The following is a 56453-nucleotide window of genomic DNA, read 5'->3' as shown; positions in this document are numbered from 1 at the left end:
ACAGCGAGTAGCGGCCACCCACCCAGTCCCACATCGGCAGCACCCGTGCCGCGTCGATCGCGAACGCGGCGGCGGCGCGCTCCGGATTGGCGCTGACCGCGTACAGGCGCTCGCTGCTGCCCAGCCAGTCGCGCAGGATGCCGCCGTTGAGCAGGGTTTCCTGGGTGCCGAAGGTTTTGGAAATCAGGATTGCCGCGGTCTTGCGCGGTTCCAGCGGCGCCAGCACGCGCTGGGCGGCGGCACCGTCGACGTTGGACAGGAAGTGCACGCGGAAGCGGCCCGGCAGCGGTCCGCGCAACGCATCGGCGACCAGCCGCGGGCCCAGGTCGGAACCACCGATGCCGACGCTGACGATATCGGTGACGTCGCTGGCTTCCAGATCCGCGATCAGCGCGGCCATGCGCTCGCGCACCGCGCTGGCGGTGGCGAATGCCTCGCGCGCGGCGGCGGCACCGGAGTGATTGCCACGCAGCGCGGTATGCAGCGCGGCGCGGCCTTCGGTGACGTTGACCTTCTCGCCATCGAACAGGCGCCGGAACGCCCCTTTCAGATCGCGCGATTCGCCGAGTGCGACCAGCGCGGACAGCGCCTCGCGGTCATAGCCCTGGCGGGCGAAGTTGAAGTACAGCGGGCCGTGGCGCAGGGCGAAGTCGTTGGCGCGCGCGGGATCCTGCGCCAGCAGCGCCGGCAGCGATTGCCCGCGCAGGCGCGCGGCGTGGGAATGCAGTGCGTCGAAACCCGGTGTCTGGCTCATGCGGCCTGCTTGGGGATGCTGTGGTTGGTGTGGGTGATCCTGTTGTTGCCGTCCACGTAGATCAGCTTGGGCTGGAAGCGCTCGGCTTCCTCCTCGCTCATGCCGGCGAACGCGGCGATGATGATCAGGTCGCCGATCTGCACGTGGCGCGCGGCGCCGCCGTTGAGCGAGATGATCCCGCTGCCCTCGTCGGCGCGGATGGCGTAGGTGGAGAAACGCGCGCCGTTGGTGACATCCCAGATGTGCACCTGCTCGAACTCGCGGATGCCGCTGGCGTCCAGCAACAGGCCGTCGATGGCGATCGAGCCTTCATAGTTCAGTTCGGCGTGGGTGACGGTGGCGCGGTGGATCTTGGTCTTGAGCAGGCTGAGTTGCATGGCGGGGGGAACGGACCACGGAGGAAGCGGAAGTTTAGCAGCGGCTGCGGGCGGCCGACGTGCATGCGGCGGGAGGCGCCGCGCGGGAGGCGAGGCGGGCGGCAGGCGCCGCGTTCACCATTCCAGGTTGTCGATCAGCCGGGTCCGGCCCAGGCGCGCGGCGACCAGCGCGACCCGGGGACCGGCTTCGCCGTCGGCCGGCTCGCTCAGGTCGGGCCGGCGCACCGTGGTGTAGTCCACCGCGAAACCGTTGTCCGCCAAGTGGCGGGCGGCGGTGTCCTCGACCTCCACGCGCGGGCGGCCGGCGACGACGCCGTCGCGCATCGCGGTCAGGACGCGGCGGATTTCGGCGGCGCGCGGGCGCTCTTCGGCCGACAGGTACTGGTTGCGCGAGCTCATCGCCAGCCCGTCGCTCTCGCGCACGATGCTGCCGGCCAGCAGCTCGATCGGAAACGCCAGGTCCGCCACCATCTGCCGGATCACCGCCAGTTGCTGGTAGTCCTTCTTGCCGAATGCGGCCAGATCCGGCTGCACCTGGTTGAACAGGCGGGTCACCACCGTGCACACGCCATCGAAATGGCCGGGGCGATGCGCGCCTTCCAGCAGGCTGCTGACACCGGGCACGTGCACCTTGGCCGCCAGTTCCACGCCGAACGGATACATCGATTCCACCGTGGGCAGCCACAGGACATCGCAGCCCGCGCCTTCCAGACCGCTCATGTCCGCTTCCGGCGTGCGCGGGTAGCGGGTGAAGTCCTCGTTGGGACCGAACTGGGTCGGATTGACGAACACGCTGGACACCACGCGGTCGGCATACTGCCGCGCCAGCATGACCAGCGAGTAATGGCCGGCATGCAGGTTGCCCATCGTCGGCACCAGCGCGACTTTCAGGCCCTCGCGTTTCCATTGCCTGACGCGGGCGCGCAGATCGTGCAGTTCGGTGATGGTTTCTAGCATGAAGTTGTCCGCAGAAGTCCGCTGGATCGCCGCGCGGTGCGCGGCTCAGTAGGAGTGGCTGGCGTCGGGGAAGCTGCCGTCGCGCACCGCGTCGGCATAGGCGCGCACGGCGCCGGCGATCGAACCGCCTTCGGCCAGGAAATCCTTGACGAACTTGGGCCGGCGATGGCCGGTGTCCAGGCCGAGGAAATCGTGCAGCACCAGCACCTGCCCGTCGCAGCCCGGGCCGGCGCCGATGCCGATGGTCGGGATGGCGATGTCCGCGGTGATGGACGCGGCCAGCGCCGACGGCACGCATTCCAGCACCAGCAGCGCCGCGCCGGCCTCGGCCACCGCGCGCGCATCGGCGCGCAGGCGCGCGGCGGCGGCTTCGTCACGGCCCTGCACCTTGTAGCCGCCGAACTTGAGCACCGACTGCGGGGTCAGGCCCAGGTGCGCGCAGACCGGAATGTCGCGCTCGCTCAGGAAGCGGATCACGTCCAGCTTATGGCCCGCGCCTTCCAGTTTGACCATCTCGGCACCGGCCTGCAGCAGCGCGATGGAGGCGTCCAGCGCGCGTTCGGGCGTGGCGTCGGACTGGAACGGCAGATCGCTGATCAGCAGCGCGCGGTTCAGTCCGCGCGCCACCGCTGCAGTGTGGTAGGCGATATCGGAAGTGGTCACCGGCAGGGTCGAGTCATGCCCCTGCACCACCATGCCCAGCGAATCACCGACCAGGATCAGGTCGGCGCCGTTGGCATCGAAGACCCGGGCGAAACCGGCGTCGTAGGCGGTCAGCATGACCAGCTTGCGTCCGTCCCGCTTGGCCTCGGCCAGGGCGGGAACGGTCCAGGGCTTGCTATCGGCGTGAGTGCTCATGGGGATGCATTATCCGCTCATAACGGCTGGATATTCGAGCTTTCCAGGCCGGACACTGCATCCCGCGCGTAACCGACGCCCGGAATCCGGATGTCCGGCGCCAGTTCCAGCAACGGCACCAGCGCGAAGGCGCGCTCGTGCAGGCGTGGATGCGGCAGTTGCAGGCCGGGCACGTCCAGCACCCGATCGCCGAACAACAGCAGGTCCAGATCCAGGCGCCGCGGTCCCCAGCGCTGTTCGCGGGCGCGATCCCTGCCGAACTCGCGTTCGATCGCCAGCAGGTGTTCCAGCAGCGCCAGCGGTTCCAGCGAAGTACGCAGCATCGCCACCGCATTGATGAAGTCCGGCTGCGCCTCCAGGCCCCAGGCCGGCGTGCGGTAGAGCCGCGACACCGCCACGCATTCGGTGTCCGGCAGCCGCGCCAGGCGCGCGGCGGCGGCCAGCAGGGTGGCCCGGGCATCCCCCAGGTTCGCGCCCAGGCCGACGAACGCCTCGCCCGGCGCTGTCATCTCGGCCGGTTCATTCCGGCGAGGCGGCGCTGCTGCGGCGACGGCGACGGCGACGACGACGGCCCTGTGGACCGCCCTCCTCGTCCGGGTTGCCGGCGGCGGACACCAGCGCGCTGGCCAGCGCCTCGGGCGACTGCGCCTGCGCTTCGCGCCAGAACGCCACGTCCTCGGCGTGCTCGCTGGACGCGGACAGGCGCAGCACCAGGAAATCGAACGCGGCGCGGAAGCGTGGATGGGTCAGCAGGCGCATGACCCGCTTGCGCTGGCGGTTGCCGAAGCGGGTCTGCAGCAGCCAGATCTCCTGCATCGGCAGCGAGAACCGGCGCGGCAGCGCGACCGTGTTGAGCTGGTGCAGGGTCACCCGATCGGCGGCGCGGCGCTGCGCCTCCTCCGCGTGCACGCCCTGCGCCTGCAGCGCCATCAGGGCGCGGCAGTACGCCGGCCACAGCAGCAGCGCGAACAGGAACGCCGGCGACACCGGCTCGTCGTTGGCCACCCGTCGATCGGTGCCAGCCAGGCCCTCGATCAGCATGCGCCGCAGCGCTCCGCTGCGATTGGAAGCCAGCGCCGCCGCGGTTTCCGGCAGCAGCACGGCGAGCAGGCCGAACCGTTCCAGGCCCTCGAAGCTGGCCACCGCGTGGCCGGACAGGAACAGTTTGAGGATTTCCTCGAACAGGCGCGCGGGCGCCGCGTCGGACAGCAGCGAGGCCAGCCGCGCGATCGGTTCGGCGGTCGCCGTCTCGATCGAGAAATCCAGCTTGGCCGCCAACCGCACCGCGCGCAGCATGCGCACCGGATCCTCGCGGTAACGCTGCTCGGGATCGCCGATCAACCGCAACGTGCGCGCCTGCACGTCCTCGAATCCGCCAACGTAATCGCGCACCGAGAAATCCTCGATGGCGTAGTACAGCGCGTTGGCGGTGAAGTCGCGGCGCACCGCGTCGTCCTCGACGGTGCCGTAGACGTTGTCGCGGACCAGCCGGCCGTTCTCCATTTCGCGATCGCCGCTGCCATCGTCGCTGTTGGCGCGGAAGGTGGCGACTTCGATGATCTCGCTGCCGAACACCACGTGCGCCAGCCGGAACCGGCGGCCGATCAGGCGGCAGTTGCGGAACAACTGCTTGACCTGCTCCGGGGTGGCGTCGGTGGCGACATCGAAGTCCTTGGGATGCCCGCCGACCAGCAGGTCGCGCACGGCGCCGCCGACCAGATAGCCGGCGAAGCCCGCATCGCGCAGCCGGTACAGCACGCGCAGGGCATTGGGACTGATGTCCTTGCGCGAGATCGGGTGCTGGTCGCGGGGAATGATGCGCAGGGCGGTGTTCGGGGTAATGGTGGCGGTTCCGTCAGGTGGTCTCGTGCCCCGGGGCGGGCGATTGCCGAACGCCGGGGTAGCCGCCTATACTAATGCGCTTCGCCGGCATCACCCAAACGCTCCCTTCGTCTAGTGGTTAGGACGTGGCCCTCTCAAGGCTAAAACAGGGGTTCGAGTCCCCTAGGGAGCGCCATTCCGGCTGAAGTCACCTCGCGGACCCGCTCCCGAGGCGCCGGCGGCGGCTTTTCCGTCCGCACACCCGCCGGCCGTTCCCCTCGCCTAGCCCATGCCGCTGTGCCGCAGCAGCGCGTCGATGCGTGGCTCGCGCCCGCGGAATGCGCGGAAGTTCTCGGCCGCCCCGCGGCTGCCGCCCCGTCCCAGCACTTCCCGGCGGAAACGCGCGCCGGTTTCGGCCAGTTGCCCCGGGGTTTCCTCGAACGCGGCGTAGGCGTCGGCGCTCAGCACCTCGGCCCATTTGTAGCTGTAGTAACCGGCGGCGTAGCCGCCGGCGAAGATGTGGCTGAACTGGTGCGGAAAGCGGTTCCAGCTCGGCGGCCGGTTCACCGCGATCTCGTCGCGCACGCGTTCCAGCAGCGCCAGCACGCTGTCGCCGGCCGGATCCAGGCCGCCGGCGTGCAGCAGCATGTCGAACAGGCCGAACTCCAGTTGGCGCACGGTCGCCATGCCGCTCTGGAAGTTCTTCGCCGCCAGCATCCGATCGAACAGATCGCGCGGCAGCGGTGCGCCGGTGTCCACATGCGCGGTCATCGCCCGCACGCGCTCCCACTCCCAGCAGAAGTTCTCCATGAACTGGCTGGGCAGCTCCACCGCGTCCCATTCCACGCCGTTGATGCCGGCGACCGCCAGCTCGCCGATCGCGGTCAGCAACTGGTGCAGGCCATGGCCCATTTCATGGAACAGCGTGGTGACTTCGTTGTGGCTGAAGGTGGCCGGCTTGCCCTCGGCGCCACGGCCGAAGTTGCAGACCAGGTACACCAGCGGCGTCTGCGCGCCCTGCCCCGCGCCGCGCTCGCGGCGGTTGCGGCCATCGTCCATCCAGGCGCCGCCGCGCTTGCCCTCGCGGGCGTAGAGATCGAGATAGAACTGGCCGACCAGTTGGCCATCGTCGCCGACCAGCCGGTAGAAGCGCACGTCCGGATGCCAGGTCGGCGCCTGGTCCGGTTCGACCCGCAGGCCGTACAGCGCATGGATGAGATCGAACAGGCCGGCCAGTACCTTCGGCTCGGTGAAGTATTGCTTCACTTCCTGCCCGGAATAGCTGTAGCGCGCCTGCTTGAGCTTCTCGCTGGCCCAGGCCAGATCCCAGGCCTGCAGATCGTCCAGTCCGAGCTCGTCCCTGGCGAACGCCTCCAGTTCCGCGCGATCGCGCCGCGCGTGCGGCAGCGCGCGTGCGCCGAGATCGCGCAGGAACGCCAGCACCGCCTGCGGACTGTCGGCCATCTTGGTGGCGACCGAATAGTCCGCGTAGCTGGCGAACCCGAGCAACGCCGCCAGTTCGGTGCGCAGCGCCAGGATGCGATCGATCAGCGCGCTGTTGTCGAGCCCGGCGTCGTCGCCCAGTTCGGAGGCGCGCACGGCGCTGGCGCGGTAGAGCTGTTCGCGCAGGCCACGATCCTCGGCATAGGTCTGCACCGGCAGGTAGCACGGCATCTGCAGGGTCAACTTCCAGCCGGCGCGCCCGTCCTTTTCCGCCTGCGCACGGGCGGCCGCCAGCACGTCGGCCGGCAGGCCCGCCAGCCGCGATTCGTCTTCGACGTAGAGCGCCCACGCATCGGTCGCGTCCAGCACGTTGTTGGAGAACTTCGCCGCCAACGCCGACAGTTCCTCGCGGATGGCGGTGAAGCGGGCCTTGCCGGCCTCGTCCAGTTCGGCGCCGCCGAGGCGGAAATCGCGCAACGCGTTTTCCAGCGCCTTGCGCCGCGCGGCGTCGTAATCCTTCGCTTCGGGCGACTGCGCCAGTGCCTTGTATTGCGCGTACAGCGCCAGGTTCTGCCCCAGCGCGCTGCCGAATCGGGTGACCTTGGGCAGGTTGGCGTTGTAGGCCTCGCGCAGTTCCGGCGTGTTGACCACGGCCTGCAGGTGGGTGACCTGGCCCCAGGCCCGGTACAGCCGCTCGGTGGCGTCGTCCAGCGGCACCACGAAGCTCTCCCAGCTCACCGGCGCGATCGTTTCGGCCCGCTTCACCGCCGCGTCCGCCTCGGCCAGCAACTGGTCGATGGCGGGCGTGATCTGATCGGGTTTGATCGCGTCGAAACGCGGCAGGCCGGAAAAATCGAGCAGCGGAAGGGTCACGTCGGGGCTCCTGGAATCAGCCGTCGGAAGGCGGAAGTATCCTTCCAGAGTGGAGGCGACCGGGGCGGATGCAAGCGTGCGCCCGCGCCGGCGCGATGTCGTTCAGGCCGCGGCCTGCGCCGTCCAGGGCAGATCCGGCAGCTCCCCGCCGGCGGTGGCGGCGGCGATCGCCGCATCGCTGCCGCTCACCTCGATGCCGTTGTCCGCGTACCACGCCGGGGCGTAGTAGCTGTGCGCGTAGCGCTCGCCGGCATCGCACAGGATGGTCACGATCGAACCCGCGCGTCCAGCTTGTTTCATCCGCTGCGCTGCCCACAGCACGCCGACGAAGTTGGTGCCGGTGGAACCGCCGACCCGGCGTCCCAGCCGCGCGCTGACCTCTCGCATCGCGGCCAGCGACAGCGCGTCCGGCACCTTGACCATCGCGTCCACGCAACTGGGCAGGAAGCTGGCTTCCACCCGTGGCCGGCCGATGCCCTCGATGCGCGAACCGCCGGTGCTGGACAGCTCGCGCCACGGCCGGCCGGCCAGTGCTTCCCGGTAGCCGTCGTAGAACATCGAGATTTCCGGATCCGCGCACAGGATGTCGGTGGCGTGCTGGCGGTAGCGCACATAGCGGCCGAGGGTGGCGGCGGTGCCGCCGGTACCGGGGCTGCAGACGATCCAGGCCGGCTCCGGGTGCGGTTCGGCCGCCATCTGCTTGAAAATCGATTCGGCGATGTTGTTGTTGGCGCGCCAGTCGGTGGCGCGCTCGGCGTAGGTGAACTGATCCATGAAATGCCCGCCGGTCTCGCGCGCGAGCTGGCGCGAGGCATCGTCGAGATCGCAGGCGCGTTCGATCAGGTGGCAGCGACCGCCCTGGAATTCGATCGCGGCGATTTTCTCCGGCGAAGTGCTGGCCGGAATCACCGCGATGAACGGCAAGCCGAGCAGGCGCGCGAAGTAGGCCTCCGACACCGCCGTGGATCCGCTGGACGCCTCGATGACCGGCGCGCCCTCGCGCAGCCAGCCGTTGGCGAGCGCGTACAGGAACAGCGAGCGCGCCAGCCGGTGCTTGAGGCTGCCGGTGGGATGGCTGGATTCGTCCTTGAAATAGAAATCGATGTCCGGATAGCCCGGCAGCGACAGCGGAATCAGATGGGTGTCGGCCGAACGGTTGAAATCGGCTTCGATCCTGCGGATGGACGCGGCCACCCAGTGACGGTGCGACATGGAGCGGGAATGTCCGGGCAAGTGGAAACGGGGCTGGAGCGGTCGCCCGGCATTATCCCACTTCCGCCCGGGCGCCGCGGATGGCGCGATGCCAGCCGCGGTCCGGCCCGGCCTCCCCGAGCAGATTCCCTGATCAGATCCTCGGCAGATCGAACACCAGCACTTCCGCGCTGCGGCCGCCGGCGACGGTGACCAGCGGCTCGCCGTCGTACAGCAGGGCATCGCCGGCCGCCAGCGCATGACCATTGACGGTCAGCTCGCCGCGGGCGACATGCACGTACCCGAGCCGGCCCTCGGCCAGGCGCAGTTCGGCTTTCTCGTCGCCGTCGAACAGGCCGGCGTAGACGCGCGCGTCCTGATGGATGCCCACCGAACCGTCCGCGCCGTCCGGGCTGGCGATCAGGCGCAGGTGGCCCTGCTTTTCCTGGGCGGAAAACGCCTTCTGCTCATAGGAAGGCGGTATGCCCTGGCGGTCCGGGATGATCCAGATCTGCAGGAAATGGGTGGTGCCGGATTCGCTGTAATTGAATTCCGAATGCTGCACGCCGGTGCCGGCGCTCATCCGCTGCACGTCGCCCGGCACGATGCTGGACGCGTTGCCCATCGAATCCTTGTGGCCCAATGCGCCTTCCAGCACGTAGCTGATGATTTCCATGTCGCGGTGCCCGTGCTGGCCGAAACCGCGCCCGGCTTCCACGCGATCCTCGTTGATGACCCGCAGCGGGCCCCAGTGCACGTGGTTGTCGTCGTAATAGCCGGCGAACGAGAAGCTGTGCCAGGAATCCAGCCAGCCATGGTTGGCGTGGCCGCGCTCGGCGGCCGGACGCAGGGTGATCATCGGGGAACCTCCACGGGAAACGTTGGCGAAAGGATGTGGTTCCGCCCGCGCAGGATAAACGGGCCGCCGGCCAATGGGCTGTTCCAATTTCGAGACAATAGGACTTCGAGACCGCATCGATTCGCAAGAAACGGAACGAATCGGCGCCCGCGCTGACCTGTCGACACCCGTATCCGCCGCCCGCTTCCTGCGCTTGCCCGGCACCACTCCAGGCCGGGCCGGGAGCCCGGCGACGCTCCTGGGACGCAAAACGCAATCAATGTCATCCGGATGAGTGCGTTGCATTAAACTTGTCGGGTTTTCCGTTTTGATGTTCTGCCAATGCCCTTCGTCGTCACCGAGAACTGCATCAAATGCAAGTACACCGATTGCGTGGAAGTCTGCCCGGTGGATTGTTTCCACGAGGGTCCGAACTTCCTGGTGATCGATCCCGATGAGTGCATCGACTGCACGCTGTGCGAACCGGAATGCCCGATCAACGCGATCTATCCGGAGGACGACGTCCCCGCCGGGCAGGAAAACTACGTGCAGTTGAACGCGGAGCTGTCGCGGGCCTGGCCGGTGATCACCACCCGCAAGGAACCGCTGCCCGACGCCAAGGAATGGGAAGGCAAGCCCGGCAAGCTGCCGCTGCTGGAACGTTGATCGCCACGCGCCGGCACGCCGGCGAATCCGCCCCGCGCCGCGCGCGACGGGTATGAAAAAGGCGCCTTGCGGCGCCTTTTCCGTTTCAGGCGATGCCTGGGCTCAGTTGCCGAGCTTGGCCTTGAGCGCGGCGATCAGCTTGGTCGGCGCGTCACCCTGCGCGGGCAGGCCGCGCGGATCCACGGCCGAGACATAGGCGCCGGCCTGGACACCGACCACGCGCACCAGGAAGTTGCTGCCTTCGTAGTTCACGTCGTAGGTGCCCAGCAGCTGCGCGCGGCTGGCGATGGTCACGCCTTCGATACCACCGAGCGCGTCGCCGACCTTGGTGAACACCTCGTCGCGGCTACCGGTGGCGTTGAAACCGGTGTTGGAAGCGGCGGCCGGCGCGCTGCCCTGGCCTTGCGACTGCACCTGCGAAGCGGTGGCCGGCAGGTTCATCGCGCCGGCGGTGCTGGGCAGGTTGAGATCCGGCGGGACTTCCAGCGGACGCATTTCCGGGCTCAGCGCATAGTCGCCCTTGGCGCCCTTCTTGCTGAACCACTTGCAGCCCGACAGGCCGCCGGCCACGGAAACGGCCAGCAGCGCGAGGGCGAGCGGACGCATGAGCGAAGGCGAAAAACGCATGGTGTTCTCCTGGGTTCAGGCCGCGATCGTTTCGCGGCTGGATTGTTCTTCGAGCCGGCTCGCCTGTTCGGCCAGACGGTTCGCGGTGTCGTGGTGGGCCTCGGACAGCGGCAGCAGCGGCAGGCGCAGCCCGCTGCCGACATCCTGGCGCTGCAGCAGCGCCTTGACCGGGATGGGATTGGATTCCACCCCGAGGAAGCCATAGATGTCGCCGAGTTCGGCGTCGAGCGCGGCGACCGCCGCGGCATCTCCGGCGCGGGCGCGATCGCACAGCCTGCGGAAGGTGCGCGGCAGTGCGTTGGAGCCGACCGAGATCAGTCCGTCGGCACCGGCCAGCATGGCGCGGCCGGCGGTGGGATCGTCGCCGCTGAGGATCACGAAACCGTCGTTGCGCAGCGCCAGCAGCGCGGTCATGCGCTCGGGCTCGGAACGGGCTTCCTTGATGCCGATGATGTGCGGGTGCGGCGCAAGCTGGGCCACCGTCTCCGGCAACAGATCGCAACCGGTGCGGCCCGGCACGTTGTACAGGACCACCGGCAGGCCGCCCTGCTCGGCCACCGCGCGGTAATGCGCGACCAGGCCGGCCTGGGTGGGACGCACGTAAGGCGGAGTGACCACCAGCGCATAGTCGGCGCCGGCGACCTGCGCGCGGCGGGTCTGGGCGATGGTCTTGGCGGTGTTCATCTGCCCGGTACCGGCCAGCACGGGAATGCGGCCGCCGAGGATTTCCACCGCCACGCGCAGCAGCCGCTCGTATTCCTCGTCCGACAGCGCGGCCGCCTCGCCGGTCGAACCGGCGACGACCACGCCCTGCGTGCCGCCGTCGATCTGCCGTTTGAGCAGTCGGCGCCAGGCGTCGAGGTCGAGTTCGCCAGCGTCCGTGAACGGCGTGGCCAGTGCGGTAATGCTGCCGGAAAGGGACAAGCGTTTGCCTTCTTGAACGTCTTCGTTGAACAGGGGCGGCGCGGAATCCGCGCACCCTGCGATGTTACTTGCGGCGTGAAAGCGCGGGCAAGTATGCTGGATCCCGTGCCGGGCGCCCGCCCGGGGTGCCATTCAGACTCGCCGCCCTGCCGGAAGCCGCTTTGACCGATCCCACGCCCCGGCCTTCGCCGAACGAAAACCACCTCCTGATCAACGCCTATACGACGCATCCGGAGTCCCCGCTGTTGGCGGTGACGCGCCGGATCGCGGACAGTGGCTGCAATCTGGTCGATGCCCGCCTGTCCACGGTGGGCCGGGACGTGTCGGTGACCGCGCTGGCGACCGGTTCCTGGGACTCGGTGGCCAAGCTGGAGGCGATGATGACCCGGCTGGAGCGCGAGGAAGGCCTGAAGCTGGTCTGGTACCGCACCGGTCCCAAGGTCGTGCAGTCCAACCTGCTGCCGTACATCGTGGAAGTGGTGGCCGCCGACAAGCCGGGCATCCTGTTCCAGCTGGCCGACTTCTTCGACCGCCAGGGCATCACCATCGAGAACCTGCAGAGCACCCGCTACCGCGCCATGCAGACCGGCGCGGAGATGTTCTCGGCGCAGGTGACCATCGGGGTGCCGGCCAACATGCACATCGCCGCGCTGCGCGACGATTTCCTCGAATTCTGCGACCATCTGAACCTGGACGCGATCATGGATCCGATGAAGTTCTGACAATGACGGCGATCAGTATCGGCAAGGCCCTGCCCAAGGCGACCCTCAAGCTGCCGCTGGCGCTGTCCGGCGGCGAAACCGACACCCTCGCCGACCATGCCGGCCAGTGGCTGGTGCTGTATTTCTATCCGAAGGACAGCACGCCCGGCTGCACCACCGAGGGCCTGGATTTCAACGCGCTGCTGCCGAAGTTCAAGAAATTGAATGCCGGCGTGCTCGGCGTGTCGCGCGATTCGGTCAAGTCGCACGACAATTTCTGCACAAAGCAGGGCTTCAAGTTCCCGCTGGTCAGCGATGCCGACGAGAAGCTGTGCCAGGCCTTCGACGTGATCCACGAGAAGAACATGTACGGCCGCAAGGTGCTCGGCGTGGTCCGCAGCACCTTCCTGATTTCACCTGACGGCCGCCTCGCCCAGGAGTGGCGCGGCGTCAAGGTTCCCGGCCATGCCCAGGCCGTGCTGGACGCACTGAAGGCGCTCCAAACCCAGTGATCGAACGGTGCTCCCTTTTCTCCACCATCCCGAGTCGCGGCGGGCGTGGTGGTTCGCTGCTGTGCGCTCTCCGCGGCGCGTGTTCACACATATCATCCTCCATGAGGCTGCCTGAATGACCCGAAGCAAGCGCATCTATGTGCTGGACACCAACGTGCTGATGCACGACCCCACGGCGCTGTTCAAGTTCGAAGAACACGACGTGTTCCTGCCGATGCAGGTGATCGAGGAACTGGACAACGCCAAGAAGGGCACCTCCGAAGTCAGCCGCAACGCCCGCCAGGTCAGCCGTTTCCTCAACGAACTGATCGTGGGCGCCGGCGCCGACCACATCCAGGCCGGCATCACCCTGACCCATCCGCAGGGCCTGCAACTGAAGGCGCGTGGACAGATCGGCAAGCTGTATTTCCAGGTCAAGCCGGTGGATCCCGGCCGCACCTTCGGCACTGTCGCGCCGGACAACAAGATCCTGGCGGCGGTGCTGGAACTGCGCGAGGAGCATCCGGAAGTCCCGGTCATCCTGGTGTCCAAGGACATCAACCTGCGCATCAAGGCCTCGATCAGCGGACTGGCCGCCGAGGACTACGAGAACGATCGCGCGCTCGACGATTTCAGCCTGCTGTACACCGGCGCCACCGAGTTGGGCGAGGATTTCTGGCACAAGCACAACGCCGATCTGCGCAGTTGGAGCGACAAGGGCCGCACCAGTTACGAGATCACCCTGGCCGACGACGAGGATTGGCATCCGAACCAGTACCTGTACCTGCCCGGCGACGACGAAGTCGAGCTGCGGGTGGTCAAGGTCGGCGCGGATCGCAAGGCCACGCTCACCATCGTCGATGATTTCCGCCACGGCCAGCATGCGGTGTGGGGCATCACCGCGCGCAACCGCGAGCAGAACTTCGCGCTCAACGCGCTGATGGATCCGGAGATCGATTTCGTCACCCTGCTCGGCACCGCCGGCACCGGCAAGACCCTGCTGGCGCTGGCCGCCGGCCTGGCCCAGACGATGGACCAGCAGCGCTACCGCGAGATCATCATGACCCGCGCCACCGTCAGCGTCGGCGAGGACATCGGTTTCCTGCCCGGCACCGAGGAGGAAAAGATGACGCCGTGGATGGGCGCGCTGACCGACAACCTGGAAGTGCTGACCCATAACCAGGAAGGCGGCGCCTGGGGCCGCGCGGCAACCAACGACCTGCTCGCCAGCCGGATCAAGATCCGCTCGATGAACTTCATGCGCGGCCGCACCTTCCTGAGCCGCTACCTGATCCTGGACGAAGCCCAGAACCTGACGCCCAAGCAGATGAAGACGCTGATCACCCGCGCCGGTCCGGGCACCAAGATCGTCTGCCTGGGCAACGTCGAGCAGATCGACACGCCCTACCTGACCGAAACCACTTCCGGCCTCACCTACGCGGTGGATCGGTTCAAGGGCTGGGCGCACAGCGCGCACATCACCCTGCGCCGCGGCGAGCGTTCGCGGCTGGCGGACTACGCTTCGGAAGTGCTGTAAGGCGCACGCCGGTGGCGATGCCGGTTCGCGCCGGCATCGCCACCGCGCATCCGCGGCAAGGCGGATACGGGGCTGATCGCATAGACTCGTCCGCTGGTTCGGCGAATCCATCCTGCACATGGGCATGCAACTTCCGCGCTGGGTCTGGATCGGCGCGATTGCGCTGGCTTGCGTGGCCGGCATGGTCAATGTCATCGGCTTCCTGGGCTTCGAGCACCAGGCGATCAGCCATCTCACCGGCACCACCAGCCTGCTCGGCGCGGCGCTGGCGGCCGGCGACGGCCGTTCCATCGCGCACCTGTGGGGCGTGCTGATCGCCTTCTGCCTCGGCGCGACCCTGAGCGGGCTGATCATCCAGGACCAGACCCTGCAGCTCGGGCGCCGCTACGGCGTGGTGCTGACGGTGGAAGCGCTGCTGCTGGCGGCGTCGGTGCCGCTGTTCCAGCGGGAACAGATCTGGGGCGGGCTGCTGGCGGCCACCGCGTGCGGCCTGCAGAACGCGATGGTCACCACCTACAGCGGCGCGCTGGTGCGCACCACCCATCTCAGCGGCATGTTCACCGACCTGGGCATCGGCCTGGGCCACCTGATCCGCGGACGTCCGCTGCCGATGCGCCGGCTCACCCTGAGCGGCCTGATCATCAGCGGTTTCCTGGCCGGCGGCGTGATCGGCGCCTGGCTGTTCCGGCGCTGGAGCTATGAAGCGTTGTTCGCGCCGGCCCTGCTGACCGGCATGACCGGACTGGGCTACGTGATCTACCGGCACTGGCGCGTGCACCGGTCCGCGCGCGGCTAGCGTCGGCCGCCGCGGCGCGGACGGATGGCACAATGTCGGCCATGACGCATCCATCCGTGGTTTCCGCCCTCACCATCGCCGGTTCCGACTCCGGTGGCGGCGCCGGCATCCAGGCCGATCTCAAGACCTTCGCCGCGCATGGCGTGCATGGCCTGTCGGCCATCGCCGCATTGACCGCCCAGCACACCCGCGGCGTGACCGCAGTGAACGTGCCGCCGATGGATTTCCTGCGCGCGCAGCTGGACGCCAGCTTCGACGATTTCGACGTGCGCGTGGCCAAGCTGGGCATGCTCGCCACCGCCGAGGTGATCGAAACCGTCGCCGGGGTACTGCGCGCGCGCGCGCCGGCGCACGTGGTGGTGGATCCGGTGATGGTCGCCACCAGCGGCGCCAAGCTGCTGGAGGACAGCGCCCTGCAGGCATTGCGCGGACACCTGCTGCCGCTGGCCAGCGTGGTCACGCCGAACCTGCCGGAAGCCGAGCTGCTGCTCGGTGGCCGCGGGATCACCAGCCTGGACGACATGCATGCCGCCGCGCTCGCCCTGCGCGAGCTGGGCGCGAAGGCGGTGTTCCTGAAAGGCGGACACCTGCCGGACGCGGACGACGTCACCGATCTGTTCGCCGACGCCTCCGGCGTGCGCGGCATTTCCCATCCGCGCCTGGCGCTGGAAGCGCACGGCACCGGCTGCACCCTGGCCTCGGCGATCGCCGCCAACCTGTGCCGCGGCATGGCGCTGGCCGACGCCTGCTTCGCCGCCTCCGATTACGTGCATGCCGCACTGAAGCAGGGCTATCGCCCCGGCCGCAGCGCGGTCGTCGTCCTGGATCATTTCGGAGCCTCGCCTTGCCGATGAACACCGACGCCCGCGAACTGCCGGCGGCCAGCGCCGATGGCCATGCCTGGACACTGGCCGCGCGCGTGCCGGAACAACCACGCGCGCACCTGCTCTGGTTGCCGGCGCTCGGCGTCGCCGCCCGCCACTACCTGCCCTTCGCCGAAGCGCTGGCCGCGCGCGGCGTCGCGGTGTATCTGCACGAATGGCGCGGCAACGGCGGCAGCAACCTGCGCCCGGATCGCCGGCACGACTGGGGCTACCGCGAACTGCTCACCGAGGACCTGCCGGCCAGTCACGCGCGGGTGCGTGCGCAGGCCGCCGGCACCCCCAGCTTCATCGGCGGGCACAGCCTGGGCGGGCAACTGGCCGCCTGCTACCTGGGGCTGCATCCGCAGGCGTTCGAGCGGCTGTGGCTGGTCGCCAGCGGCACCCCGTACTGGAAAACCTTCGCCCCGCCGCGTGGCTGGCTGCTCCCCTGGTTCTACCAGTTCGCGATCTGGCTGGCGCGTCGACGCGGCACCTTTCCCGGCCGGCAGTTGGGCTTCGGCGGCGAGGAGGCGCGCGGCCTGATCGGCGACTGGGCCACGGTGGGCCTGAGCGGCCACTATGCCGCCGTAGGGCTGGATGCGGATCTGGACGCGGCCATGGCCGGCGCGGCGCCGGCGATCCGCGGCGTGCTGTTCAATCGCGATTGGCTGGCGCCGCCTGCTTCGCTGGCCGGGCTGCTGGCGAAATTCCCGCGCGCACGCAAGCACGTGTTGCGGCTGGACGCCCGCGCGCTGGGCACCCGCGCCGACCATTTCGCCTGGATGAAACAACCCGACGCCGTCGCCGCCGCGCTGTGCGGAACGGACGACGCGGACTGAGGCTCAGCCGACCACGATGCAGTCGCGGCCCTTGCGCTTGGCCTGGTAGAGGCCGCGATCGGCGGCGTCGATCCAGTCGCTCACTGTAGCCATCGACGGACTGATCTCCGCCAGGCCGATGCTGACCGTGCAGCGCAGGCCGTCACGGGTGAACGCGTAGGCCGCCACCTGCCGGCGCAGGCGTTCGGCCGCGACGATCGCGTCCTCCCACTGGGTCTCCGGCATGACGATGCCGAATTCATCGCCGCCGTAGCGTCCGCCGGTGTCGGCATCGCGCAGGCAGGCCTTCATCAGGCGCGCGAATTCCTCCACCACGCCATCGCCGATGGTGTGCCCGCGGGTATCGTTGATCTGCTTGAAATGGTCGATGTCGATCAGCACCAGCACCGCCGGCCGGCGCGCGCGCTGGTAGCGGTTGAGTTCCACCGACACCGCGTACAGCCACTGCTGCCGGTTCATCAGGCCGGTGGCGGCGTCGAAGCGCGCCATCTTCTCCAGCAGATCCTTGTGCTGCTGCGCCTTGCGCGAGATGGCATGGGTGGCGAAGCCGATCGCCATCGGATAGATCGCCAGGAACGGCAGGCAGGCCAGCACCACTGGATAGCTGGTCCGCGGTTCGAAGGCGAATCCCCAGGCCGCGCTCGCCGCCAGGCAGGTCAGCACCATCGCCCCGAGCGTGCGGGCGCCGAAGCGCGGACCGCCGATGATGACCTTGTCCATCGTGAGCATCACCGCCAGCAGCGCGCTGGGCAGCGCATCGAAGCGCATCGCGGCGACCCAGAAGCCGCCCATCGCGGCGTCGAAGGTCAGGTTGCGGTATTCGTCGTTGATCGGGTCAGCGCTGCGGCGGACGCGCCAATAGGCCAGGTGCGGCCAGACCAGGCCATTGAACAGCAGCAGCAGCCAAAGGCCGGGACCGTCGCCGTGCTCGTGCAGGACCGCGCCGACGCAAAGGGTGCCCAGCCCCAGTCCCAGCACCCGCATCCGATAAGTACGGAAGCCGAAGCGGCTGCGGGTCTGCTCGTCGATGCGGTTCGCGCGTTCCAGTGGCAAGACAAGCGGTCGGTGGCTCCGTCCGGCGGATTCTCCGCGAACGGGCCGGCAGCGTCCAGCGGCGAAGGCATGCGCCGGCGCCGTGCGCCCGCGTAGGTCGGGTCAGGCCGCCTCGTATCCGCGCGGATTCATCGACTGCCAGCGCCAGGCGTCTTCGCACATGGCGTCGACATCCAGGCCCGCGCGCCAGCCCAGCATCGCCTGCGCGCGCGATGGATCCGCGTAGACTTCGGCCACATCGCCGGTGCGGCGGCCAACGATCTCGTAAGGGATTTCCCGCCCCGAGGCCCGTGCGAAGGCCCGAACCAGTTCCAGCACGCTGACACCCTGCCCGGTTCCCAGGTTGACGGTCAGGTTGCCGCCCGCATGCGCGGGCGCGGCCAGCGCGTCGGCGTGGGCGCGCGCCAGATCGGTCACGTGGATGTAGTCGCGCACGCCGGTGCCGTCGCGGGTGGGGTAATCCCCGCCGAAGATGTGCAGGCGTTCGCGCCGGCCCACCGCCACCTGGCAGATATAGGGCATCAGGTTGTTGGGGATGCCGGCGGGATCCTCTCCGATCAATCCGGATACGTGCGCGCCCACCGGGTTGAAGTAGCGCAGGTTGACGACATGGAAATCCGGATCCGCGCGGCACAGATCGCCGATCAGCTCTTCCATCACCAGCTTGGTGCGGCCGTAGGGATTGGTGACCCGCAGGGGCGCCTCTTCATGGATGGGGACCTGTTCCGGATCGCCGTAGACCGTGGCCGAGGAGCTGAACACCAGGCGGCGCACGCCGGACGCGCGCATGGCCTGCAGCAGGTGGATGGTGCCGCCGATGTTGTTCTCGAAGTAGTCCAGGGGGCGCTGGCAGGATTCGCCGACCGATTTCAGCGCGGCGAAATGGACCACGGCGTCGTAGGCGTGCGCGTCGAACAGCGCGTGGATGGCGGCCCGGTCGCGCAGATCGAGGGTATGGCAGACCGGCACCTGGCCGGTGATCCTTTCCAGCCGGCCCAGCACCCGCGGTGAGCTGTTTGAGAAGTTGTCGGCGATGTGCACGTGGTGACCGCGCGCGGCCAGTTCCACATAGGTGTGCGCACCGATGTAGCCGGCACCGCCACAGAGCAGGATACGCATTCCCCGGTCCCGTCGATTCGTCCCATGGCCCGGCCCGGGATGGGCCGTGCTCCATTCCCGTGATACGCGAGGACCGCGCCGGACAGGCCAACCCCGCGTCCGGGCCCCGGCGTGTCCTCTCCGCGATGGTTTGCGCGTTTCCCGGCGTACACACCCGCTAGACTTCAGCGGTCGCATGTCCACCACAGGGGAACGACGTTTGATGAATGCCTCACTGCCCGCGCTCGACCAGGTCAAGATCGCCGTGATCGGCCTTGGCTACGTCGGCCTCCCGCTCGCCACGGCCTTCGGGCGCCGCTTCCCCACGCTGGGGTTCGACATCAACGGCAAGCGCGTGCAGGAACTGCGCCGCCACCACGACCACACCCTGGAAGTCTCCGAGGCCGAGCTCAAGGCCGCCAGCCTGCTGGATTTCAGCGATGATCCGGAAGCGCTCAAGGGCTGCAATGTGTTCATCGTGACCGTGCCCACCCCCATCGACGAGTACAAGCGCCCGGACCTGCGCCCGCTGGAATCGGCCAGCCGCACCGTCGGCCGCGCGATCGGTCCCGGCGGCGTGGCCATCTACGAGTCCACCGTCTACCCCGGCGCGACCGAGGAAGTCTGCGTGCCGATCATCGCGCGCGAGTCCGGACTGGTGTTCAACGACGACTTCTACGCCGGCTACAGCCCCGAGCGGATCAATCCCGGCGACAAGCAGCACCGCCTGGAAACCATCACCAAGGTGACCTCAGGTTCCACCCCGGAGGTGGCCGATTTCGTCGATGCGCTGTACGGCGCGATCGTCACCGCCGGCACCCACAAGGCCTCCAGCATCCGCGTGGCCGAGGCGGCCAAGGTCATCGAGAACACCCAGCGCGACGTCAACATCGCCCTGATCAACGAACTGGCGCTGATCTTCCATCGCCTGGGCATCGACACCCACGAGGTGCTGGAAGCCGCCGGCACCAAGTGGAACTTCCTGCCGTTCCGCCCCGGCCTGGTCGGCGGCCACTGCATCGGCGTGGATCCCTATTACCTGACCCACAAGGCCCAGCAGATCGGCTACCACCCGGACGTGATCCTGGCCGGCCGCCGGATCAACGATGGCATGGGCGGGCACGTGGCCCAGCGCGTGGCCAAGCTGATGGGCCAGCGCGGCCTGCAGACCACCCGCTCCAACGTGCTGATCCTGGGCCTGGCGTTCAAGGAAAACTGCCCCGACCTGCGCAATACCCGGGTGGTGGACATCGTCGCCGAACTGCGCAGCTACAACGCCAACGTGCACATCCATGACCCGTGGGTGAGCGCGACCGAGGCGCGCGAGGAATACGGGCTGGAACTGGTTGCCGAACCCCAGCCGGGTGCGTACGACGCGGTGATCCTGGCGGTCTCGCACCGCGAGTTCATTGCCCTGGGCGTGGACGGCATCCGCGGCTTCGGCAAGCCCGGCGCGGTATTATTCGACGTCAAGCGCGCCCTGCCGCGCGCGGCGGTCGACGACAGCCTCTAGACACGGCTCCGCCTACCGTCGGACTCCCCATCCGAACCGTCCAAGGGCTTTCATGCGCGTACTGGTCACCGGCGCCGCCGGCTTCATCGGCTATCACCTGAGCGAGCGCCTGCTGGCGCGCGGCGACGAGGTGCTCGGCTATGACAACCTCAACCCGTATTACGACCCGCGGCTGAAGCAGGCCCGTCTGGACCGCCTGCTGCCGCGGCCGGGCTTCCGGTTCGTGAACGCCGCGCTGGAGGATCGCACCGCGCTGGAGCAGGCCTTCGACGGGTTCCGCCCGCAGCGGGTGGTCAACCTGGCCGCGCAGGCCGGCGTGCGCTATTCGCTGGAGAACCCTCAGGCGTATATCGACAGCAACATCGTCGGCTTCACCAATATCCTGGAAGCCTGCCGCCATCGCCGGGTCGAGCACCTGGTGTACGCGTCCTCCAGTTCGGTCTACGGCGCCAACCGCAAGCTGCCGTTCGCGGTCGAGGACAGCGTCGACCATCCGGTCAGCCTGTACGCGGCCAGCAAGAAGGCCAATGAACTGATGGCGCACACCTACAGCCACCTGTTCGACCTGCCCACCACCGGCCTGCGCTTCTTCACCGTCTACGGTCCGTGGGGCCGGCCGGACATGGCGCTGTTCCTGTTCACCCGCAGGATCCTCGCCGGTGAACCGATCGACGTGTTCAACCACGGCCGCCACACCCGCGACTTCACCTACATCGACGACATCGTCGAGGGCGTGATCCGCACCCTGGACCGGGTGCCCGGGCCGGACCCGGACTATGACCCGCTGGCGCCCAGCCCGGCCACCTCCAGCGCGCCGTACCGCGTGTACAACATCGGCAACCACCAGCCGGTGGAACTGCTGCGCTACATCGAGGTGCTGGAGGATTGCCTGGGCCGCAAGGCCGAGCGCAACCTGCTGCCGCTGCAGCCGGGCGACGTGCCGGACACCTATGCCGACGTCGCCGCGCTGAGCCGGGACACCGGCTACGCGCCGTCCACGCCGATCGAGACCGGCGTGCGCCGTTTCGTCGACTGGTACCGGGATTTCTACCGGGTCTGACCCCTTCCGCTTGGCCGGTTTCGGCCGTCCGCCGCGTTTTCCCGGGTAATCCACACCACAGGGGAAACTTCCGATGAGACGCGCCCTTGCCGGCCTTGCCGCCGCAGGTCTTTCGCTACTGCTCGCCGCGTGCGCCACCACCTCGGGCAGCGACGCGCCGCCGCCGGTCGCCACCACCACGATGGCCACCGACGCCTACCACATCGGCGTGGACGACATCGTCCAGGTCTCGGTGTGGCGCAATCCGGAACTCGGCATCACCGTGCCGGTCCGCCCGGACGGCATGATCTCCGTGCCGCTGGTGGGCGATGTCTCCGCCGGTGGCCGCACCCCGCAGGAAGTCGCCAAGGACATCCAGGACAAACTGGCCGCGTTCGTGCGCGATCCGCAGGTGGCGGTGATCCTCACCGACCTGCGCAGCCATGAGTACCTGTCGCGCGTGCGCGTGACCGGTGCCGTGCGCCAGCCGGTGTCGCTGCCCTACCGTCCCGGCATGACCGTGCTCGACGCCGTGCTGGCCGCCGGCGGCATCACCGAGTTCGCCGCGCCGGATCGGTCCGACCTGCATCGCAAGAGCGCGGAGGAAACCCGCACCTACGCCGTGCGGCTGGACCGCATCCTCAACCGGGGTGACCTGAGCACCAACTACCCGGTCTCCCCCGGCGACGTGATCACCGTGCCCGAGCGGACGTTCTGATGAGCAACAATCCCCTTCCCGTCGCCCGCCGCGCGATCACCGCGCCGCAGGCCGCCGCGACCACGCTGACCCCGAACGAACTGGTGCCGATCCTGCTGGAGGAAGCCAAGCGCAACCGCCTGGCGATGGCCGCGATCTTCGCCGCGATCGCGCTGCTGACGCTGGTCGTGGGGCTGCTGGTGCTGCCCAAGAACTACACCGCCGCCACCACCATCCTGGCCCAGGAAAGCGACATCATCCAGCCGCTGCTGGAAGGCCGCGCGGTGGCCACCCAGGTGGTGGACCGTGCCGGCATCGCCCGCCAGGTCATCTACAGCCGCAAGGTGCTGGAAGAAGCGATGAAGGCCGGCGGCTGGCTGGAAAGCAAGCCTTCCCCGGTGGAACAGGATCGGTTGCTGGAACAGCTCAAGGGCCGCATCGCGATCACCAGCCCGCGCCCGAACCTGGTCCAGATCGCGTACCGCGACACCGACGCCAAGCGCACCTACGACGTCACCGAGCGGCTGGGCGCGCTGTTCATCCAGGAAAGCCTGGCCGCCAAGGAACGCGAGAGCCGCGAGGCCTACGAGTTCATCGACAGCCAGGTCACCGACTACCACGCCAAGCTGATGGAAGCGGAGAACAAGCTGCGCGACTACCGTTCGGCCAACGCCGACGCCCAGCCCGGCAGCGCCACCGACGCCAACACCCGCATCAGCGCCCTGCGCACCCAGGTGGAACAGACCCGGATGTCGCTGCTGGAACAGCGTTCGCGCGAAGGCGCGATCGCCTCCCAGCTGTCGGGCGAATCGGCGGTGACCGCGGTGGCCACCCGCGAAAGCCTGTACCGCGCGCAGCTGCTGGAACTGCAGGGCCAGCTGGATCGGCTGCTGCTCAACTACACCGAACAGCACCCGGACGTGGTCCGCATCCGCCACCAGATGGCGGACCTGCAGCAGGCCATGACCAACGAACAGCAGCGCCGCGCGCAGGCGCCGCAGGGCAACAGCCCGTTCGACGACACCCAGATGAACCCGCTGTACCAGGAACTGCGCAGCCAGCAGGCGCAGACCCGGCGCGAAGTCGCCGCGACCCAGTCGCGGATGTCGATCGCCGAGTCGATGCTCAACGATGAGCTCAACCGCAGCCGCCGCATCGCCGAGTCGGAAAGCGCGCTGGCCGAACTGACCCGCGACTACGAAGTCAACCGCGACATCTACCAGGATCTGCTGCGCCGGCGCGAGAACGCCCGCGTGTCGATGGAGCTGGATCGCGAGAAGCGCGGCCTGACCCTGCGCGTGCAGGATCCGGCGACGATGCCGCTGCGCCCGACCGGCCTGCGCTTCCTGCACTTCGCCATCGCCGGCCTGTTGGTGGCGGTCGCGCTGCCGATCGGCCTGCTGTTCTTGCGCGCCCGCTTCGACCCGCGCATCCGCTCGGCCCGCCAGCTGCAGAAGGCCACCGGCCTGGTGCTGCTGACCTCGGTGCCGGCCTACGCCTCGCCGCACGATCGCCGCCTGCAGCTCAAGCGCAACGCGCTGAGCATCGGCATGCTCGTCGTCGTCGTCCTCGCCTATGCCTTGGCCTTCGGGCTGAAGCAGATGGCCGCAGCCTGAGGACGATGCCATGCAACAAGCCACTCTGGAACCGCTCGTGACCCCGGACAACGAACGTTCGCAAGGCGTGCCCAACCGCGCCGACACCGCCCGCTCCCTGGCCCTCATGGATGAACCCAAGGCGCTGACGCCGCGCGAGCTCGAGGAGCGCCGGGTCATCCACCGCAACGATTCGGTACGCGAACAGGCCGACGCCTTCCGCGAGCTGCGCACGCGCCTGCTGGCGCTGGGCGGCGAGCGCAATTTCGTCACCCTGGTCGCGCCGGTCACCCACGGCTGCGGCGGCAGTTTCGTCGCCCGCAACCTGGCGGCCGCGTTCGCCTTCGACGACAGCAAGTCGGCGCTGCTGGTGGATTGCGACGCACTGCATCCCACCCAGCACACCGCGTTGCGCATCGACGCCGGCCACGGGGGGTTGATGGACTACCTGGAGGACAGCGAGGGCGACCTGGCGCGGATCATCTACCGCACCGGCGTGCCGCGGCTGCGCCTTATTCCCAGCGGTCCGCAGCGCGAGACCAGCGGCGAGGCCTACAGCTCGTTCAAGATGCGGGCGATGGTCGATTCGCTGCGCAGCCGTTATCCCGATCGCTACCTGATCCTCGACAGCCCCTCGGTGCTGGGTTCGCCGGACGCGCGCATCCTGTCCGAACTGGCGGATCTGGTCGTGCTGGTGGCCGGCTACGGCAAGGCGACCCCGGAAAACATCGAGAAGGCCGTCGCCAGCTTCCCGCACGAGAAGGTCGCCGGCGTGGTCTTCAACCAGATTCCCTGATACGCAAGGAGCAGGCGCATGCCGATGAAGTATGTGGGAGCCTCGGTCATCACCGCCGCCACGCTCGCCGGGATCCCGGCCGACGCCTGGGCCGCCCGGGTCGACTACACCGTCGACCTGGGCGTGGAGGACAACGACAACGTCACCCTCGCGCCCTTCGATCCGATCCAGCAGCGCTACCTGCGCGCGGGCCTGGGATTCACCGTCACCGAGAACCTGTCGGCGCTGCAGCTGAGCCTGGGTGGACGGGTGGAATACCGGGACTACGAGGACGACGTGTTCGACGACACCGTCGACGGCACCCTCAGCGGACGGATGAACTGGATCGCCATTCCCGAGCGCCTGTTCTTCACCGTCGAGGACAACCTGTCGGTGCAGCCGGTCAATGCGCTGGCGCCGGATGCACCCGGCAACCGCCAGCAGGTCAACGTGTTCTCGCTCGGCCCGACCCTGCTGTTCAACTGGAGTTCCGCGCTGCGCGGCCAGGCCGAGCTGCGCTACGTCAACAGCGATGCCGAGATCACCGACGAATTCAACTCGCAGCGCGTCGCCGCCGCGTTGCGCGCGATCAAGGAATTCTCGGCGACCAGCCGGATGTCGGCGAACTTCCAGGCACAGCGGGTGGATTTCGACAATGATGTCGTCGCCCGTGACTACAACCGCTACGACCTGTTCGCCCGCTACTCGCGCACGCTCGCGCATTTCGAGCTGGGCGCCGACCTGGGCTATTCGCGCATCGACTACCGCCAGGGCGAAAGCCGTTCGGATCCGTTGATCCGACTGGACGCCGAGTGGAACCCGACCTCGCGCAGCCAGTTCACCGCCGCCATCGCCAGCCAGTTCTCGGATACCGCCACGGACGCACTGCGCGGCATCGATACCGACGCACCGGCCACCGTGCCCGAACACGTGCTGACCGGCGACGCCATCGTCAACGCGTCGCCTTACGAGGTGCGCAGCCTGGACCTGGGCTACCAGTTCACCAGCACCCGCACCAACTTCTCGATTTCGCCCTACGTGCAGAAGCGCAACTACGTGGATTCGGACGAGTTCGACCAGAAGAACCGCGGCGCGCGCTTCGACCTGCACTGGCTGGTGCGGCAGTCGTTGACCCTGGGCACCTACGCGACCCACGAGAAGCTCGAATACACCGTGCTCAATCGCGAGGACAAGACCACCCGCCTGGGCGCGACCCTGCGCTACGAATGGTCGCGGCACTGGAGCCTGGGCCTGCTGTGGGAGCGCTACAAGCGCGAAAGCACCGATCTGGGCCAGGACGTCTCGCAGAACATCGTCTATCTGAGCGTGTCCTACACCAACCGCTGAGGCCGCCATCATGCGCACGCGCCCCTCGCCTTCCCCGTCGCCCGCTTCGCGCATGAAGAGCCATGGCTGGCCCAGCGTGTTCCTGCTGGCGCTGGCCCTGCTGGCCGCGGCGATGGGCCAGTGCAGCGAAACCGGCGCCGGCCTGCCGGAACAGAAGGCCGCCACGCCGCCGCCTCCACCGGCCGAGGCGCCATCACCGGCGGCACCCGCGATGGCGGCGGCGACCGGCAAGGATGCGCTGAACCTCGAACTTTCACGGGTGGACCGGCGTTCGTCGGCCTACTCGCGCTTCCGCGGCTGGGTCGACAGCGCGGTGGCCGGCAGCCCCGGCTACGCATTCGCCGCCGGCGACGCGGCGCTGATGTTCCTGCTCAGCGATGGCGCCAAGTATTGCGACCTGGCCGTGCGCATGGTCGAGCAGCAGGTATCCGAAGCCGAGGCGACGATCGCCTCCGGCGGCCGTCCGGCGATCTCCGGCGACTCCTACCTGGAAGTCGGCCCGCACCTGGCCGACCTGGCGATGACCCTGCACAGTTGCCCGGCGGACATCGACGCCGCGCGGCGCAAGCGCTGGTCCGACTATGCCGAGCAGGCGGTGTGGAATGTCTGGCATCCGGCGCAGGCGCAGTGGGGCGGCAAGGCGCATCCGTGGAGCGGCTGGTCGATCGACAATCCCGGCAACAACTACTACTACAGTTTCCTGGAAGCGACCATGTACTGGGCGCTGGTCAGCGGCAATCCGACCTGGATGAAGGAACTGCGCGAGCGCCGCCTGCCGCCGCTGCAGGCGTACTTCGCCGGCCTGCCCGGCGGCGGCAGCCGCGAAGGAACCGGTTACGGCGCGGCGCAGATGCGCCTGTTCGGCCTGTACCGGCTGTGGCGCGACAGCACCGGCGAGGATCTGGCCAATGCCAATCCGCACGCGCACGACAGCATCGCCTACTGGGTGCATGCGACCGTACCGACGATGGATCGCTTCGCGCCGATCGGCGACCAGGCGCGCAACTCGGTTCCGGAACTGTTCGACTACCACCGCCGGCTGGTGCTGGAAGCGCGCCAGCTCACCCAGGAACCGAATGCGCTGGCGATGTCGTCCTGGTGGCTGGGCCACATCTCGGTGCCGCGGATGAGCCAGGGCTTCAACAGCCGCTACGATCTGCTGCCCGCCGGCGAAGGCGGTGCGGCGCCGACCGATCTGATCTACCTGGCCGAGGGCGCGGGCCATCTGTTCGCCCGCACCGGCTGGGACAAGGACGCGATGTGGCTGTCGTTCGTCGCCGGTCCCTACAACGAGAGCCATGCGCACCAGGACCAGGGTTCGTTCACCCTGTTCGCACGCGACTGGCTGGCGGTGAGCGAGAACGTCTGGAGCCACAGCGGCATCCAGCAGGGCACGCCGGTCCACAACGTGGTCCGCTTCGAACGCAGCAACCCCGACGCCCAGCAGTGCGCCGCGCCGCGCGGCGACGTGGTCGTCCACCAGTGCGAATCACCGCAGTCACGCTCCAAACTCAGCCTGACCCGCAATCCGGATGGCGGACTGACCGCGACCGCCGACCTGACCCCCGTCTACCGCGGCAATCCCGCGCTGGACAGCTGGCAGCGACGCATCGATTTCGGCGGCCGCAAGCTGCTGGTGCGCGACACCTTCAAGCTCGGCGCGGGCACGCGCGCGATCTTCCAGGTCAACGTGCCGGAGAAGCCACGCATCCAGGGCAACGAGGCGCAGGCCGGGCGGCTGAAGATCCGGGTGCTGGAACCGGCCGGCGCCACCCTGCGCGCGCACGACTGGAGCAGCGTGGACGCGCAGGAGTTCCGCAGCGGCTGGCGGCTGGACGTGGAAGGCGGTCAGGCTGGCTATCTGGTCGAACTCAGTGAACAATGATGCTTCCGTCACAGTTCCACTCCGGTGACGCCGCTGTTCGGGTCTTGTCATCGTCACGACTTCCCCACCAAACGATCTAAAACCTGAACAAGCAGGTGCCGCAGGGGCCGCTATCGGCGGTCGAGTCCGTTATGCGGCTATGATGCGCTCGCCGTTGCGCGGGTCGATGTGGCTAGGGGGAGCCGCAGCGGGCGATCATCCACAGGTCGTGTCTTTCCTTTCTGCGCGCGGTTTCCTTGCCAGGAGATCCCCTTGTCGCGCATCCCGTTTTCCGGTGTCCCCCGCCCGCCGCGGTCCGCCCGCTGGCGCCGTTTCGCCCTTTCTTTCTTCATTGCCCTGCCCCTGTTGGCGGGACTCGGCGTGGCCAGCGCCGCGGGTCTGCTGGGCCAGCGCGCCCAATGGACCACGGTTCGCGTCTGGCACGATGTGCGTGCCGCCGCCGCCCAGATCGGGACGTTCGCGCGTACCCCGTTCGTGCGTCTCGGCGTCCGCAAGCCGGCCGCCGGCGAAACACCGGTCATTCCTCCCTCCGTGCAGGTGCCGGTCACCGGCGGCGCGAGCGCGCAGAACTCTTCGCAGCCCCGCCTGGTCGCCCTGCCCTCCGCGCGCCTGTACGTAAACCGCAGTTCCGCCGCCTATACCCGCTTCAAGAACTGGGTCGATGCGGCCGTCGGCAACGGCGGCACGGGTTACGGGTTCACCGCCAGCGAGGCGGCGATGATGTACCAGCTGTCGCCGGAAACCCGGTACTGCACGCTGGCCATCAACATCACCGAACGCCAGGTGACGGAGGCGGAAGCCGCCATCGCCGCTGGCGGCCGCCCCGCGGTCTCCAACGACTCCTATCTGGAAGTCGGCACCATGATCGCCGACGTGGCGACCACGTTGGACACCTGCGGAAGCTTCCTCACCGCCAGCCAGCGCAGCCGTTGGTCCGCCTACGCCGAGCAGGCCGTCTGGAACATCTGGAACTACAACAGCGCGCAATGGGGCGGGCGTTCGTTCCCGTGGTCGGGCTGGTCCACCAGCAACCCGGGCAACAACTATTACTACAGCTTCCTGGAAGCGACCATGTACTGGGCGCTGGCCAGCAAGAGCAGCACCTGGAAGAACTTCCTGCAGACCAACAAGCTGCCCGCGCTGCGCGAGTACTTTGCCCGCCTGCCCGGCGGCGGCAGCAGCGAAGGCACCGGCTACGGCACCTCGCACATGCGTTTGTTCTCGCTGTACCGGCTGTGGCGCGACGCGACGGGCACGGATCTCGCGTCGGCCAGCCCGCACGCGACCGACAGCATCTACTACTGGGCACATGCCACCGTACCGACGATGGATCGCTTCGCCCCGATCGGCGACCAGGCGCGCAACTCGGTTCCGGAGCTGTACGACTACCATCGCCGGCTCGTGCTGGAAGCACGCCAACTCGCCACCACCGCCGAGGCAAGCAATGTCGCCACCTGGTGGCTGCGCAACATTTCAGTGGCGCAGATGACCTCGGGTTTCAACTATCGCTACGACCTGTTGCCCGCGGGCTCCACTCCGGTCCAACCCAGCACGCTGGTCTATCACGCCAGAGGCGTGGGCCATCTGTTCGCCCGCACCGGCTGGGATCGCAGCGCGATGTGGGTGGCGATCGTCGCCGGCCCGTACAACGAGAGCCATGCGCACCAGGACCAGGGATCGTTCACCCTGTTCGCCGGTGACTGGCTGGCGGTGACCGCCAATATCTGGAGCCATAGCGGCATCAACCAGGGAACCGATGTCCACAACATCGTGCGGTTCGCCCGCAACGGCACGGTGGTCCGCCAGTGCGAGTCGACGACCCGCGCATCCACCCTCAGCGTCAGCCCGGGTTCCGGCGGTTCGTTCACCGCCAATGCCAACCTGACCCCGGCCTTCTGCGACAACACCGCGGTGACCTCCTGGCAGCGCCAGTTCACCTTCGCCAACCGGCGCCTGACCGTGCGCGATCAGTTCGCCGTCACCAGCGGCACCACCGCGACCTTCCAGGTCAACGTACCGGTGGCGCCGACCCTGGTGAACAGCCGCGAAGCGGTCGCCGGACGCCTGCGGGTGCGGGTGCTCGAGCCGGCCAACGCCACCATCAACAGCAATTTCAGCTCGGGCAAGTACGTCGAGGACGGCGCGCGCTATCGCATCGACGTGACCGGCGGCACCAGCGGTTACGTGGTGGAGCTGAGCGAGATCTGATCCAGCCTGGCCCGCCTGCGCGACGCTCAGCCGTTGCGCAGGCGGCGACGCAGGTCCAGGAGCGGAGTCGGCACGAAAGTGGCCGACCACAGGCCCAGGCCACGCAGCGACATCCGGCTGGCCAACGCCTGCGACAACATCCTGCGCGCGCCGCGGATGTTGCGCGCGTGCAGCAGGTGCTGGCCGAAGTCGGTGCGGATGGCCCGCAGCTTGGCGTCCACCCGCGCCTGCGGCACGCCCAGCGTCCTGCCCAGGGTCACGGCGTTGTGCAGTTCCGCTCGTGCGCAGCGTTCGATGCGGCTGGTGATGCTGCCGGCGGCCGGGGTGTAGCGCCCGATCAGTTCGCCGCATGCCAGCACCCGCCAGCCGGCGTGGGCGATGCGCAGCCAAAGGTGGTAATCCTCGGCGCCCACGAGTTCCGGCGATTCGTCGAAACCGCCCAGCGCCTCGAAGGCCTGCCGGCGCACCACCGTCATCGAGGTACAGACCCGGTTGCACTCCCACAGGGCGTCGAAATCCAGTTCCGGCGGCAGCGCCGCCGCGCGCGCGCGACCATGCAGCAGGCCGGCGCGCGGATCGCGCCCCAGTTCCAGTTGCCGTTCAAGCTTGTGCGGCAACCAGCTGTCGTCGGCGTCGAGGAACGCGATCCATTCGCCGGCACAGGCGCGCGCGCCGGCGTTGCGGGCGGCGGCGGGACCCGCGTTGGCCTGGCGCAGCAGGCGCACCCGCCCGCCGTAGCCGGCCAGCACCTCGGCCAGCCGGTCGCCGTCGGCGGAGCCATCGTCCACCACGATCACCTGGCGGGCAGGCACGGTCTGGGCGAACACGCTGTCCAGCGCCACCGCGATGGTCGCGGCGGCGTTGTAGGCGGGAATCACGACGGCATAGGAGTCGGTGGCTTCGGGCGTGGCTGTCATCGTCGGATCAGGTCGTCACCGGCTTGCGCTTCCACAGCGCGTGCCGGATGTACTGGAGCATGTACCAGGCCGCGCGCGGCGCGCTCAGTCCCTCGACCTGGCGATAGATGCGCCACTGCCAACCGGCAGCGCGCAGTTTGTTGGCCGACACCGAACCATTGCGCACCAGGTAGTACGCCAACGGGGCGTCGCCCGGCACCCGCACCGCGCTGCCGGCGCGGCGCACCCGATCCAGCCAGAACACGTAGTCCTCGTGCCCCATCTTCTGGAACGAAGCCTCGCCCAGGCGGCGGTCGTAGATGCCGGTGAGATTGCCGATGTGGTTGCTGCCCAGCATGCGGCGATAGTCGACTTCCAGCGGCGGCGACACCTTCGACAACAGGCGACCGTCCTCCGCCACCCGCTGGTAGCTGGCGTAGCAGACCATCGCGCCGGTCTCACGCATCCGCGCGAGCTGCAGTTCCAGTTTGCTCGGTTCCCACCAGTCGTCGCTGTCGAGAAAGGCGATGTGGGTGCCGCGCGCGGCGCGCAGCCCGGTGTTGCGCGCCGCCGCCACTCCGCCGTTGGGCTGGCGCACGGCCACGACGCGTTCGTCGCGGCGCGCCAGTTCCTCGACGATGGCGGCGGAACCATCGCGCGAGCCGTCGTCGATCAGGATCAGTTCCAGCTGCCCGAAGCTCTGCGCCAGCACCGAGTCGGCCGAACGCCGCAGGGTCTGCTCGGCGTTGTAGACCGGCATGATCACGCTCACCAGCGTGTCGGCGTCCTGCGCGGGCGAGCGGGCGGCCATGGTGTTCACGCGGCGTCCCGGGCGACCGTGTTGCGACCCGAGCCCGCCCACGACGAACGCGGCGCCGGCAGGACGAAATCGCGGTAGTCGTTGGGATTGCCCTGGCGCCCGGCCTCGGCGGCCTTGGCGATGTTGTAGGCCTCGCGCGCGCTGACGTAGTGCAGCACGTAGCGCTGGCCATCGTTGTAGACCGATTCCAGATGCGCGTGCATGGCATCCACCGGCGCGCCGAGCAGCGTGTCCATGTCCGCTTCCTGGGTGCCGTGGGTGTGGATCTTGATGAACACCCACTCCGGCCGGCCCTCGACGTGCACGCCGGTACGCACCCACGCGTCCACGCGTTCGGCGGTGGGCGGCTGGCCGCCGCGCACGTCGGCATTCTCGATGCGCGGGATCAGGCCCATCCGGCGGTCCCGCCAGTTCAGTCCCAGCGGTCCCTGGATCAGCATCAGGTCGCCGCTGGGCGTACCGCCCACCCGCACCGGGGTGCCGTCGTCGTGCGACTTGGGCGCGTGCGGATCGTCGGTGGCGTAGTAGATCGAATTGATGATCCGGGTCTGGGTATCGCTCGGCGCCGAGGGCATGGTGAAGTCGGCGTAGCAACCCAGCTCGCGCAGCAGGATCAGTTCGTTGTCGATGCCGCACCAGCGGCCGTCGGGACGCGAATTGTCCAGGCACCAGTTGCCGTGGATGAAGCCGAAGCGCAGTTCACCGCTGGCCGGATCGCGCGGCAGCGCGCCGTGCCGCTCGTGCAGGATATGGCAGAAGCGGGTGATGCTCTGGCGGAAATTGGCCTCGGTGTCGTTGTCGTGGTGCAGGTGCACCTCGATTTCGCCGTAACCATCGGCACACAGTTCGGCCAGCTTCTCCAGGTGTTCCGGCGCGTACTCCTCTTCCGGATAGAAGAAGCTGTGCTGCGGCGGGCGCCCGTCCGCGTCGCGGTGGCGCGCGGCCATGTCCCTGTACTCGCGGCACCAGCGATCCACCCGCGTGCGCTGGGTGGCCAGATCGGCGCCGCGCCACATCGGTTCGAAGTGATCGACGAAGCAGAACATCACGTGGACCGGCCGGCCGGTGACCTGCGGCGGCTTGCGGCGCAGGTAACTGCCGATCCAGATTTCCATGTTGCGGGCGCGCAGCAGGCGCCAGATCGCGAAGGCACCGAGCGCCACGATGGCGGCCAGCACGGCCACTCCTGTCAGAACGTTCAAGCCTTCCCCCTGTCGCTGCCTTCGTCCGGCGTCTGCCGCCATTCCCAACAACGCGGTGCGGGGGGCGAACCGGCCACGGGCTCACGGGCGGTGGGGCTCTCCCGCCAGTGCATTCATTCCGGCGTGGGCAGTGCCCTCAGCGCGAAGCCGGCCGCCTTCCAGCCCGGGATCAGCTCGCGCAGCAGGTCCAGCGACAGTTGGCTGTCATCGTGCATCAGCACGATTTCGCCGGGCCGCATCGGATGGCGTTCGATGACTTCCAGCAGTTCGCCGGCGGACCGCCGGCTGTAGTCCAGGCTGTCGTAGGACCAGTAGAGGATACGGCGGCGCTCACGGATGCAGCGGGCGATCATCGGCAGCGACAGCACGCCGCGCGGTGGCCGGAAGCCATGTCGCTCGCGGCCGTTGATGGCGGTCAGCAGCCGGTCGGTGCGATCGATCTCCTCGAACTGCTGCCGCAGCGACAGCGTTTCGAATCGCGGATGGGAGAACGAATGGTTGCCCAGCGTGTGCCCCTCGGCGGCAATCCGCCGGGCCAGCTCCGGGTGCCGTTCGATCTGCTGGCCGATCAGGAAGAAGCTGGCCCGCGCATCGTGCTCGGCCAACAGGTCCAGCAGCGGCGCGGTGTGCTCGGGATGCGGGCCGTCGTCGAAGGTCAGGTAGATCGCGCGGCCGTCAGCCGGGCCAGCGGTGGTCAGCCAGGCATTGGGCATCCATTGCAGGACTTTCAGGCGGCGCGGCCGGGGGTTCATGCGGCGTAGGGTCCGGATTCGGGGAAATAAATGCCGCGGTGCGCGCCCGCGCACGAGGCCGCACGCGGATCATGACGGTTGCGGATGACAATGTGGCGAATCGCGCGCATCAGCCGACCTCCACCTCGGGAGCCAGCTCGCCCAGCGCGCTCGGCTGGCCGGCATACAGGCGTTCGTAACGCAACGCCATGGTCCGGAACGAACCTTCCGCCAGCACCCAGTCCCGGCCGGCACGGCCCATCCGCATCGCGGTCTCCGGCGCTTCCAGCAGGGCCAGCAGCGCCGCCGCCAGCGCGTCGGGATCTCCCGGGGCGATCAGTTTTCCGTTGTGGCCGTCGCGAACGATCTCGCGATTGCCGCCGACGTCGGTCGCCACGATCGGCAGGCCCGCGGCGCAGGCCTCCAGCAACGCGATCGAATAGCCCTCGCTGCGCGAAGGCAGTGCGAACACTTCCATCCCGGTCAGCAGCCGCGGCACATCGCTGCGGTCGCCAAGGAAACGCACGGCATCGCCCAGGGCCAATTCACCGGCCAGGCGTTCAAGCGGGGCACGCAGGGCGCCATCGCCGACGACCGCCAGCACCGCCTGCGGCATCTCCGCACGCAAGCTCGCGAACGCGCGCAACAGTCCCTGCTGCTCCTTGACCGGCTGCAGCCGCCCGACCGTGCCGATGATGCGGCAGTCGGCGGGCCAGCCCAGCTCCGCGGCCAGCGCCGCGCGCCCGGCCGCATCGGCGGCCTGGAAGCGTTCCAGGCGGATGCCGTTGGGCACCGCCAGCAGGCGCTCGCGCGGGCGCACGCCCTGGTCGTCGAAACACCGGCGCGCGGCTTCGCACACGCCGGCGACGTAGTCGGTCAGGCGCATGCTGCGGCGATACAGCCATTCCTTGCGACTGCGCGGATCCACGGCCCCCATGCTGTGGCGGGTGTTGATCACCCGCGCCAGCGGCAGGCCCCAGGCCGCCAGCACCGCATGGTAGTGCGCGGTGGCGTTGTGGGTATGCAGCACCGCGCCGGGGTGGCGGCGGAGCAGCGCGCGGGCGCGGCGCACCGCCGACCAGTCCAGGCCCCGCCGCTTGTGGCAGGCGGTCACTTCCACGCCCTGCGCGGTCAGTTCCGATGCCAACTGGCCGGGCTCGAACAGGCAGATCACCCGGCACTCGTGGCCGGCGTCGCGCTGGGCCGCGACCAGATCGATGACGGTGCGCTCAAGCCCGCCGCGCTCCAGGTTCTCGACGAAGTGGATGACTTCCATACCCTTCATGTCAGTTCAGATACCGTCACGCGTTGTTTGCCGGTCGCGGTCAGCGGAATGTCGTCGGCGAAGCGGAAATCCAGCGCGACCTGCTGGCCGATCACCTTGCGCAGTTCCGCGCCCATCCGTTCGACCACCGACGGATCGAAATCATGATCGCGCACCAAGGTGATCTCGAAGGCGTCCAGGCGCTTCTGCACCACCTGGTAGCGGCGGATGCCGGTGGCGCCCAGGAAAGCGTACACGATGAACTCGCCGGGAATGTAACGGCCGTCCGGCGTGCGCAGGGCGTCCAGCTTGCGGCCATCGACGCTGGCCAGCAGCGGCAACGCGCGTCCGCAGCTGCAGCGCCCCTGCCCCGGTGTCGCCAGGTCGCCGTTGACGTAGCGCAGCAGCGGCATGCCCAGGTTGTGCAGGTCGGTGACGATGATCTCGTGCGGGCCGGCAGCGTCGTCGCCAACGCCCGCGCCCAGTTCCACGTGCAGGTGGTCGACGTTGATGTGCAGCCCCTTGCGGTGCTCGCACTCGGCCGCGATCAGCATGAACTCGCGGCAGCCGTAGGTGTTGTAGGCGGGACAACCGAAAGCCTGCTCAATCAACGCGCGCTGGCTCTCGTGCAGCGTCTCGGCCGCGCCGAGGATGCGCTGGGGCCGATGCACGCGGCGGCCGTTGGCGATCAGCCATTCGGACATCTTCACGATCGGCGCGACATAGGAAACGATGGTCTCGGGGCGGAACCGGTCGATGGCGTCGGCATACTCGGCCATGCGCGCATCGCTCATCTCGAAGGCGCTGAGCATGTAGCGGTTGAAGGCCGCGTGGTACAGGCGATCCTTGCGCTTCTGCGCGCCGACCGGCGTGCCCCACAGGTACAGCGTGCGCTGGCCCAGGCGCGCGCCGGCCCAGCCGTAGCCGCGCCACATGATCGCCATGCGGCGCTCGTAGCTTTCGTGGGTGTAGCCGAATTTCAGCGGTTCGCCGGTGGATCCGCCGGTGGTCTTGTACAGCAGGCCCTCGCGCCGGTTGGTCGCGATCAGCTCTTCGAAGTTGGCGCGGATGGTCGGCTTGTCCAGCAACGGCAGGCGGGCGTAATCGTCCTGGTCGCGGATGTCCTCGGGCGAGCGGATGCCCAGCTCGCTCCAGGTCCGCCGGTAGAACGGCACCTGCTCCCAGCAATGGCGCAGCAGTTGCTGCAGCTTGCGCCATTGCAGCGCGCGCAGCGCCTCCTCGTCCAGTGTCTGGCTGCGCTCGTACTCGTCCAGGTAGCGCAATGTCTTGCGTCGGCGCAGGCCGGATTCGTACAGCGGGAACAACACGCGCCGGAACAGCGGTTCGTACAGGCTCATGAGGTGCCCTCCCCCGGCGCGCGCTGGTAGGCCCAGGCCAGGAAACGTGCGCCCAGCCGTGGACGGCCCGCGGCGAAGCGCTGGTGCAGGTGCTGCAGGTGTTCGATATCGCCGCGGCTCCAGCACCCCAGCAGCAGCGTCAACGGTACGTAGGCCAGGACCAGGACCGTTCCGCCAGCCAGCACGGAGGCGATCGGCAGCAGGCCGCGCAACGGCCAGGCGAGCAGACCGGCCAGCGCGGCGGCGAGCAGGATGCGCGCCAGCCGCGCCCATTCCGGCTGCGCGTGACTGACCCGGGTGGCCAGGGTCATGTAGACCGCCGCGTTGACGGTGGCGACGGTGATGTAGGCGACCACCGCGCCCTTCAGCGCGAAATGCGCGATCAGCACCGCGTCCAGGACCACCTTGAGCAGCGCGCAGATGATCACCAGCACCAGGATGCTGCGCTGGCGATCGGCGCTGACCAGCAGGCTGGAGCCGCCCTGGGTCATTGCGGTCAGGCAGGCCGCCACCAGGCAGACCGCGAACACCGGCCCGGCCGCGTAGTACTCGCGGCCGTACAGCAAATGGATGACGTCGTTGCAGAACACCACGCCGAACGCCGCCAGCGGCGCGGCCAGCAGGACGAGATAGCCGGTGGTGGCGACGAAGCGCTGCGCGGCGATCTCGCGCCCGCGGCTCAATGCATTGGCCATCATCGGCAGCAGCAGCGCCCCGAACACGCCCGGCACCAGCATCGCCGCGCCGATGGCCAACTGGTAGGCGACCTTGAACTGGCCGGCGGCATGGCTGTCGGCGTACATGTTCAGGAACATCACTTCAACTTCGCTGGCCGCCATGAAGCCGACCGACACCGTCAGCGCGGTCCAGCCCATGTGCCGTCGTACCCGCGCCAGCAGCGGGGCCGGCAACTGCACGCCCGGCTGGCGCGCCGGCACCATCGGTGCGATCTGGCGGAACGAGATGCCGAAGAACACGAAGCTGGAAATGACGAACACCGCCAGCAGCCACTCCACCGGCGCATCCAGCCGCCAGGCCAGCAGCACCAGCAGCAGGTTGATCGGCGTGGATACCAGCGCCACCGTCGCGGTGGCGCGGAAATTCTCGAAGCCCTTGGCCACGCCGATGTTGAACATGTACGACGAGCGCAACGCCACCGCCACCACCAGGAAACCCAGCAGCAACTTGTGGTTCATGCCCGGGGCGATGTGGTCGCCGCCGAAGATGAATACCGCCGCGCCGGCCAGCAGCACCACCAGCAGGAAAATCCGCTGCGCGCGCCGCAGGTAGTCCAGCAGGTACGGCACCATCTCCGTGCGCTCGGTGCCGCGCAGTTCGGCGACGAACTTGATCGCCGCGCTGGCGGTGCCCGAGTTGGTGATCGCCACGCCCATCGCCACCAGCCAGATGACCAGGCTGTAGGTACCGAAACCGTCCGGCCCCAGGTGCCGGGCGATGACGATCGAGGTGAGCATGCCCAGCACGTACTCGGTGTAGGTGCCCACCGAGGAGAACAGGGTGTTGCTGAGGGTGCGCGACCGACTGTTCATGCCATTGCCAGGAGGACCTTGACCACCACGTACAGCCCGATAACGCCGATTACGGCGTAAATCGGCCAGCGCAGCAGGTCCTTGTCCAGGCTGAACGCGGGCAGGCTCGGGTAGACCTCGCGCAGGCGGGTGTAGTGGGCGACCACGATGGCGATCAGCAGGTACAGGATGATCACGTAGCTGCGGCTGAGGAAGAACGCGGCGGTGATGAAGCCGCTCAGCGACATCAGCAGGGTCAGGGTCAGCGCGCGATCCTTGCGCCAGTCCGCCAGCGCCTCATCGTCCGGCACTTCCGGCGGCACGTCGTTGATGATGTCGTCGCCGCGCTGCAGCGGCGCCAGCATCATCCGGAAGCTGTAGCCGACGATCGCCAGCCACAGGGTGAAACCGATGATGCCCATTTCGGCCAGCACCAGCACGAAGGAGTTGTGCGCGGTCAGCTCGTGCAGATCCGAGTAGCCACCGGCGCCGATGCCGAACACCGGGTTGCCGATGAACATCTGGATGCCTTCGTACCAGGAGTCCACCCGGCCCATCGCGGAGGCTTCGGAGACCTCCATGTCCTGCAGGCGCGAGGGCAGCATCATCAGCCCGCCCAGCGCCGCGACCCCGAGCAGGCCGGCGGTGAAGATGCCGCGCTTGCGCCACACGTACACGCCCAGCAGCGCGACCAGCGCCAGCAGGGTGCCGCGCGAGTTGGTCAGGTAGCAGCCATAGACCAGCAGGCCGGCCACCGCCAGCCAGAACAGGCGGCGCAGGCCCATCAGGCCGCCCCGCGCGCTCAAGTAAAAGGCCATCGGCAGGCACATCACGAACAACAGGCCCAGGTCGTTGGGATCATTGAAGATGCCCACGTACTGGATGCGGGTGCCCTGCGAAAGTTCCACCCCGGTCCAGCCGATGCCGATGGTGGCCTGTTCCACGCCATGCAGCGCCAGCACGCCCGCGCAGATGGTCAGCACCGCCATCACCGTTTCCAGCCGCTCGCGGGTGTGGGCCGCGTTGGCCAGCAGCACGTAGGCCAGCAGCACCGGCGCGAAGATGAAGAACACGAACAGCGCGCCGCCCGGCCAGCCGTTCACCACCTTGGAAACCATGGCCACGAACAGGAAGCACGGTATCAGCAGGTACTGCGGCGCCGAGAACGACTTGCGCGCGGAGAACACCCACAGGCCGGCGGCCAGCAGCAGCGCAATCGACTGCAGCGGCGGCCCCGGGTTCTCGGCAATGGCCGGATAGTCCTGGGGCCGGATGATCACCAGCGCCAGATACACCAACAAGAAAAAGAACATCAGCCCCTGTCGCTCCGCTCGTTCAACCTGTGCGCAACCTTGATGTGTAGCTGAACACCTCCGGCACCGCCACCATCGCCTCGAACCATTCCCGGTCCATCTGCCGTTCCACCGGCAACCGCGGCACCGAGTACAGCGTGGTGGCCTCGATCGCGCGCGTGCCGGCCACGTAGCTGCAGGCCATCCGGAATCCCGCCGCCCGCACCGCCTCGACCGTGTCGCCGTCGAACGCGTCCGGCCCGCCGACCGGATAGGACAGCACCGCGACCGGGCCGCCCAGTTCGCGCTCCAGCGCCTGCTTGGAACCCTGCACCTCGGCAACCATCCGATCCCGCGGCAGCTTGGCCAGCATCCGGTGGTCCACGCCGTGCGAACCGATTTCCATGCCCGCCGCGCGCATTTCGCGCAACTGGTCCCAGGTCATCGGCCGGCAATGGGGATGTCCCTCCGAGCGCGGCAGGCTCCACTCGCGCTCCAGCCGCGCGATCAGCGCGCCCTGGCCCTCGTCATCCAGCGACTTGAGCCGGTCCAGCAATTCCGAGGCCTGCGCGCGGCGTTCGCCCAGGTCCGGGCCCAGCGCCCAGTCCACACCCAGCTCCGGCGCCTGCAGGCGCGCGGCCGGGGTCGAACACACCATGTGCACCAGCCAGTCATATGCGTAGGGACGGCCGGAATCGATATGGCCGGTCGATACGAAGAACATCGCCGACATGCCCAACTCGCGCAGGATCGGGAAGGCGATCCGGTAGTTGTCGTCGTAGCCGTCGTCGAAGGTCACCAGCACCGCACCGCGGGGAAGCCGCCGGCCCTGGTCCAGGTGATCCAGCACCTGTGCGAAAGTCATCGGCACGAAGTGGCGCTTAAGGTAGGCCATCTGCTGGCGGAACGCATCCGCCGAGGCGCTGATGAGGTCGGTGTCGAAACTGAAGTCGGCCGGTTCGGCCGATTCCAGTACCCGGTGATAGGCCAGCACGCGCACCGCGTCGCCCGAGCCCAGCCGCATCCTGCCGAGCAGCGGCAGCACGCCGGCACGGTGGCACCAGCGCGCCAGCAGTTGCCTGCGGCCCGCACGCTCCCTTGCCTGTTTCGATGCTCCCCTGGCCATCATCCATCCGCATCCGGCAACCATGCCCGATGCCCTGAATACGCGGATTGCTGCCGAATCCGGCCACGCCGGCGCCGGTTGGCCGCATCCGCTCCGGTTTGTCGTCTGGCAGGCGAACGCAAGCGCGCTGCGCTAACGTAAACGGGGATTATCAGGGGCGTGTCCTGCATGTCGGACGATACCGACTTCGTCGCGTTGTACAACGAACTGGGGCTGGACGCGGAGTGCAGCATGCAGCTTTTCAAGCATGCCTACCGGCGCCGGGTGATGCAGTTGCATCCGGATCACCAGCGCCATCCCGCCGACGTCGCGCGACTGCAGCGGCTGAACCGCATGTACGCGGCGGCGCTGGAATTCCACCGCGCCCACGGCCGCCTGCCCGGCGCATCGCGGCCGACACCGGTGTCGCCGGACGACGGCCACGATGCTCCCGTGCTGGTGGACGATTTCCCTCCTGCCCCGGCGCCGGGTCCCGCGCTCGCGTTCGCCGCCGAGCAGGCGCGCTGGACCCGCGATTCCGAACCGGCCAACGATGCCGACGAGGAACCCGTGCCCGACCCGGTGACCGGATTTCCGCGTCGTCGCCGTTACTTGCTGATATTGGCGCTGCTCGCGCTGGTGCTGTACTGGTGGGGCGCTCAGAAGAGCGCCACGCCCTCGTTGGATCCCGCAGGTCCCGGTGACGCGGTTTCGCCGGGACTGGGCACACCGGAGATCACCAGCCGGCTTGCCGTCGGCATGGACACCCGGCAGGCCCGGCGCATCCTCGGCGAGCCCGATGGCGAGCACGCGGCCCGCTGGGACTACGGCCCTTCGTGGGTGGAGTTCCGCTGCGGCAGGGTGGCGGGCTGGTACAGCTCGCCACTGCGGCCGCTGCGGGTGGACGAGGCAAGCGCGCATGCGGCGACCGAGGAGGTGCCGCACTGCTGAAGGACGAAGGTTCAGGGGGATTCGAATGTTTGCTGGCACCGCCGGACTGCTGAAGAAGGCGCAGCGACGCCTGTGGATGAAGTACGCGCTGCGCGGCGTCGGCGGCAGCGACAACCATGCGCGGCTGGACATGGCCTATCGCATGGAGGATCCCTGGAACATGGATTCGGCGATGGAGCGGACCCGCTTCGAGGCCACCAACCAGGTGATCGAACAGGCCTTCGGCCGGGTCGGCAGCGTGCTCGAGATCGGTTGCGGCGAAGGCCACCAGACCGAATACCTGGCGCGCCTGAGCGATGAACAGTACGGCCTGGACGTCAGCGCGCACGCGGTGGCGCGCGCGCAGGCGCGGTTGCCGCGCGCGCATTTCGCCGCCGCCGACCTGTTCCACCAGCCCTGGGGCGAACAGCGCCACCGCTTCGATCTGGTCACCGCCTGCGAAGTGCTCTACTACCTGAGCGAGCCCGCCGCCACGATCGCGCGCATGCGTCACCTGGGCCGCAACGGGCTGGTGACATTCTTCGCGCCGGCCTGCGGGCGGATCGGCCCGCACGTGGAAGACATCCCGGGCGTGCGCAAGGACTGGATCCACCATGGCGCCACTGCCTGGCTGATCGCATGGTGGCGCGATGACTGACGCCGATACGACCCTGCAGGGGCTGGGCGTGGTCTATTTCGGCAACGACTGGAACGCGGAAAACCGCACCAGCAGCCACCACATCGCCACCCGCCTGGCCGGCCACATGCCGGTGCTGTACGTGGATTCCCCCGGCATGCGCGCGCCCAATGCGTCCGGACGGGATCTGAAGAAGGCATGGCGCAAGCTGAGCGCGGCGCTGCGCCGCCCCGAACGCATCCGCGAGGGATTCTGGCGCTGCACCGTGCCGCAGTTGCCGTTCCGGCGCATTCCCGGCGTGGACGCGTTCAACCGCCTGTTCGGGCGCTGGGCCGTGCGTCGCGCGCTGCGCGCGGTCGGCATCCAGCGGCGCATCTCCTGGTTCGCCGTTCCGCATCCGGGCTTCCTGGCCGGGCGCCTGGGCGAGGAGTTCTGCGTGTACTACTGCATCGACGACTACGCCGCGCACCCGGGCGTGGATCCGGAATTGATCGGTCGTCGCGACGAAGCCCTGAGCCGCGCCGCCGACCTCCAGTTCGTCGCCCCGCCGGCGCTGCTGGCGCGCAAGCGCGAACTGAATCCGCGCACGGTCTACTCCCCGCACGGCGTGGACGTGGATCTGTTCCGCCGCGCTAGCGAGGCCGGTACCGAACTGCCCGCCGCCGCGCGCGACCTGCCCGGGCCGGTGATTGGCTACATCGGCTCGCTGCACGAATGGATCGACCTGGACCTGATTGCATGGCTGGCGCGCCAGCGCCCGCAGTGGACCTTCCTGCTGGTCGGCCATGCCGCCGCCGACGTGAGCGAACTGCGCGCGCTGCCCAACGTGCGCCTGGCCGGAGCCCAGCCCTACGCCACCCTGCCGCAATGGGCCAAGGCCTTCGACGTGGCGATCATCCCGTACCGGATGAATCGCCAGGTGGCCAACTCCAATCCGCTCAAGCTGCGCGAGTACCTGGCCACCGGCAAGCCGGTGGTGAGCGTGCACAACCCCGAAATCGAGAAGTTCTCGCGCTGGGTGCGCATCGCCCGCGATCGCGAGGAGTACCTGCGCGCGCTGGAAAGCGCGCTGGCCGAGGACACGCCCCAAGCCGCCGCCGAACGCATCGCCGCGGTCGCCGACCAGACCTGGGATCGCCGCGTGGACACGGTGCTCGAAACCCTCGCGCAAGCCCTGCAACGCCAACGCCCCCTTTCCTGATCATGCTCAATACCCCCATGCCCGCTTCCGCTTCCACCCGGCTGCGCGTCGCCATCGTCGGCGCCGGCTATGTCGCCACCCACCACCTGGCCGCGCTCAAGCGCCTGGATTTCGTCGACGTGGTCGGCATTTGCGACAGCCAGCTGCCGGCGGCGCAGGCGCTGGCCCAGCGTTTCGGCGTGGCGCGCGCGGCCGCGCGCCTGGAGGATCTCGCCGACGCGCAGCCGCAGGCGGTGTACGTGCTCACCCCGCCTTCGTCGCACCCGGCCATCGCCCTGGCGGCGCTGGACATGGGCTGCCACGTGCTGGTCGAAAAGCCGATGGCAGACAGCGTGGCCGATTGCGAAGCGATGATAGCCAGCGCCCGCAGCCGCGGCCTGCTGCTGGGCGTGAACCATTCGGACCTGTTCGACCCGGTGCTGATGCAGGCCCTGCAGGCCGTGCGCGACGGCCAAATCGGCGAAGTGGTGTCGGTCGACATCATCCGCAATTCCGAATATCCGCCCTACGCCGGCGGCCCGCTGCCCGGTTCGGTGACCCAGGGTTCCTATCCGTTCCGCGATCTCGGCGTGCACGGCCTGTACACCATCGAGGCGTTCCTCGGCGACATCGAACATGCCGAGGTCGCATTCCAGGCCCGCGGCGCCGATCCCAACCTGCACTTCGACGAGTGGCAGGCGCAGGTGCGCGCCGCGCGCGGCACCGGCCGGCTGCTGCTGTCCTGGAACGCGCGGCCGATGGAAAACCGCGTGTTCGTGCGCGGCACCCGCGGCACCATCGAGGTCGATCGTTTCCTGCAGACCTGCCGCGTCCACCGCGTGCTGCCCGGCCCGAAGTTCATCGGCATCGTCGCCAACTCTTTCATCAGCGCGTTCAAGGACGTGTTCCGGATTCCCTGGAACGTGGTGCGCTTCGCCACCGGGATGCTCAAGCCCTCGCCCGGCATCCGCCACGGCGCGCAGGCATTCGCGCAGGCCGCGCGCGATGGCGCCGCACCGCCGTTCACCGGCGAGGACGCGCTGCGCATCGCGCGCCTGCTGGAACCGCTGTGCGCCGAACCGGATCGCCAGCGCCTGGCGCTGCTGGAAAGCCGCTACACCGAATTGCCGCCCGTCGATGCGCTGGTCACCGGCGCCGCCGGGTTCCTCGGCCGCCGGCTGGTCGCGCGCCTGCGCGCCGAGGGCCGCAGCGTGCGCGTGCTGGTGCGTCGTCCGGTCGCCGCCTATGCACAGGATCCCGGCGTGCAGTCGGTGATCGGCGACCTGGGCGACCCGCGCATCGTCGACCACGCGGTCAAGGGCGCGGGCGTGGTCTATCACGTCGGCGCGGCCATGCGCGGCGGACCGCGCGATTTCGAGGCCGGCACGGTGTGGGGAACACGCAACGTCGTCGACGCCTGCCTGGCCCATGGCAGCCGCCGTCTGGTCTACGTCAGTTCGATGAGCGTGTTCGATCACGCCGGCCGCGCGCCGACCGCGGTGATGAACGAATCCTCCGCCTATGAACCGCATCCGGAATGGCGCGGCGCCTACACCCAGACCAAGCTGAGCGCCGAGCGCCATGTGCGCGAGGCGATCGAGCGCCAGGGCCTGCCGGCGGTGATCCTGCGGCCCGGCCAGATCTTCGGCCCGGGCGCGGAAAAGGTCACCCCCAACGGCGTCATCGGCCTGGCCGGTCGTTGGGTCGCGGTGGGCAGCGGCGCGCAGACCCTGCCGCTGGTCTACATCGACGACGTGGTGGACGCGCTGGTGCAGGCGGCCGACGCGCCCGGTGCGCCCGGCCGCATCTTCAACATCGTGGACACCTCCGCCGTCACCCAGGAAGCCTACCTGCAGCGCGCGCAGCGCAAGCTGGGCGGCGAACTCAAGCGGCTGCGGGTGCCGGTGGGGATTTTCATGCTGCTGGGCTGGGGCGTGGAACTGCTGGGCAAGCTGCTCAAGCGCGACGTGCCGTTGACCCGCTACCGCGTGCGTTCGCTGCGGCCGCTGGCCAATTTCGACACCACCGCCGCGCGCGAACAGCTGGGCTGGACGCCGCGCGTGGGCGTGGAGCAGGGGCTGGATGCGACGTTCGGTTGACCGCGTCGCGTTCCTTCCCGCTCCTTCCGCCGATGCGCGCCCGCGTGGCACAGCTCTTGCATCACCCGCCCTGATCCCGCGCGGTCGCGCGGGGTCGTGGTGACGCCTCTCCACGGATACGAGAAACCCGCGATGCTCTCGCCCGCCACCCGCTCATTCGAAGTCCGCCTGGAGCCGCTGCCGGATCTCGAGGTCCTGCGCCTGCGCTGGGAGGAGCTGGAAAGCCGCTCCTACTGCAGCGTGTTCCTCAGCTGGCTGTGGATCGGCACCTGGCTGAAGCTGATCTGCCCGCGCAGGACCGCGCGGCTGGCGTCGGTCTACTTGAACAAGCGCCTGGTCGGGCTGGGCATCGTCACCGCGCGCCGCCGTTTCTTCGGCCTGGGACCCACTCACCTGCGGCTGCACCAGGTGGGCGACCGCGCGCTCGACAGCCTGACCATCGAATTCAACGGCCTGCTCAGCGAGGCCGGACTGGAAAGCGACACCCTGGTGGCATTCGTGGATCACCTGCATCGCCACGAGCGTCATTGGCTCACCCTGTTCCTGCCGGGCATCGAGGTCGATCGCATTCCGCTGGAACAGATGCGCGCGCCGGATCTCCGCCTGCGCATGTTCAAGCGGCCGACGCCGTACATCGATCTGACCGGCCTGCGCGAAGACCACGGCCTGTACCTGTCCAGCGTGCTCGGACGCAACACCCGCGCCCGCGTGCGCCGCACCGCCCGCAGGCTGGGCGAACGCTGGGGCGAACTGCAGGTGGCCGTGGCGGCCACGGCCCAGGAGCGGCTGGCGTTCTTCGATGGCCTGGTCGCGCTGCATCAGGCGCACTGGACCGCCGAAGCCGGTGAACAGGGCGCGTTCGCCGATCCGCGCATCGTCGCCTTCCATCGCCAGCTGATCGCCGACTCCGAGCCCGGACATGGCGCGCAACTGCTGCGCTTCCAGGCCGGCGGGCATGTGGTCGGCTATCTCTACCACTTGGTGTCGCGCGGCGTGGTCTGCTTCTACCAGGCCGGCATCGACTACCCGCGCATCGGCGACTGCGGCAGTCCCGGACTCCTGTTGCTGACCGAAGCGGTGCAGCACGCGATCCAGGAGGGCCAGTCGCGCTACGAACTGATGGCCGGCGACATGGACTACAAGCGCGTGCTGGCGATGGCCGAAGGCCGCATGGCCTGGCTGTCGGTGGATCGCGTGGGCCTGCGCACGCGGGTGATGGATGCATTGCGCGGCCGCAAGCATGGAACCGTGCCGGCATGACCGCCACGGTCGCCCTGGATCCCTGGGATCGCCTGCAGGCCGCCGACTTCGCGGAATGGGAGGCCCTGGCCGGCACCAGCGCGGCATCCAATCCATTCCTGATGCCGGGCTTCGTGCAGGCGGCGGCGCGCTGGTTGACGCCGCACACCCCGCCGACGCTGCTGCGCGTGCGCGACGGCGGCGGCGCACTGATCGGCCTGGCCTGCCTGGAACGCCGGCGGCCCAACCTGTTCGTGCCGCTGCCGCACTGGCGCGGCTATCGCCATGCGCACGCGTTTCAGTCCGGGCTGCTGCATGCGCCCGGCGCCGCCGAGACGGTCGCCGCCGCGATGATCGATCTGATGGCGCAGCCGCGGTCGCCGGCCCCGGTACTGCTGTTGCACAACCTGGTGGCCGAATGCCCGCTGTCGGCGGCGCTGTGGGCCACCCGTGATCCACGCCTGCAATGGCACGAAACCCGGCGCTTCCAGCGACCGGTGCTGCGCGCCAGGGCGGGGATCTCCACCGCCGCGCGCATGCGCGCTTCGGTGCTCAAGGATCTGCGTCGACGCCTGCGCCGCCTGCAGGACCAGGGCGAAGTCGCCACCCGCATCCTGCAGGGGGGAGATGCCGACCAGGCCGCGGCCGAACGGCACCTCGCGCTCGAGCACGCCGGCTGGAAGGGCGAGGCCGGCAGTTCGCTGCATGCCAGCGCGGCCCAGCGCGGCTTCTTCCTTGAAATGGCGGCGCGGCTGGCGCCGACCGGCGCGCTGGTGTTCGTCGAGACGTTGTGCGCGGGCAAGGTCATCGCCTCGACCAGCAACCTGATGTCGGGCCAGGTCCTCAGCGGCTTCAAGACCGGTTGGGATCCCGAGTATCGCCAGGCCAGCCCCGGCCGGCTCAATGAGTGGCAGCTGTTCGAAGCGATGCATGCGCGCTGGCCGCACCTGCGCCAGTTCGACAGCCAGGCGCAGGAAAACTCCTACCTGGCCGAGCTGCTGCCGGATCAGCAGGTCATGGTGTCCGGCGTGCTCGCCGCCGGATCCGCGGCCAATCGCTGGCTGTCGGCGGCGCGCGCACTGCGGCCGTTGGCGTACCGGCTGGGCCACGACGACTGAAACCCGCCGTCCGCACGCACCGGCGGCTCAGGCGATCTCGGTGCGATGCCAGGCGCGCTCCTCGGCGCTCAACCACAGCAGGCGCTTGTGCGGATGCAGCGCCGTGGGCGCCGGCAGCAGCGTCGGCGGCTGGCTCCGCCACAGCAACCGCCCACCCAGCATCAGGCTGCACACGGTCGCGAACGGCTTGAAGCCCATCGTCCGGTGCGCACGCAGCGACGGACGATTGATGTAGCTGACATCGGACAGGTACTCCAGCGGCGCGGATTCCACCGTGCTGCCGATCGCCATCATCGCCAGCAGCAAGCGGCGGCCGCGACGGCGCGGCACGACGTAGGCATCGCGCAGCCAGACCTGGGTCCTGTCCAGCGGAAACAGCCAGCCCATCTCGTCGAAGTAACGCGGCACCCCGTGCAGCGCCCAGAACCAGGCGATCACTTCATCGCCCTCCTCGATCGCGAAACAGCGGAAACCGCGCTCGAAGCGCCGGCGCAGGCGCGCCGGGTCGCCGGTGCGGCCCTGCTGCCGGTACACCTTCGACAGCCGCGCCTCGTCGCCCAACCTCAGCTCGACGAACCGCTGCTCCGGTGCCAGCGGATTGTCGCCCGCGCTGCCGGCTTCGCGTCGCAACAGCACGATGGTATTGAAATCGAACATCCCCTTCCTTCCCCTTCGGCTTCCCTGGAAGCCATGATTCCGCATGCGCGGGGCGATCGCCCCGCACCACCCCGTTCTTCAACCGCGCAACCAGCGTCCCAGCAACGGCAACCGTCCCAGGCCCGCCGACTGCAGCAGGTTCCCCAGCAACCCGCCGCCAAAAACGCCCAGCGCCACCGGATAGGCCAGCACGCCGGTGGCCACTTCCAGCAGCAGCTGCGCGGCGGCCGGCACCTGGCCGGCGATCAGCGCGCGCACGCCCCACACCGCCAGCGCCATCGCCACGCAAGCCAGCACCACCCGTGACAGCGGCGACCACAGGCGTCCGAGCCGCACGCCATCGCGATGGCAGGCCTGGACGGTCAGCAACCACTGCACCAGCATCGCCACCCCGACCGCGAAAGCCGCCGCCATCACTCCCCAACGCGCCAGCACGGCAAACGCGGCCAACAGCACGGCCATCGTCGCGACCTCGATCCACATGAGGATCGCGTTGCGGCCGAGCGAGGTCAGGAACGAGGACAGGATGTAGCTGCCCGGTCCCAGCAGGAGCATGAAGGCCAGCACGCCCAGCAGCGGCGCGACCAGCGCCCAGGTCGGCGGCAGCAACGCGGCGACCAGGGTCGGCGCGACCATCGCCAGGCCCGCCGCCATCGGGCACAGCAGCACCGCCGCCACCACCAGCGCGTTGACGATCAGCGGCGCGCGCGCCGCCGGTTCCGCGCGCACGATCGCCGGCACCATCACCGTGCCGATATGGCCGCCGACGTAGACCGCAGGCAATTGCGCCAGGTTGAAGGCCATGCCATAGGCGCCGGCGTCATGCGCGCCGACCAGCCGCAGCATCAGCGGCTTGTCCCAGTAGCGCCCGCCCTCGGCAAGGGTGATTTCGCCGGTGATCGGCGCGCCGAACCGGATGATGTCGCGCACCCGCGCCCAGCGCAGGCGGGCCGGCGCCAGCCAGCTGCGCCAGCCGGTGCCGGTGATGGTGATCCCCGCGATCACGCAGGACTGGGCGATGAAACCCAGGATCATCGCGCGACCGCCGAGATTGGTCGTGCTCACCAGGGTCACCGCGACGGTGGCGTAGGCCACGTCTCCCAGCGCGGTGGCCATGGCGATGCGCCCGAACCGCAGTTCGCGCGCCAGCAGCTTGTCGGGGATCGCGCCCAGCCGGCGGATGCCGATGCCCAGCAGGGCACCGGGCAGGTAGGCCGCCAGGTTGGGCGCCTGCAGCCAGCCGGCCAGCCACGGCGTGGCCCACCAGGTCGCCGCGATCACCAGCGAACCGGCCAGCAGGTAGAACACGCTGGCGGTGAAGATCGCCTCGCGCCCCTCGCCGCCGCGCACCATCACGTACTGGCCGCAGCCCCAGGCTCCGATCCAGTTGCCGGTCAGCGCGATGATGGTGGCGACCGTCACCTCGGCGACGATGTCCGGACTCAGGTGGCGGGCGATCAGCAGCGTGCCCAGCAACCCGACGGCGCGGCCGGCGAGGCCGGCGCCAATGCTCCACGCGGCGGCGGAAACGATCTTGTGCCTGTCCTTCAAACCCCGTCCCCACCCCGCCCCGCGTGGGCGCCATCGTACGTGCTCACGCGGTCTCCAGGCGCATGCCGCGCCGCTTCCACTCCGAGCGGATCCAGCGCATCGCCGGCCTCTCTACCCCGTGGCTCAGCAGCACGGCCAGGGCGAACGCCACCCCCACCGCCGCGCCGCAGGCGGCCAGGCTCGGCACGCCCAACTGCTCCAGCCGGTAGATCACCGCAAAGCCGATCGCCTGGTGGATCAGGTACAGCGAATAGGACAGCGTTCCCAGCCAGGCGAAGAAGCGCACATTGAGGAAGCGCAGCCAGCCAAGGGTGAAGGCGATGAAGATCGCGCAGCAGACCGTGCCCACCAGCAGGAACACCGGCCGCTCGCCGACCGCGATCGCCAGCAGGCACAGCCCGATCATGGTCGCGTTCAATCGCCATTCCTCCGGATTCTGGCGGATCCGGTAGAACAGGATGCCCATCGCGAAGAACGGGATGAAGCGCAGGATCAGCAGTTCGCGCAGCACGTAGGAAAAGTGCCAGCCATTCTTCTCGCACAGCCCTTCGATGGCGGCCAGCACCAGCCAGCCGGCGATGATCCAGTGGATCCGCTTCAGCAGCCCCAGCATGTACCAGAGCAGCATCTGCGCGTAGAAGAAGAGCTCGATCTGCAAGGTCCAGTACGAACCGTCCAGGTGCTCGCCGCCCAGGAACTCCTGGCACATCGTCAGGTTCAGCGCCCAGTCGTGCAGCGACAACTGCTGCAACGGCAGGCCGATCGAATAGACCACCAGGCTGGTCAGGGCCAGCGCCGCCCAGTAGGCGGGAAACAGCCGGGAAAATCGGGAGACCACGAAATCCATCGCGGTCCGGGTCCGTTCCAGGGTCATGAAGATGACGAAGCCGCTGATCAGGAAGAACAGTTGCACTCCGTACTTGCCGGCCAGCAGGTCCAGCGGCATGCCCCCCGCATGGCCTATCTGCTCCGTGTACCGCGTTGTGTAGTGGTAAGCCATCACGGCCACGGCGGCGATGCCCCGCAGGGCATCCAGCTCCACCACGCGCACGGAAGGCGAATTTTCGCGGACCACTTCAACTCCCGGAACCGGTTCACTGCATGGTCGATATAACGCTAGCGAGTCCCGCAACAGGCCAGTTCCCGGCATCCGGCCGAGGCGGGGCGACATGCGGCTGCTGATCGTCACTTCGCAGTTCCCGATTGCCGGCGAGCCCAACCGCGGCCGCCCGATCTACCAGACCGTGCGCGAGCTTTCGCGGCTGGCACAGGTGCGCGTGCTCAGCCCGGTCGCCACCTATCCGCGCTGGGCGCAGCCGCGCAGCTACCTCTACCGGGCCTCGGACGAGCACCACAGCGTGCCGGGCTGCGACGTCGAATACGTGCGCTACCCCGCCCTGCCGGCGGTCAGCCGCCCGTTCAACGGCCGGCTGTGCGCACGCGCCATCGCCGCGCCCTTGCGCGCCTTCGCGCCGGACCTGGTGCTGTCCTACTGGCTCTATCCGGATGCTTACGGGGCGATGCTGGCCGCGCGCCAGGCCGAAGTGCCGCTGGTGGTGGGCGCGCGCGGCTCGGACCTGCGCGTGCGCGACGCCATCAGCCGCCGGCTGACCCGCCCGGTGCTGCATGCCGCCCGCCGCCTGCTGGTGGTCAGCGAGGATCTGGGCCGGGTCGCCGAACGCGACTACGGTGCCCATCCGGACCGCATCCGCGCCATCCCCAACGGCTGCGATGCGTCCATCTTCCATCCGGCCGACCGCGCCGAGGCCAGGCGGGCGCTGGATCTGCCCGCGGACGCCGAAGTGGTCACCTACGTGGGCCGGCTGGTGCCCGAGAAGGGACTGCGCGAACTGCTCGCCGCCGCCGGCGCGCTGCGCGCCAGCCGGCCGCGCCTGCAACTGGTGCTGGTGGGCGAAGGCCCGATGCACGCGGAACTGGCGGCGCTGGCCGTGGCCGGCGAGCTGCCGGTGCGTTTCGCCGGCACGCGCCCGCCGGCGGAAGTCGCGCGCTGGATGTGCGCCTCCGATCTGGTCACCCTGCCCAGCTATTCCGAAGGCCATCCCAACGTGCTGGTCGAGGCGCTGGCCTGCGGCCGGCCGGTGGTGTCCACCCCGGTCGGCGGCATTCCCGAGGTGGTCGACGCGGCCAGCGGCGTGCTGGTGCCGGCGCGCGATCCGGCCGCCTTGGCCGAGGGCCTGCGCGAAGCGCTGGAGCGCGACTGGGACGAGGCCGCCCTGGCGCGCCGCTTCTCGCGCGACTGGCGCCAGGTCGCCCAGGACACCCTGCTGGCCTGCGAGGAAGTGCTGGCCGAAGCCCGGGGCGAGCGTGCGCTGTACGCCGCCGGTTCCACCTGATTCCGCCGCGAAGGAGACCCGACCATGTGCGGAATCGCAGGTTTCAGCGGCGCTGACGTGACCCCGGACGGCGCCCGCCCGGCACTGGAAAGGATGATCCATCCATTGGCCCATCGCGGCCCGGACGGCTTCGGCTTCCACGCCGAACCCGGCGCGGCGCTGGCGCATGCGCGGCTGTCGATCATCGACCTGGCCACCGGCGATCAACCGATCCACAACGAGCGCCGCACGGCGTGGACGGTGTTCAACGGCGAGATCTTCAACTACGTGGAACTGCGCCGGGATCTGGAAGCCCGCGGCCACCGCTTCTACACCCACTCCGATACCGAAGTGATCGTGCACCTGTACGACCGCTACGGCGACGATTTCGTCCAGCACCTCAACGGCCAGTTCGCGATCGCCCTGTGGGACGGCGAACGCCGGCGGCTGGTGCTGGCGCGGGATCGCGCCGGCATCCGTCCGCTGTACCACGCCCATCGCCATGGCCGGGTGTGGTTCGCCTCGGAAGTGAAGTCGCTGCTGGCGGTACTGCCCGAATGCGCGCAGCTCAATCCGCGCGCGCTGATGCAGACCCTGACCTACTGGGCGCCGGTGGATCCGGACACCCTGTACGACGGCGTGCAGAGCCTGCCGCCGGGTTGCCTGCTGAGCATCGAGGCCGACGGCAGCCAGCACCTGCGTCCCTACTGGAACTGGACGTTCCCGGACGCCGCCGAAACCTCGCCATCGCGCTACCCGCTGTCGGTGGAACAGGCCACCGCCGAACTGCGCACGCTGCTGGTCGACGCGGTGCGCCTGCAACTGCGCGCCGACGTCCCGGTCGGCGCCTACCTGAGCGGCGGCCTGGATTCCTCCGGCATCGTCGCGCTGATCAAGGGGTTCACCGACACGCCCGTCCGCACTTTCTCGGTCGCGTTCGAGGACGGCGAGTTCGACGAGAGCGAACACCAGCAGGCGATGGTCCGCCACCTCGGCACCGATCACACCACCCTGCGCTGCACCCGCCGCGATATCGGCGAAGCGTTCCCGCGCCTGATCCGCCACACCGAGACGCCGGTGCTGCGCACCGCGCCGGTGCCGTTGATGCTGCTGGCCGGCAGCGTGCGCGAACACGGCTACAAGGTGGTGCTGACCGGCGAAGGCGCCGACGAGGTGTTCGGCGGCTACGACCTGTTCAAGGAGGCCAAGGTGCGCCGGTTCTGGGCGCGGCAACCGGATTCCCGCCTGCGCCCGCGCCTGCTGGAACGCCTGTACGGCTACCTGCGCAACTCGCCGGTCAGCCACCCGGGTTTCGCCCAGTCATTCTTCGGCCAGGGTATGGAGCACCTGCACCGGCCGGTGTTCGCGCACGTGCCGCGCTGGACCACCTCGCAGCGCGCGCTGGGATTCCTCTCGCCGGATCTGCGCGCGGCCTCCACCAGTTGGGATCCGCTCGACGCCTACGAGCAGACCCTGCCACCGGAGATCATGGCGTGGAGTCCGCTGGCGCGCGATCAGTACGTGGAGGCCAAGTCGCTGCTGGCCGGCTACCTGCTGTCCTCGCAGGGCGACCGGGTGGCGATGGCCAATTCCATCGAAGGCCGCTTCCCCTATCTGGATCACCGGGTCATCGAGTTCGCCAACCGGCTGCCGCCGAGCTTCAAGATCCGCGGCATGACCGAAAAGTACCTGTTGCGCCGCGCGCTGGCGGATCTGCTCCCGGCCGACATCGTGCAACGTACCAAGCAGCCTTACCGCGCGCCGGACAGCCAGAGTTTCTTCTTCGACGGAAAGCCGCTGGACTACGTCGCCGAACTGCTCGCGCCAGCCTCCATCCGCGACGCCGGCTACTTCGAACCGCAGGCGGTGTCGCGGCTGGTGGAGAAATGCCGGCAGGGCCGCGCCACCGGTTTCGCCGACAACCAGGCGTTCGTCGGCATCCTCTCGACCATGCTGGTGCACCGCCAGCTCAACGAAACGCGCACCGCCCCCCACGCCCATCGCGCCACCGACGCGCCGCTGGCCGTCCCGGCGGGCTGAGCGCACCCACCCGATCACGGAGCCGACATGCACTGGCGAGTCAAAGGAATGGTCCAGAAAGTGCTGGGATATCTGCCCGGCGGCCATACCCTGCATTTCCACCTGCAACGCCAGTTCGGCGGCCTGCAGGACTTCGAGCGCGAACTGTCGGTGAAGATCGACGACTGGGCGATCATGGCAGGCCACCTGCGCGATGCCGGCGCGCCGTTCGCCGGCATGCGCGGTTTCGAGATCGGCACCGGCTGGTACCCGACCTTCCCGTTCGCCTGCTACCTGGCCGGCGCGGCGCGCATCACCACCTACGATCTGAACACCCACCTGCGCCGCGACCTGACCGAGCGGTGCGTGGCCACGCTGGAGAAATTCCTGCCGCGCATCGCCGAAGCCGGCGGCGCGGATCCGCATGCGGTGCGCGAGCGTTACCTGCGCCTGCGCAACCGCCTGCTGGCCGGCGATTCGCTGGAAGCGGCCACCGACGGCGTGATCCAGTACCGCGCCCCGGCTGACGCCACCCGCACCACCCTGGCCGACGGCGAGGTCGACGTGGTGTTCTCCAACAGCGTGCTGGAACACGTGCCGCCGGAAGTCATCGGCGCGATGTATCGCGAGTCGATGCGGATCCTGGCGCCGGGCGGCATCATGTTCCACTCAGTCAACTGCGGCGATCACTACGCCTACGTGGATCGCGAGATTCACCAATTGCACTACCTGCGCTATTCCGATCGCCAGTGGCAACGCTGGAACAACGCCTTCCTGTACCAGAACCGGCTGCGCGCGCACCGCTTCGTCGATGACGCCCGCGACTGCGGCTTCGCCATCGTGCTGGACACCTCGAACGCGCGCCCGGAGCGCCTGCGGCAACTGGCGGCCACGCCGGTGCATCCGCAGTTCGCCGGCATTCCGCCGGAACAGCTTTGCATCACCAGCGTGGACTTCATCGCGCGCAAGCCCGCCATGGCGGTAGCGCCGGCGGTGGCCGCCGCGATCTAGCCGCCCGGCGCACCCGCGACGCCCGCCGGCGGCGCGATCCGCAACAGCTTGCCGTCCGGCGCGTCCACCAGCACGTACAGCGCGCCGTCCGGTCCCTGGCGCACATCGCGGATGCGCTGGTTGCGCTCGCCCAGCAGGCGCTCTTCGTGCACCACCTTGTCGCCGTCCAGCTCCAGCCGGATCAGCTGCTTGGTCGCCAGCGCGCCCAGGAACAGGTTGCCCTGCCACTGCGGGAACAGGCCACCGGTGTAGAACGCCATGCCGCTGACCGCCGGCGATTTCTCCCAGACGTAATGCGGATCCTCCATCCCCGGCACGCTGCGCCCGCGCGCACCTTCCACCGGCTTGCCGCTGTAGTCGATGCCATGGGTGGCCAGCGGCCAGCCGTAGTTGGCGCCCGGTCGCGGCAGGTTGATCTCGTCGCCGCCCTGCGGGCCATGCTCGCTGGTCCACAGTGCGCGGGTGACCGGGTGCAGCGCCGCGCCCTGCATGTTGCGGTGCCCGTAGGACCAGATTTCCGGGCGCGCGCCGGCCTTGCCCACGAACGGGTTGTCGTCCGGGATGCGCCCGTCCGGCCAGATCCGCACCACCTTGCCCTGCAGCTTGTCCAGTTCCTGCGCGGCGGCGGCGGCCACCCGGTTGTCGCCCTGGGTGACGAACAGGTGGCCGGCGTCGTCGAACACCAGCCGCGCGCCGACGTGGGTGCCATGCGAGAGCTTGGGTTCCTGCCGGTACACCACCTCCACGTCCTTGATCTGGTCGCCCTCCAGCCTTCCGCGCGCCACCGCGGTGCCGGCCTTGTTGCCACGGAAGGTGGGTTCGGCGAACGCCAGATAGACCCAGGGCTCGCGCGCGAACTGCGGCGACAGCGCCACGTCCAGCAGCCCGGCCTGGCCGTCGACGAAGATGTCGGGCAGTCCGCCGATGGGCGCGGACACCTCGCCGTCCGCCGCGATGCGGCGCAGCCGGCCCGGGCGTTCCGTAATCAGGATGCCGCCATCCGGCAGGAAGGCCAGCGCCCAGGGGTGTTCCAGTCCGGTGACCAGTTCGGTCACGGTGTAAGCGCCCTTCTCCGAAACGTAGGGGACGGGGGTCGCCCCGCGGACCACGTGGGGCTGCACGGAAGGCGCCGGCGCATCCTGGCGGCAGGCCGCCAATCCCAGCAGCAGAACCAGTGGCAGACGGCGCATCGCGAGCTTCCCCGGCGTGAAGACCGCCGCGATGGTAACACCGCCACCAACCACGCCAACGCCACCGTACGGACTGGCCGGATGCCCGCCGGGCTTGCGTTTTCAATGACAGCAAGCGAAACCGCCACAGGGGACCCCCATGCAGCAGAAACAACAGATCAAGCAGTTCATCCTGGAGAACTTCCTGTTCTCGGATGACCCCACCGCCATCGGGGACCAGGATTCGCTGATTCGCGGCGGCATCATCGACTCGACCGGCATCCACGAGCTGATCTTCTTCCTGGAGGATCAGTTCAAGCTGCAGATCGTGCCGGAGGAAATGACCCCGGCCAACTTCGACACCATCGACACGGTGGACGAGTTCGTCACCCGCAAGCGGGCCGGCTGATCCATCGCCGATGGAAACCCTCTGCTCCCGGGTCGAACGCGTGGCGCGCGATGTGCCCGCGCGCACGGCCCTCGTCGACGGCGATCGCCACGCCGACTACGCCGGCTTCTGGCGGCAGGCGCGTCGGTTCGCCGCGCG

General features: G+C 68.8%; 52 protein-coding genes and 1 tRNA gene (2 of these 53 only partly in view). 27 read left to right on the top strand and 26 right to left on the bottom strand.

The features are described 5' to 3' along the window. The 6 genes from pgi to pcnB all read right to left on the bottom strand — a co-directional run. Window positions 1-754: the start of a glucose-6-phosphate isomerase gene (gene pgi / locus IQ458_RS01280; RefSeq protein ID WP_203321655.1), read on the bottom strand. The gene continues 764 nt to the left of window position 1, outside the view; the window shows 754 of its 1518 coding nt (coding positions 1-754); it begins with the start codon at window positions 752-754; its stop codon lies beyond the left edge, outside the window. Further along, a complete protein-coding gene (gene panD, locus IQ458_RS01275; protein WP_203321654.1) occupies window positions 751-1131 on the bottom strand; it encodes an aspartate 1-decarboxylase in 381 nt (126 codons plus the stop codon). The genes pgi and panD overlap by 4 nt, the downstream gene beginning before the upstream one ends. Before the next feature lie 114 nt (window positions 1132-1245). Continuing rightward, complete coding sequence (gene panC, locus IQ458_RS01270; RefSeq protein WP_203321653.1) at window positions 1246-2088, bottom strand: pantoate--beta-alanine ligase; 843 nt, start codon at window positions 2086-2088, stop codon at window positions 1246-1248. Between the two features lie 45 nt (window positions 2089-2133). Beyond that, the gene (gene panB / locus IQ458_RS01265; protein ID WP_203321652.1) at window positions 2134-2946 is read right to left on the bottom strand and encodes a 3-methyl-2-oxobutanoate hydroxymethyltransferase; all 813 of its coding nucleotides are present in this window, start codon (window positions 2944-2946) and stop codon (window positions 2134-2136) included. A gap of 17 nt (window positions 2947-2963) precedes the next feature. Further along, window positions 2964-3455, bottom strand: a complete 492-nt coding sequence (folK, locus tag IQ458_RS01260) for a 2-amino-4-hydroxy-6-hydroxymethyldihydropteridine diphosphokinase (protein WP_192197597.1) — start codon at window positions 3453-3455, stop codon at window positions 2964-2966. 10 nt (window positions 3456-3465) lie between these two features. Next, on the bottom strand, window positions 3466-4788 hold the full coding sequence (gene pcnB, locus IQ458_RS01255; RefSeq protein WP_183644723.1) for a polynucleotide adenylyltransferase PcnB: 1323 nt from the start codon (window positions 4786-4788) through the stop codon (window positions 3466-3468). A gap of 100 nt (window positions 4789-4888) precedes the next feature. Here pcnB and IQ458_RS01250 point away from each other — a divergent pair. Further along, window positions 4889-4963: transfer RNA gene (locus IQ458_RS01250), tRNA-Glu, on the top strand. An 86-nt stretch (window positions 4964-5049) separates the two neighbouring features. Here the strand turns inward: IQ458_RS01250 and IQ458_RS01245 are convergent. The 3 genes from IQ458_RS01245 to IQ458_RS01235 all read right to left on the bottom strand — a co-directional run bounded on the left by IQ458_RS01245 (window position 5050) and on the right by IQ458_RS01235 (window position 9133). Further along, on the bottom strand, window positions 5050-7083 hold the full coding sequence (locus IQ458_RS01245) for a M3 family metallopeptidase (RefSeq protein WP_203321651.1): 2034 nt from the start codon (window positions 7081-7083) through the stop codon (window positions 5050-5052). 102 nt (window positions 7084-7185) lie between these two features. Next, window positions 7186-8295 (bottom strand): PLP-dependent cysteine synthase family protein, encoded by a 1110-nt coding sequence (locus IQ458_RS01240; RefSeq protein ID WP_203321650.1) that lies wholly within the window; start codon window positions 8293-8295, stop codon window positions 7186-7188. A 133-nt stretch (window positions 8296-8428) separates the two neighbouring features. Beyond that, the gene (locus IQ458_RS01235; RefSeq protein WP_203321649.1) at window positions 8429-9133 is read right to left on the bottom strand and encodes a pirin family protein; all 705 of its coding nucleotides are present in this window, start codon (window positions 9131-9133) and stop codon (window positions 8429-8431) included. A gap of 321 nt (window positions 9134-9454) precedes the next feature. On the opposite strand from IQ458_RS01235, the gene fdxA reads away from it, so the two are divergent. Next, complete coding sequence (fdxA, locus tag IQ458_RS01230; protein WP_141453356.1) at window positions 9455-9778, top strand: ferredoxin FdxA; 324 nt, start codon at window positions 9455-9457, stop codon at window positions 9776-9778. 102 nt (window positions 9779-9880) lie between these two features. On the opposite strand, the gene IQ458_RS01225 is transcribed toward fdxA, so the two are convergent. Further along, window positions 9881-10405, bottom strand: a complete 525-nt coding sequence (locus IQ458_RS01225) for a hypothetical protein (RefSeq protein WP_183642495.1) — start codon at window positions 10403-10405, stop codon at window positions 9881-9883. A 15-nt stretch (window positions 10406-10420) separates the two neighbouring features. Next, window positions 10421-11329 carry a 4-hydroxy-tetrahydrodipicolinate synthase gene (gene dapA, locus IQ458_RS01220; RefSeq protein WP_183642497.1) on the bottom strand — a complete coding sequence of 303 codons (909 nt, stop codon included), beginning with the start codon at window positions 11327-11329 and terminating at the stop codon, window positions 10421-10423. Between the two features lie 161 nt (window positions 11330-11490). Here dapA and IQ458_RS01215 point away from each other — a divergent pair, with 161 nt between their 5' ends. The 6 genes from IQ458_RS01215 to IQ458_RS01190 all read left to right on the top strand — a co-directional run bounded on the left by IQ458_RS01215 (window position 11491) and on the right by IQ458_RS01190 (window position 16556). After that, a complete protein-coding gene (locus IQ458_RS01215) occupies window positions 11491-12051 on the top strand; it encodes a glycine cleavage system transcriptional repressor (protein WP_141453362.1) in 561 nt (186 codons plus the stop codon). A gap of 2 nt (window positions 12052-12053) precedes the next feature. After that, window positions 12054-12542 carry a peroxiredoxin gene (locus IQ458_RS01210; RefSeq protein ID WP_203321648.1) on the top strand — a complete coding sequence of 163 codons (489 nt, stop codon included), beginning with the start codon at window positions 12054-12056 and terminating at the stop codon, window positions 12540-12542. A gap of 115 nt (window positions 12543-12657) precedes the next feature. Further along, window positions 12658-14058: a PhoH family protein gene (locus IQ458_RS01205; protein WP_183642502.1), complete on the top strand. Its 1401-nt coding sequence runs from the start codon at window positions 12658-12660 to the stop codon at window positions 14056-14058. Between the two features lie 118 nt (window positions 14059-14176). Then, window positions 14177-14854: a YoaK family protein gene (locus tag IQ458_RS01200; RefSeq protein WP_203321647.1), complete on the top strand. Its 678-nt coding sequence runs from the start codon at window positions 14177-14179 to the stop codon at window positions 14852-14854. A 41-nt stretch (window positions 14855-14895) separates the two neighbouring features. Beyond that, a complete protein-coding gene (gene thiD, locus IQ458_RS01195; RefSeq protein ID WP_203321646.1) occupies window positions 14896-15708 on the top strand; it encodes a bifunctional hydroxymethylpyrimidine kinase/phosphomethylpyrimidine kinase in 813 nt (270 codons plus the stop codon). Continuing rightward, a complete protein-coding gene (locus IQ458_RS01190; RefSeq protein ID WP_203321645.1) occupies window positions 15705-16556 on the top strand; it encodes an alpha/beta hydrolase family protein in 852 nt (283 codons plus the stop codon). The genes thiD and IQ458_RS01190 overlap by 4 nt, the downstream gene beginning before the upstream one ends. A gap of 3 nt (window positions 16557-16559) precedes the next feature. On the opposite strand, the gene IQ458_RS01185 is transcribed toward IQ458_RS01190, so the two are convergent. Both IQ458_RS01185 and galE read right to left on the bottom strand, forming a co-directional pair. Then, on the bottom strand, window positions 16560-17609 hold the full coding sequence (locus IQ458_RS01185; RefSeq protein WP_183642512.1) for a diguanylate cyclase: 1050 nt from the start codon (window positions 17607-17609) through the stop codon (window positions 16560-16562). Between the two features lie 102 nt (window positions 17610-17711). Further along, a complete protein-coding gene (galE, locus tag IQ458_RS01180; RefSeq protein ID WP_183642515.1) occupies window positions 17712-18728 on the bottom strand; it encodes a UDP-glucose 4-epimerase GalE in 1017 nt (338 codons plus the stop codon). Between the two features lie 202 nt (window positions 18729-18930). Between galE and tviB the strand changes: the two genes are divergently transcribed. The 8 genes from tviB (at window position 18931) to IQ458_RS19820 (ending at window position 29766) form a co-directional block, all read left to right on the top strand. Then, window positions 18931-20220, top strand: a complete 1290-nt coding sequence (gene tviB, locus IQ458_RS01175; protein WP_305076301.1) for a Vi polysaccharide biosynthesis UDP-N-acetylglucosamine C-6 dehydrogenase TviB — start codon at window positions 18931-18933, stop codon at window positions 20218-20220. Window positions 20221-20272: 52 nt separating this feature from the next. Beyond that, window positions 20273-21280: an NAD-dependent epimerase gene (locus tag IQ458_RS01170; protein ID WP_203321644.1), complete on the top strand. Its 1008-nt coding sequence runs from the start codon at window positions 20273-20275 to the stop codon at window positions 21278-21280. Between the two features lie 73 nt (window positions 21281-21353). After that, window positions 21354-21977, top strand: a complete 624-nt coding sequence (locus IQ458_RS01165) for an XrtA/PEP-CTERM system exopolysaccharide export protein (protein WP_141453383.1) — start codon at window positions 21354-21356, stop codon at window positions 21975-21977. Further along, entirely contained in the window at window positions 21977-23572 is a 1596-nt protein-coding gene (locus IQ458_RS01160; protein ID WP_183642521.1) for an XrtA system polysaccharide chain length determinant, read from the top strand. The genes IQ458_RS01165 and IQ458_RS01160 overlap by 1 nt, the downstream gene beginning before the upstream one ends. A gap of 10 nt (window positions 23573-23582) precedes the next feature. Beyond that, a complete protein-coding gene (locus IQ458_RS01155; protein ID WP_141453386.1) occupies window positions 23583-24347 on the top strand; it encodes a P-loop NTPase family protein in 765 nt (254 codons plus the stop codon). A gap of 18 nt (window positions 24348-24365) precedes the next feature. Further along, window positions 24366-25673, top strand: coding sequence for a porin family protein (locus tag IQ458_RS01150; protein WP_192197596.1), 1308 nt, complete (start codon window positions 24366-24368; stop codon window positions 25671-25673). 10 nt (window positions 25674-25683) lie between these two features. Next, entirely contained in the window at window positions 25684-27558 is a 1875-nt protein-coding gene (locus IQ458_RS01145) for a heparinase II/III family protein (RefSeq protein WP_203321643.1), read from the top strand. 360 nt (window positions 27559-27918) lie between these two features. After that, window positions 27919-29766 carry a heparinase II/III family protein gene (locus tag IQ458_RS19820; protein WP_183642530.1) on the top strand — a complete coding sequence of 616 codons (1848 nt, stop codon included), beginning with the start codon at window positions 27919-27921 and terminating at the stop codon, window positions 29764-29766. 26 nt (window positions 29767-29792) lie between these two features. Here IQ458_RS19820 and IQ458_RS01135 read toward each other — a convergent pair whose 3' ends face one another. The 9 genes from IQ458_RS01135 to IQ458_RS01095 all read right to left on the bottom strand — a co-directional run bounded on the left by IQ458_RS01135 (window position 29793) and on the right by IQ458_RS01095 (window position 39984). Beyond that, window positions 29793-30683 (bottom strand): glycosyltransferase family A protein, encoded by an 891-nt coding sequence (locus IQ458_RS01135; RefSeq protein ID WP_183642532.1) that lies wholly within the window; start codon window positions 30681-30683, stop codon window positions 29793-29795. A gap of 7 nt (window positions 30684-30690) precedes the next feature. Next, complete coding sequence (locus IQ458_RS01130) at window positions 30691-31473, bottom strand: glycosyltransferase family 2 protein (RefSeq protein ID WP_235996571.1); 783 nt, start codon at window positions 31471-31473, stop codon at window positions 30691-30693. A gap of 5 nt (window positions 31474-31478) precedes the next feature. After that, window positions 31479-32660: a hypothetical protein gene (locus IQ458_RS01125; RefSeq protein WP_328805022.1), complete on the bottom strand. Its 1182-nt coding sequence runs from the start codon at window positions 32658-32660 to the stop codon at window positions 31479-31481. A 137-nt stretch (window positions 32661-32797) separates the two neighbouring features. After that, window positions 32798-33436, bottom strand: coding sequence for a polysaccharide deacetylase family protein (locus tag IQ458_RS01120; RefSeq protein WP_183642543.1), 639 nt, complete (start codon window positions 33434-33436; stop codon window positions 32798-32800). A 109-nt stretch (window positions 33437-33545) separates the two neighbouring features. Continuing rightward, window positions 33546-34700: a glycosyltransferase gene (locus tag IQ458_RS01115; RefSeq protein WP_235996557.1), complete on the bottom strand. Its 1155-nt coding sequence runs from the start codon at window positions 34698-34700 to the stop codon at window positions 33546-33548. Further along, window positions 34697-36037 (bottom strand): phenylacetate--CoA ligase family protein, encoded by a 1341-nt coding sequence (locus tag IQ458_RS01110; protein ID WP_203321640.1) that lies wholly within the window; start codon window positions 36035-36037, stop codon window positions 34697-34699. The genes IQ458_RS01115 and IQ458_RS01110 overlap by 4 nt, the downstream gene beginning before the upstream one ends. Further along, the gene (locus tag IQ458_RS01105; RefSeq protein ID WP_183642549.1) at window positions 36034-37587 is read right to left on the bottom strand and encodes an oligosaccharide flippase family protein; all 1554 of its coding nucleotides are present in this window, start codon (window positions 37585-37587) and stop codon (window positions 36034-36036) included. Before IQ458_RS01105 ends, IQ458_RS01110 begins: the two co-directional genes overlap by 4 nt. Then, window positions 37584-38879, bottom strand: coding sequence for an O-antigen ligase family protein (locus IQ458_RS01100; protein WP_183642552.1), 1296 nt, complete (start codon window positions 38877-38879; stop codon window positions 37584-37586). Before IQ458_RS01100 ends, IQ458_RS01105 begins: the two co-directional genes overlap by 4 nt. A gap of 22 nt (window positions 38880-38901) precedes the next feature. Continuing rightward, window positions 38902-39984 carry a polysaccharide deacetylase family protein gene (locus IQ458_RS01095; RefSeq protein WP_235996556.1) on the bottom strand — a complete coding sequence of 361 codons (1083 nt, stop codon included), beginning with the start codon at window positions 39982-39984 and terminating at the stop codon, window positions 38902-38904. Between the two features lie 168 nt (window positions 39985-40152). Between IQ458_RS01095 and IQ458_RS01090 the strand changes: the two genes are divergently transcribed. The 6 genes from IQ458_RS01090 (at window position 40153) to IQ458_RS01065 (ending at window position 47166) form a co-directional block, all read left to right on the top strand. Further along, window positions 40153-40914, top strand: a complete 762-nt coding sequence (locus IQ458_RS01090) for a DnaJ domain-containing protein (protein ID WP_203321639.1) — start codon at window positions 40153-40155, stop codon at window positions 40912-40914. A gap of 25 nt (window positions 40915-40939) precedes the next feature. Next, window positions 40940-41551, top strand: coding sequence for a class I SAM-dependent methyltransferase (locus IQ458_RS01085; protein WP_203321638.1), 612 nt, complete (start codon window positions 40940-40942; stop codon window positions 41549-41551). After that, window positions 41544-42731, top strand: a complete 1188-nt coding sequence (locus IQ458_RS01080) for a glycosyltransferase (protein ID WP_203321637.1) — start codon at window positions 41544-41546, stop codon at window positions 42729-42731. The genes IQ458_RS01085 and IQ458_RS01080 overlap by 8 nt, the downstream gene beginning before the upstream one ends. Before the next feature lie 17 nt (window positions 42732-42748). Further along, a complete protein-coding gene (locus IQ458_RS01075; protein WP_192197587.1) occupies window positions 42749-44809 on the top strand; it encodes an NAD-dependent epimerase/dehydratase family protein in 2061 nt (686 codons plus the stop codon). A 132-nt stretch (window positions 44810-44941) separates the two neighbouring features. Further along, on the top strand, window positions 44942-46069 hold the full coding sequence (locus tag IQ458_RS01070; protein ID WP_203321636.1) for a GNAT family N-acetyltransferase: 1128 nt from the start codon (window positions 44942-44944) through the stop codon (window positions 46067-46069). Then, window positions 46066-47166 carry a GNAT family N-acetyltransferase gene (locus IQ458_RS01065; RefSeq protein WP_203321635.1) on the top strand — a complete coding sequence of 367 codons (1101 nt, stop codon included), beginning with the start codon at window positions 46066-46068 and terminating at the stop codon, window positions 47164-47166. The genes IQ458_RS01070 and IQ458_RS01065 overlap by 4 nt, the downstream gene beginning before the upstream one ends. 27 nt (window positions 47167-47193) lie before the next feature. On the opposite strand, the gene IQ458_RS01060 is transcribed toward IQ458_RS01065, so the two are convergent. The 3 genes from IQ458_RS01060 to IQ458_RS01050 form a co-directional block, all read right to left on the bottom strand. After that, window positions 47194-47823 carry a hypothetical protein gene (locus IQ458_RS01060; RefSeq protein WP_203321634.1) on the bottom strand — a complete coding sequence of 210 codons (630 nt, stop codon included), beginning with the start codon at window positions 47821-47823 and terminating at the stop codon, window positions 47194-47196. Between the two features lie 78 nt (window positions 47824-47901). Beyond that, entirely contained in the window at window positions 47902-49374 is a 1473-nt protein-coding gene (locus tag IQ458_RS01055; protein WP_203321633.1) for an oligosaccharide flippase family protein, read from the bottom strand. 43 nt (window positions 49375-49417) lie between these two features. Then, entirely contained in the window at window positions 49418-50449 is a 1032-nt protein-coding gene (locus IQ458_RS01050; protein WP_192197583.1) for an acyltransferase family protein, read from the bottom strand. A gap of 94 nt (window positions 50450-50543) precedes the next feature. On the opposite strand from IQ458_RS01050, the gene IQ458_RS01045 reads away from it, so the two are divergent. Genes IQ458_RS01045 through IQ458_RS01035 form a run of 3 tightly spaced genes read left to right on the top strand, consistent with a single transcriptional unit; the run spans window position 50544 to window position 54737 of the window. Further along, window positions 50544-51728 (top strand): glycosyltransferase, encoded by a 1185-nt coding sequence (locus IQ458_RS01045; RefSeq protein ID WP_203321632.1) that lies wholly within the window; start codon window positions 50544-50546, stop codon window positions 51726-51728. A 24-nt stretch (window positions 51729-51752) separates the two neighbouring features. Next, complete coding sequence (asnB, locus tag IQ458_RS01040; protein ID WP_183642583.1) at window positions 51753-53747, top strand: asparagine synthase (glutamine-hydrolyzing); 1995 nt, start codon at window positions 51753-51755, stop codon at window positions 53745-53747. 48 nt (window positions 53748-53795) lie between these two features. Next, complete coding sequence (locus IQ458_RS01035; RefSeq protein ID WP_203321631.1) at window positions 53796-54737, top strand: class I SAM-dependent methyltransferase; 942 nt, start codon at window positions 53796-53798, stop codon at window positions 54735-54737. On the opposite strand, the gene IQ458_RS01030 is transcribed toward IQ458_RS01035, so the two are convergent. After that, a complete protein-coding gene (locus tag IQ458_RS01030; protein WP_203321630.1) occupies window positions 54734-55927 on the bottom strand; it encodes a PQQ-dependent sugar dehydrogenase in 1194 nt (397 codons plus the stop codon). The genes IQ458_RS01035 and IQ458_RS01030 overlap by 4 nt on opposite strands. A gap of 139 nt (window positions 55928-56066) precedes the next feature. Between IQ458_RS01030 and IQ458_RS01025 the strand changes: the two genes are divergently transcribed. Beyond that, the gene (locus IQ458_RS01025) at window positions 56067-56315 is read left to right on the top strand and encodes an acyl carrier protein (protein ID WP_183642589.1); all 249 of its coding nucleotides are present in this window, start codon (window positions 56067-56069) and stop codon (window positions 56313-56315) included. A gap of 10 nt (window positions 56316-56325) precedes the next feature. Continuing rightward, window positions 56326-56453: the start of a class I adenylate-forming enzyme family protein gene (locus IQ458_RS01020; RefSeq protein WP_203321629.1), read on the top strand. It continues 1381 nt past the right edge of the window; only the first 128 of its 1509 coding nucleotides appear in the window; the start codon lies at window positions 56326-56328; its stop codon lies beyond the right edge, outside the window.

It is taken from the genome of Pseudoxanthomonas beigongshangi (assembly GCF_016820515.1).
Lineage (GTDB): Bacteria > Pseudomonadota > Gammaproteobacteria > Xanthomonadales > Xanthomonadaceae > Pseudoxanthomonas_A > Pseudoxanthomonas_A beigongshangi.
Note: the sequence above shows the minus strand (reverse complement) of the source record. Positions and strands in the feature narration are given on the sequence as shown.

What these genes read in the sequence shown, in the direction of transcription:
- panD (WP_203321654.1), bottom strand. Translation starts at nt 1,131, where the DNA reads ATGCAACTCAGCCTGCTCAAGACCAAGATCCACCGCGCCACCGTCACC.
- panC (WP_203321653.1), bottom strand. Translation starts at nt 2,088, where the DNA reads ATGCTAGAAACCATCACCGAACTGCACGATCTGCGCGCCCGCGTCAGG.
- panB (WP_203321652.1), bottom strand. Translation starts at nt 2,946, where the DNA reads ATGAGCACTCACGCCGATAGCAAGCCCTGGACCGTTCCCGCCCTGGCC.
- folK (WP_192197597.1), bottom strand. Translation starts at nt 3,455, where the DNA reads ATGACAGCGCCGGGCGAGGCGTTCGTCGGCCTGGGCGCGAACCTGGGG.
- IQ458_RS01240 (WP_203321650.1), bottom strand. Translation starts at nt 8,295, where the DNA reads ATGTCGCACCGTCACTGGGTGGCCGCGTCCATCCGCAGGATCGAAGCC.
- IQ458_RS01235 (WP_203321649.1), bottom strand. Translation starts at nt 9,133, where the DNA reads ATGATCACCCTGCGTCCGGCCGCCGAGCGCGGCCACGCCAACCATGGC.
- fdxA (WP_141453356.1), top strand. Translation starts at nt 9,455, where the DNA reads ATGCCCTTCGTCGTCACCGAGAACTGCATCAAATGCAAGTACACCGAT.
- IQ458_RS01225 (WP_183642495.1), bottom strand. Translation starts at nt 10,405, where the DNA reads ATGCGTTTTTCGCCTTCGCTCATGCGTCCGCTCGCCCTCGCGCTGCTG.
- IQ458_RS01210 (WP_203321648.1), top strand. Translation starts at nt 12,054, where the DNA reads ATGACGGCGATCAGTATCGGCAAGGCCCTGCCCAAGGCGACCCTCAAG.
- IQ458_RS01205 (WP_183642502.1), top strand. Translation starts at nt 12,658, where the DNA reads ATGACCCGAAGCAAGCGCATCTATGTGCTGGACACCAACGTGCTGATG.
- IQ458_RS01200 (WP_203321647.1), top strand. Translation starts at nt 14,177, where the DNA reads ATGGGCATGCAACTTCCGCGCTGGGTCTGGATCGGCGCGATTGCGCTG.
- thiD (WP_203321646.1), top strand. Translation starts at nt 14,896, where the DNA reads ATGACGCATCCATCCGTGGTTTCCGCCCTCACCATCGCCGGTTCCGAC.
- IQ458_RS01190 (WP_203321645.1), top strand. Translation starts at nt 15,705, where the DNA reads ATGAACACCGACGCCCGCGAACTGCCGGCGGCCAGCGCCGATGGCCAT.
- galE (WP_183642515.1), bottom strand. Translation starts at nt 18,728, where the DNA reads ATGCGTATCCTGCTCTGTGGCGGTGCCGGCTACATCGGTGCGCACACC.
- tviB (WP_305076301.1), top strand. Translation starts at nt 18,931, where the DNA reads ATGAATGCCTCACTGCCCGCGCTCGACCAGGTCAAGATCGCCGTGATC.
- IQ458_RS01170 (WP_203321644.1), top strand. Translation starts at nt 20,273, where the DNA reads ATGCGCGTACTGGTCACCGGCGCCGCCGGCTTCATCGGCTATCACCTG.
- IQ458_RS01165 (WP_141453383.1), top strand. Translation starts at nt 21,354, where the DNA reads ATGAGACGCGCCCTTGCCGGCCTTGCCGCCGCAGGTCTTTCGCTACTG.
- IQ458_RS01160 (WP_183642521.1), top strand. Translation starts at nt 21,977, where the DNA reads ATGAGCAACAATCCCCTTCCCGTCGCCCGCCGCGCGATCACCGCGCCG.
- IQ458_RS01155 (WP_141453386.1), top strand. Translation starts at nt 23,583, where the DNA reads ATGCAACAAGCCACTCTGGAACCGCTCGTGACCCCGGACAACGAACGT.
- IQ458_RS01150 (WP_192197596.1), top strand. Translation starts at nt 24,366, where the DNA reads ATGCCGATGAAGTATGTGGGAGCCTCGGTCATCACCGCCGCCACGCTC.
- IQ458_RS01145 (WP_203321643.1), top strand. Translation starts at nt 25,684, where the DNA reads ATGCGCACGCGCCCCTCGCCTTCCCCGTCGCCCGCTTCGCGCATGAAG.
- IQ458_RS01135 (WP_183642532.1), bottom strand. Translation starts at nt 30,683, where the DNA reads ATGACAGCCACGCCCGAAGCCACCGACTCCTATGCCGTCGTGATTCCC.
- IQ458_RS01130 (WP_235996571.1), bottom strand. Translation starts at nt 31,473, where the DNA reads ATGGCCGCCCGCTCGCCCGCGCAGGACGCCGACACGCTGGTGAGCGTG.
- IQ458_RS01120 (WP_183642543.1), bottom strand. Translation starts at nt 33,436, where the DNA reads ATGAACCCCCGGCCGCGCCGCCTGAAAGTCCTGCAATGGATGCCCAAT.
- IQ458_RS01115 (WP_235996557.1), bottom strand. Translation starts at nt 34,700, where the DNA reads ATGAAGGGTATGGAAGTCATCCACTTCGTCGAGAACCTGGAGCGCGGC.
- IQ458_RS01110 (WP_203321640.1), bottom strand. Translation starts at nt 36,037, where the DNA reads ATGAGCCTGTACGAACCGCTGTTCCGGCGCGTGTTGTTCCCGCTGTAC.
- IQ458_RS01105 (WP_183642549.1), bottom strand. Translation starts at nt 37,587, where the DNA reads ATGAACAGTCGGTCGCGCACCCTCAGCAACACCCTGTTCTCCTCGGTG.
- IQ458_RS01100 (WP_183642552.1), bottom strand. Translation starts at nt 38,879, where the DNA reads ATGTTCTTTTTCTTGTTGGTGTATCTGGCGCTGGTGATCATCCGGCCC.
- IQ458_RS01095 (WP_235996556.1), bottom strand. Translation starts at nt 39,984, where the DNA reads ATGGCCAGGGGAGCATCGAAACAGGCAAGGGAGCGTGCGGGCCGCAGG.
- IQ458_RS01090 (WP_203321639.1), top strand. Translation starts at nt 40,153, where the DNA reads ATGTCGGACGATACCGACTTCGTCGCGTTGTACAACGAACTGGGGCTG.
- IQ458_RS01085 (WP_203321638.1), top strand. Translation starts at nt 40,940, where the DNA reads ATGTTTGCTGGCACCGCCGGACTGCTGAAGAAGGCGCAGCGACGCCTG.
- IQ458_RS01080 (WP_203321637.1), top strand. Translation starts at nt 41,544, where the DNA reads ATGACTGACGCCGATACGACCCTGCAGGGGCTGGGCGTGGTCTATTTC.
- IQ458_RS01075 (WP_192197587.1), top strand. Translation starts at nt 42,749, where the DNA reads ATGCCCGCTTCCGCTTCCACCCGGCTGCGCGTCGCCATCGTCGGCGCC.
- IQ458_RS01070 (WP_203321636.1), top strand. Translation starts at nt 44,942, where the DNA reads ATGCTCTCGCCCGCCACCCGCTCATTCGAAGTCCGCCTGGAGCCGCTG.
- IQ458_RS01065 (WP_203321635.1), top strand. Translation starts at nt 46,066, where the DNA reads ATGACCGCCACGGTCGCCCTGGATCCCTGGGATCGCCTGCAGGCCGCC.
- IQ458_RS01060 (WP_203321634.1), bottom strand. Translation starts at nt 47,823, where the DNA reads ATGTTCGATTTCAATACCATCGTGCTGTTGCGACGCGAAGCCGGCAGC.
- IQ458_RS01045 (WP_203321632.1), top strand. Translation starts at nt 50,544, where the DNA reads ATGCGGCTGCTGATCGTCACTTCGCAGTTCCCGATTGCCGGCGAGCCC.
- asnB (WP_183642583.1), top strand. Translation starts at nt 51,753, where the DNA reads ATGTGCGGAATCGCAGGTTTCAGCGGCGCTGACGTGACCCCGGACGGC.
- IQ458_RS01035 (WP_203321631.1), top strand. Translation starts at nt 53,796, where the DNA reads ATGGTCCAGAAAGTGCTGGGATATCTGCCCGGCGGCCATACCCTGCAT.
- IQ458_RS01030 (WP_203321630.1), bottom strand. Translation starts at nt 55,927, where the DNA reads ATGCGCCGTCTGCCACTGGTTCTGCTGCTGGGATTGGCGGCCTGCCGC.
- IQ458_RS01025 (WP_183642589.1), top strand. Translation starts at nt 56,067, where the DNA reads ATGCAGCAGAAACAACAGATCAAGCAGTTCATCCTGGAGAACTTCCTG.